At 57.3% G+C, this 57671-nt stretch carries 49 protein-coding genes, 1 tRNA gene and 3 pseudogenes (1 of these 53 running past the window's edge); 30 read left to right on the top strand and 23 right to left on the bottom strand.

What is annotated here, in order from left to right; all coding sequences use genetic code 11:
• Positions 1–44 precede the first annotated feature (44 nt).
• The 4 genes and pseudogenes from ACODS3_RS23405 to ACODS3_RS23420 form a co-directional block, all read left to right on the top strand.
• Positions 45–5747 (top strand): annotated as a pseudogene (locus tag ACODS3_RS23405) (DUF637 domain-containing protein); the annotation flags it as partial.
• The gene (locus ACODS3_RS23410; RefSeq protein WP_489036507.1) at positions 5728–5997 is read left to right on the top strand and encodes a hypothetical protein; all 270 of its coding nucleotides are present in this window, start codon (positions 5728–5730) and stop codon (positions 5995–5997) included. The pseudogene ACODS3_RS23405 and the gene ACODS3_RS23410, both read left to right, overlap by 20 nt.
• Before the next feature lie 141 nt (positions 5998–6138).
• Positions 6139–6465 (top strand): hypothetical protein, encoded by a 327-nt coding sequence (locus ACODS3_RS23415; RefSeq protein WP_489036509.1) that lies wholly within the window; start codon positions 6139–6141, stop codon positions 6463–6465.
• 179 nt (positions 6466–6644) lie between these two features.
• Complete coding sequence (locus ACODS3_RS23420; RefSeq protein WP_489036511.1) at positions 6645–7208, top strand: hypothetical protein; 564 nt, start codon at positions 6645–6647, stop codon at positions 7206–7208.
• A gap of 154 nt (positions 7209–7362) precedes the next feature.
• On the opposite strand, the gene ACODS3_RS23425 is transcribed toward ACODS3_RS23420, so the two are convergent.
• Positions 7363–7767: a DUF4124 domain-containing protein gene (locus tag ACODS3_RS23425; protein WP_489036512.1), complete on the bottom strand. Its 405-nt coding sequence runs from the start codon at positions 7765–7767 to the stop codon at positions 7363–7365.
• A gap of 139 nt (positions 7768–7906) precedes the next feature.
• On the opposite strand from ACODS3_RS23425, the gene ACODS3_RS23430 reads away from it, so the two are divergent.
• Entirely contained in the window at positions 7907–8071 is a 165-nt protein-coding gene (locus tag ACODS3_RS23430; protein WP_038399780.1) for a DUF6021 family protein, read from the top strand.
• Between the two features lie 92 nt (positions 8072–8163).
• On the opposite strand, the gene ACODS3_RS23435 is transcribed toward ACODS3_RS23430, so the two are convergent.
• From ACODS3_RS23435 to ACODS3_RS23460, 6 genes are all read right to left on the bottom strand, one after another.
• Complete coding sequence (locus ACODS3_RS23435) at positions 8164–8532, bottom strand: c-type cytochrome (protein WP_489036515.1); 369 nt, start codon at positions 8530–8532, stop codon at positions 8164–8166.
• Positions 8533–8618: 86 nt separating this feature from the next.
• A tRNA-Ser gene (locus ACODS3_RS23440) sits at positions 8619–8708 on the bottom strand.
• A 176-nt stretch (positions 8709–8884) separates the two neighbouring features.
• Positions 8885–9634 carry a 3-oxoacyl-ACP reductase family protein gene (locus ACODS3_RS23445; RefSeq protein ID WP_025259394.1) on the bottom strand — a complete coding sequence of 250 codons (750 nt, stop codon included), beginning with the start codon at positions 9632–9634 and terminating at the stop codon, positions 8885–8887.
• Positions 9635–9721: 87 nt separating this feature from the next.
• Positions 9722–10435: a DUF3142 domain-containing protein gene (locus ACODS3_RS23450; RefSeq protein WP_489036517.1), complete on the bottom strand. Its 714-nt coding sequence runs from the start codon at positions 10433–10435 to the stop codon at positions 9722–9724.
• A gap of 6 nt (positions 10436–10441) precedes the next feature.
• Entirely contained in the window at positions 10442–12616 is a 2175-nt protein-coding gene (locus tag ACODS3_RS23455) for a PA5441 family protein (RefSeq protein ID WP_489036519.1), read from the bottom strand.
• A 69-nt stretch (positions 12617–12685) separates the two neighbouring features.
• Positions 12686–13225, bottom strand: coding sequence for a cytochrome b (locus tag ACODS3_RS23460; protein ID WP_489036520.1), 540 nt, complete (start codon positions 13223–13225; stop codon positions 12686–12688).
• Positions 13226–13565: 340 nt separating this feature from the next.
• On the opposite strand from ACODS3_RS23460, the gene ACODS3_RS23465 reads away from it, so the two are divergent.
• Genes ACODS3_RS23465 through ACODS3_RS23475 form a run of 3 tightly spaced genes read left to right on the top strand, consistent with a single transcriptional unit; the run spans position 13566 to position 16503 of the window.
• A complete protein-coding gene (locus ACODS3_RS23465; protein WP_404940692.1) occupies positions 13566–14267 on the top strand; it encodes an endonuclease/exonuclease/phosphatase family protein in 702 nt (233 codons plus the stop codon).
• Entirely contained in the window at positions 14264–15526 is a 1263-nt protein-coding gene (clsB, locus tag ACODS3_RS23470) for a cardiolipin synthase ClsB (RefSeq protein ID WP_489036522.1), read from the top strand. The genes ACODS3_RS23465 and clsB overlap by 4 nt, the downstream gene beginning before the upstream one ends.
• On the top strand, positions 15523–16503 hold the full coding sequence (locus tag ACODS3_RS23475; protein ID WP_489036524.1) for a lysylphosphatidylglycerol synthase domain-containing protein: 981 nt from the start codon (positions 15523–15525) through the stop codon (positions 16501–16503). Before clsB ends, ACODS3_RS23475 begins: the two co-directional genes overlap by 4 nt.
• Positions 16504–16609: 106 nt before the next feature.
• Here ACODS3_RS23475 and ACODS3_RS23480 read toward each other — a convergent pair whose 3' ends face one another.
• The 3 genes and pseudogenes from ACODS3_RS23480 to ACODS3_RS23490 form a co-directional block, all read right to left on the bottom strand.
• Positions 16610–17068 carry a methyl-accepting chemotaxis protein gene (locus ACODS3_RS23480; protein WP_489036569.1) on the bottom strand — a complete coding sequence of 153 codons (459 nt, stop codon included), beginning with the start codon at positions 17066–17068 and terminating at the stop codon, positions 16610–16612.
• Positions 17069–17155: 87 nt separating this feature from the next.
• A pseudogene (locus ACODS3_RS23485) lies at positions 17156–17929 on the bottom strand (PAS domain-containing protein); the annotation flags it as partial.
• Between the two features lie 299 nt (positions 17930–18228).
• Positions 18229–19137 carry a MurR/RpiR family transcriptional regulator gene (locus tag ACODS3_RS23490; protein ID WP_201006716.1) on the bottom strand — a complete coding sequence of 303 codons (909 nt, stop codon included), beginning with the start codon at positions 19135–19137 and terminating at the stop codon, positions 18229–18231.
• A 295-nt stretch (positions 19138–19432) separates the two neighbouring features.
• Here ACODS3_RS23490 and ACODS3_RS23495 point away from each other — a divergent pair, with 295 nt between their 5' ends.
• From ACODS3_RS23495 to ACODS3_RS23555, 13 genes are all read left to right on the top strand, one after another.
• Positions 19433–21370: a bifunctional 5-dehydro-2-deoxygluconokinase/5-dehydro-2-deoxyphosphogluconate aldolase gene (locus ACODS3_RS23495; RefSeq protein ID WP_201020492.1), complete on the top strand. Its 1938-nt coding sequence runs from the start codon at positions 19433–19435 to the stop codon at positions 21368–21370.
• 46 nt (positions 21371–21416) lie between these two features.
• Positions 21417–22316: a myo-inosose-2 dehydratase gene (iolE, locus tag ACODS3_RS23500; RefSeq protein ID WP_201020491.1), complete on the top strand. Its 900-nt coding sequence runs from the start codon at positions 21417–21419 to the stop codon at positions 22314–22316.
• 14 nt (positions 22317–22330) lie between these two features.
• The gene (gene iolB, locus ACODS3_RS23505) at positions 22331–23140 is read left to right on the top strand and encodes a 5-deoxy-glucuronate isomerase (protein ID WP_201020490.1); all 810 of its coding nucleotides are present in this window, start codon (positions 22331–22333) and stop codon (positions 23138–23140) included.
• Between the two features lie 26 nt (positions 23141–23166).
• On the top strand, positions 23167–24669 hold the full coding sequence (locus tag ACODS3_RS23510; protein WP_489036527.1) for a CoA-acylating methylmalonate-semialdehyde dehydrogenase: 1503 nt from the start codon (positions 23167–23169) through the stop codon (positions 24667–24669).
• A 33-nt stretch (positions 24670–24702) separates the two neighbouring features.
• The gene (locus ACODS3_RS23515; protein WP_304575867.1) at positions 24703–25530 is read left to right on the top strand and encodes a TIM barrel protein; all 828 of its coding nucleotides are present in this window, start codon (positions 24703–24705) and stop codon (positions 25528–25530) included.
• Between the two features lie 71 nt (positions 25531–25601).
• Entirely contained in the window at positions 25602–27539 is a 1938-nt protein-coding gene (iolD, locus tag ACODS3_RS23520; RefSeq protein ID WP_304575866.1) for a 3D-(3,5/4)-trihydroxycyclohexane-1,2-dione acylhydrolase (decyclizing), read from the top strand.
• 42 nt (positions 27540–27581) lie between these two features.
• On the top strand, positions 27582–28592 hold the full coding sequence (gene iolG, locus ACODS3_RS23525; RefSeq protein WP_304575865.1) for a bifunctional inositol 2-dehydrogenase/D-chiro-inositol 1-dehydrogenase: 1011 nt from the start codon (positions 27582–27584) through the stop codon (positions 28590–28592).
• Positions 28593–28633: 41 nt separating this feature from the next.
• On the top strand, positions 28634–29650 hold the full coding sequence (locus tag ACODS3_RS23530; protein ID WP_201020485.1) for a Gfo/Idh/MocA family protein: 1017 nt from the start codon (positions 28634–28636) through the stop codon (positions 29648–29650).
• 483 nt (positions 29651–30133) lie between these two features.
• Positions 30134–31069 (top strand): sugar ABC transporter substrate-binding protein, encoded by a 936-nt coding sequence (locus ACODS3_RS23535; RefSeq protein ID WP_201020484.1) that lies wholly within the window; start codon positions 30134–30136, stop codon positions 31067–31069.
• Between the two features lie 66 nt (positions 31070–31135).
• Positions 31136–32719, top strand: coding sequence for a sugar ABC transporter ATP-binding protein (locus tag ACODS3_RS23540; RefSeq protein ID WP_304575863.1), 1584 nt, complete (start codon positions 31136–31138; stop codon positions 32717–32719).
• Positions 32720–32767: 48 nt separating this feature from the next.
• Complete coding sequence (locus tag ACODS3_RS23545; RefSeq protein ID WP_201006697.1) at positions 32768–33793, top strand: ABC transporter permease; 1026 nt, start codon at positions 32768–32770, stop codon at positions 33791–33793.
• A 280-nt stretch (positions 33794–34073) separates the two neighbouring features.
• On the top strand, positions 34074–34478 hold the full coding sequence (locus ACODS3_RS23550) for a TraR/DksA family transcriptional regulator (protein ID WP_025259414.1): 405 nt from the start codon (positions 34074–34076) through the stop codon (positions 34476–34478).
• Between the two features lie 329 nt (positions 34479–34807).
• Entirely contained in the window at positions 34808–36289 is a 1482-nt protein-coding gene (locus ACODS3_RS23555) for a T6SS phospholipase effector Tle1-like catalytic domain-containing protein (protein ID WP_201020482.1), read from the top strand.
• A gap of 10 nt (positions 36290–36299) precedes the next feature.
• On the opposite strand, the gene ACODS3_RS23560 is transcribed toward ACODS3_RS23555, so the two are convergent.
• Positions 36300–36536 carry a DUF2789 domain-containing protein gene (locus ACODS3_RS23560; protein WP_201006693.1) on the bottom strand — a complete coding sequence of 79 codons (237 nt, stop codon included), beginning with the start codon at positions 36534–36536 and terminating at the stop codon, positions 36300–36302.
• A gap of 365 nt (positions 36537–36901) precedes the next feature.
• Between ACODS3_RS23560 and ACODS3_RS23565 the strand changes: the two genes are divergently transcribed.
• Positions 36902–37369, top strand: a complete 468-nt coding sequence (locus ACODS3_RS23565) for a hypothetical protein (RefSeq protein WP_201006691.1) — start codon at positions 36902–36904, stop codon at positions 37367–37369.
• A 59-nt stretch (positions 37370–37428) separates the two neighbouring features.
• On the opposite strand, the gene ACODS3_RS23570 is transcribed toward ACODS3_RS23565, so the two are convergent.
• The 7 genes from ACODS3_RS23570 to ACODS3_RS23600 form a co-directional block, all read right to left on the bottom strand.
• Complete coding sequence (locus ACODS3_RS23570; RefSeq protein ID WP_201006689.1) at positions 37429–37809, bottom strand: Na+/H+ antiporter subunit G; 381 nt, start codon at positions 37807–37809, stop codon at positions 37429–37431.
• Complete coding sequence (locus ACODS3_RS23575; RefSeq protein ID WP_025259419.1) at positions 37806–38084, bottom strand: K+/H+ antiporter subunit F; 279 nt, start codon at positions 38082–38084, stop codon at positions 37806–37808. Before ACODS3_RS23575 ends, ACODS3_RS23570 begins: the two co-directional genes overlap by 4 nt.
• On the bottom strand, positions 38081–38572 hold the full coding sequence (locus ACODS3_RS23580) for a Na+/H+ antiporter subunit E (protein ID WP_201020481.1): 492 nt from the start codon (positions 38570–38572) through the stop codon (positions 38081–38083). Before ACODS3_RS23580 ends, ACODS3_RS23575 begins: the two co-directional genes overlap by 4 nt.
• Positions 38569–40254, bottom strand: a complete 1686-nt coding sequence (locus tag ACODS3_RS23585) for a monovalent cation/H+ antiporter subunit D (protein WP_201006685.1) — start codon at positions 40252–40254, stop codon at positions 38569–38571. The genes ACODS3_RS23580 and ACODS3_RS23585 overlap by 4 nt, the downstream gene beginning before the upstream one ends.
• A complete protein-coding gene (locus ACODS3_RS23590) occupies positions 40251–40595 on the bottom strand; it encodes a Na+/H+ antiporter subunit C (RefSeq protein ID WP_007251310.1) in 345 nt (114 codons plus the stop codon). Before ACODS3_RS23590 ends, ACODS3_RS23585 begins: the two co-directional genes overlap by 4 nt.
• Complete coding sequence (locus ACODS3_RS23595; protein WP_489036535.1) at positions 40595–43537, bottom strand: monovalent cation/H+ antiporter subunit A; 2943 nt, start codon at positions 43535–43537, stop codon at positions 40595–40597. Before ACODS3_RS23595 ends, ACODS3_RS23590 begins: the two co-directional genes overlap by 1 nt.
• A gap of 135 nt (positions 43538–43672) precedes the next feature.
• On the bottom strand, positions 43673–44599 hold the full coding sequence (locus ACODS3_RS23600) for a DMT family transporter (RefSeq protein ID WP_304575860.1): 927 nt from the start codon (positions 44597–44599) through the stop codon (positions 43673–43675).
• Positions 44600–44706: 107 nt separating this feature from the next.
• Between ACODS3_RS23600 and ACODS3_RS23605 the strand changes: the two genes are divergently transcribed.
• Together ACODS3_RS23605 and ACODS3_RS23610 are read left to right on the top strand one after the other, a co-directional pair.
• Positions 44707–45276 carry a helix-turn-helix domain-containing protein gene (locus ACODS3_RS23605; RefSeq protein ID WP_201020478.1) on the top strand — a complete coding sequence of 190 codons (570 nt, stop codon included), beginning with the start codon at positions 44707–44709 and terminating at the stop codon, positions 45274–45276.
• Positions 45277–45313: 37 nt separating this feature from the next.
• On the top strand, positions 45314–46741 hold the full coding sequence (locus ACODS3_RS23610) for an FAD/NAD(P)-binding protein (RefSeq protein WP_489036537.1): 1428 nt from the start codon (positions 45314–45316) through the stop codon (positions 46739–46741).
• Here the strand turns inward: ACODS3_RS23610 and ACODS3_RS23615 are convergent.
• Both ACODS3_RS23615 and ssuD read right to left on the bottom strand, forming a co-directional pair.
• Positions 46730–47836, bottom strand: coding sequence for a sigma-54 interaction domain-containing protein (locus ACODS3_RS23615; RefSeq protein WP_201020476.1), 1107 nt, complete (start codon positions 47834–47836; stop codon positions 46730–46732). The genes ACODS3_RS23610 and ACODS3_RS23615 overlap by 12 nt on opposite strands.
• Positions 47836–48975 carry an FMNH2-dependent alkanesulfonate monooxygenase gene (ssuD, locus tag ACODS3_RS23620; RefSeq protein WP_201020475.1) on the bottom strand — a complete coding sequence of 380 codons (1140 nt, stop codon included), beginning with the start codon at positions 48973–48975 and terminating at the stop codon, positions 47836–47838. The genes ACODS3_RS23615 and ssuD overlap by 1 nt, the downstream gene beginning before the upstream one ends.
• 403 nt (positions 48976–49378) lie before the next feature.
• Here ssuD and ACODS3_RS23625 point away from each other — a divergent pair.
• A pseudogene (locus ACODS3_RS23625) lies at positions 49379–49957 on the top strand (DNA polymerase ligase N-terminal domain-containing protein); the annotation flags it as partial.
• Positions 49958–50018: 61 nt separating this feature from the next.
• The gene (locus ACODS3_RS23630; RefSeq protein ID WP_489036540.1) at positions 50019–50993 is read left to right on the top strand and encodes an aldo/keto reductase; all 975 of its coding nucleotides are present in this window, start codon (positions 50019–50021) and stop codon (positions 50991–50993) included.
• Positions 50994–51257: 264 nt separating this feature from the next.
• Here the strand turns inward: ACODS3_RS23630 and pssA are convergent, their stop codons facing one another.
• Together pssA and ACODS3_RS23640 are read right to left on the bottom strand one after the other, a co-directional pair.
• Positions 51258–52601: a CDP-diacylglycerol--serine O-phosphatidyltransferase gene (pssA, locus tag ACODS3_RS23635; protein WP_201020473.1), complete on the bottom strand. Its 1344-nt coding sequence runs from the start codon at positions 52599–52601 to the stop codon at positions 51258–51260.
• 133 nt (positions 52602–52734) lie between these two features.
• A complete protein-coding gene (locus tag ACODS3_RS23640) occupies positions 52735–53889 on the bottom strand; it encodes a glycerophosphodiester phosphodiesterase (RefSeq protein WP_201020472.1) in 1155 nt (384 codons plus the stop codon).
• Positions 53890–54122: 233 nt separating this feature from the next.
• Here ACODS3_RS23640 and ACODS3_RS23645 point away from each other — a divergent pair, with 233 nt between their 5' ends.
• The 4 genes from ACODS3_RS23645 to ACODS3_RS23660 all read left to right on the top strand — a co-directional run bounded on the left by ACODS3_RS23645 (position 54123) and on the right by ACODS3_RS23660 (position 56817).
• The gene (locus tag ACODS3_RS23645; RefSeq protein WP_201020471.1) at positions 54123–55055 is read left to right on the top strand and encodes a 2-hydroxyacid dehydrogenase; all 933 of its coding nucleotides are present in this window, start codon (positions 54123–54125) and stop codon (positions 55053–55055) included.
• Between the two features lie 99 nt (positions 55056–55154).
• Complete coding sequence (locus ACODS3_RS23650; RefSeq protein ID WP_489036543.1) at positions 55155–55889, top strand: CTP synthase C-terminal region-related (seleno)protein; 735 nt, start codon at positions 55155–55157, stop codon at positions 55887–55889.
• Entirely contained in the window at positions 55886–56212 is a 327-nt protein-coding gene (locus tag ACODS3_RS23655; protein WP_201020469.1) for an antibiotic biosynthesis monooxygenase family protein, read from the top strand. The genes ACODS3_RS23650 and ACODS3_RS23655 overlap by 4 nt, the downstream gene beginning before the upstream one ends.
• A gap of 104 nt (positions 56213–56316) precedes the next feature.
• A complete protein-coding gene (locus ACODS3_RS23660; RefSeq protein WP_201020468.1) occupies positions 56317–56817 on the top strand; it encodes a MarR family winged helix-turn-helix transcriptional regulator in 501 nt (166 codons plus the stop codon).
• Here the strand turns inward: ACODS3_RS23660 and ACODS3_RS23665 are convergent.
• Positions 56787–57671, bottom strand: the 3' portion of a protein-coding gene (locus tag ACODS3_RS23665; protein ID WP_201020467.1) for a short-chain fatty acid transporter. 540 nt of this gene lie beyond the right edge of the window; the window shows 885 of its 1425 coding nt (coding positions 541–1425); the start codon falls outside the window, past its right edge — the gene reads right to left on this strand; it ends in the stop codon at positions 56787–56789. The genes ACODS3_RS23660 and ACODS3_RS23665 overlap by 31 nt on opposite strands.

The raw sequence follows: 57671 nt of genomic DNA on the forward strand, positions 1-57671 counted from the left end.
GCGGCGGCCTGACCGTCACGGCGGACAACTGGACCAACAGCAGCGTGATCCAGGCCGGGCGCCTGACGGTCAACGTCGGCACCTTCAACCAGACTGCCAGCGGGCAACTGCTGGCCTCGAGCGCCTTTGTAGGCACGGGCGGAAGCTGGACGAATGAGGGGGTGATTGCCAGTGATGGGACGCTGAGCATGAACCTGAGCGGGGGGTATGCGGGAGGTGGGCGTACTAGCAGTCTTGGTTCTCTTGACATCAGTGCTGCACAACTGAATCTGGCGAGTCAGGGGTATCTGACAGGTGGCGGTGTCAGCACAGTCAATATAGGTGGAGGACTGACTAACCTAGGGAGAGTGAGTGCTGTAGAACAACTGACGATTAATGCAGGTGAATTGAATAATTATGGAACATTGGCCAGTAATAATCGGTTGATTTTAAGTGCTGGATCAGTGCTCAACGATCGAGGCTTGATATTCAGTGGTTCCGATATGTCCCTGCTAGGTAGGGAGTTTGTTAATAGGTATGGCGATATTTACAGCATGGGGAGCTTGTATGTCGCTAAGGACCGCTCGGCAAATTGGGCGGATAGTCTGGAAAACGTTTCCGGAAATATAAAAAGTGATGGTGATATGTGGCTGAATGCAGCTTCTATCGAAAATAGAAAAGATTTTTTCAATGTTTCTTCTGTGCTTGTATCTGGTGCTATAGGGCTGAGGGAGTCATCGCCGGGTGCGGGGCATATGGTTCTACTTGAAAAATATCAGTCTACAGTAAAGGAGGACTCTCCTTCGTCTACTTTATCATCAGGTCGCAATTTGGATATTGCTGGTAATGCTCTTCTGAATTATGCATCTGTTATTTCTGCAGGTGGGGATATTAGTGCTGGCTTAATGAGCTTTACTAATGAAGGTGCTGCTTTGGGTGCCTATTCGATATTGAAATCATTTGAGCTTCCTTATAATAATAGATCTGGTTTCGTGTTGCCTTATTGGCGTTCAATAATGAGTTATAATTCTATACATGATCCGGAGTATAATGTTACTGTGGATAGGTCGGGAAGCCTAGGAAGTATTCGTTATTGGGATAGTCAATGGAATGAATCTGCCATACGGTTTGAATTTGGTATTTCTGCTAATAAAGATCCTCTATTTATCATTGGGTGGAAAAGATATCTGGGTGTGATAAGTGCAACTCAGGCTGGAGCTTTTGCTCCATCGCCAGCATATAATCCTTCTGCGCCATCGGCACTGCCGGAAGCTGTAGCAAGTGCTTCGTTTTATGATGCCCGAATTATCACTGAGCCGGGAACAGCCTCAGCTGCCAATGCTGTTGTTCAAGCGGGCGGCAGTGTGAGTATAAATGCTACTAAAAATCTTACCAATAGTGTTGTTCTTGAAGGGCAACTTGTTTCTAATGTAAATGGCAGGTCGTTTGAGACGACATTGCCTAGCGTATCTACAGCTACCGTTATAAACCTTAATCCACAGTTGCCCCCCGACTTGTCCCAACAACAAGTCAACCCACTTACTCTGCCAGGCTTCAGCCTGCCCTCCGGCCAGAACGGCCTGTTCCGTCTGAGTGCCCAGACCGGCAGTAACGTCGCCGCCACTCAAACCAGCACTGCGCCCCAAAACTGGACGCTTGGCAGTGCCAGCGTATCTGTCGCCCAACGCGAGCAAACCGTTTCCGATACCCAGGCCAGAACCCTTCAGTTCGGGACAGCCGGGCAGGTTTCGGCGGCCACTCGCCAACTGGCTGATGTGGTCCGCCAGAACTCGGGGCTGAGTGCCAACGCTTCCGCATTTGACTCCAGCGCCCCTGTCGATTCAGCAACCCGCCTGCAGCTCACTGGCCATAGCGCCGGGTCCACAGGTCTGACGCAGGTTGCCGACGTGACACAGGTTCAGGGCCAGAACGGTACCGTTCCCTTGCCCGGTCAAGGGGCGACAACTGTTCCCGTCATTACCCCTGTGGCTTCCAACAACACCACGGCCCAGAACGGCACAACCACGCCGACGGCTGTGCCGAGCACTCAGGTCGCCCGTGTCCAGGCCTTGCCTGGCACCGCCGCGCCTTCCAACCCGCATAAATACCTGATCGAAACCAACCCGGTCCTGACCGAACTGCGCCAGTTCATGAGCTCGGACTACCTGCTGGCCAATCTGGGTTACGACCCGGAAGCCAGTGCGAGACGTCTCGGTGATGGCCTGTACGAACAGCGTCTCGTCCAGCAAGCCGTCGTGGCCCGTACTGGTCAGGCGTTCTTGGCGGGGCAGACCTCCAACGAAGACCAGTTCAAGTACCTGATGAACAACGCCATCGCCAGCAAGGAGCAACTGAACCTGGCAGTGGGCGTATCGCTGAGTTCAAAACAAGTGGCTGCCCTGACTCACGACATCGTGTGGCTTGAAGAACATGAGGTGAATGGCGAAAAAGTCCTGGTACCTGTGCTGTACCTGGCCCAGGCCAACAACCGCCTTGGCCCGACTGGTGCGCTGATTGCCGGCAACGACGTCACGCTGATTGCAGGTGACGATCTCGATAACGTCGGTACATTGCGTGCGACCAATAACCTGTCGGCAACGGCAGGCAACAATCTGGTTAACGTTGGTCTGATCGAAGCGGGTAATCGCCTTGACCTGCTGGCAGGCAACGACCTGATCAACAAGGCCGGCGGCATCCTGTATGGCCGTGATGTAACACTGACTGCCACTCGTGGGGATGTCATCAACGAGCGGACAGTGACACGCGCTGTCGGCGCGGAGGGATATCAGGATTTTGCCGACAGCGCTGCCCGTGTTGAATCTGCAAACGATCTGACCATCAAGGCCGGGCGCGATGTAATGAGTATCGGTGGCACCCTGCAGGCCGGTCGCGATCTCAGCCTGATTGCCGGTCGTGACCTGAATATCGGCGCGACACAAATCGAAACAGCGAAGGTACAAGGCGCGAACACCCAGTCCAGCATCACGCAACTGGGCTCCAGCGTTAGTGTAGGCCGTGACCTGATGGCTCTGTCAGGCCGTGATATCAATGTTGTCGCCAGCGAAATCGACGTCAAACGCGATATCGCCATGGCCGCGACCGAGAACATGACCATCAGCTCGGCGGCAGACGAAACTCACTCCCTGTCCAGAAGCAAGAAACTCACCGTCCAGACCGACCATGTCAAACAAGTCTCCGCCGACCTGAATGCTGGCGGCAGCATTGCCCTGAACGCAGGCCAGGACCTGGCCGTCATCTCCAGCCGCATCACCGCAGGCGAAAACGCCAACCTCTCGGCAGGCGAAAACCTCAGCATCCTGGCCGCGCAGGACAGTGATTACTACCTCTACGACAAGAAGAGCAAAGGCAGTTGGGGCAAAAAGAAAACCAAGCGGGATGAAGTAACCGACATCCGCAATGTCGGCAGCGAAATCACCTCCGGCGGTGACCTGACGCTGGAGAGCGGTGGCGACCAGTTGTATCAGGTGGCCAAGCTTACCAGTGGCAATGATCTGACCATTGACAGCGGTGGCGGTATCACCTTTGAGGGGGTGAAGGACCTGCATGATGAGAGTCATACCAAGAGTAATAACGACGCCTTTTGGACCTCATCCAAAGGTAAAGGTAGGACTGATGAAACCTTACGTCAGACGCAGATGGTTGCCAAAGGCGAGCTGAGTATCAAGGCCGTCAATGGTTTGAAAATTGATATTAAGCATATTGATCAGCAAACCGTCAGTCAGACCATTGATGCCATGGTACAGGCCGACCCGCAACTGGCTTGGCTCAAGGATGCCGAGAAGCGCGGAGATGTGGATTGGCGGCAGGTGAAGGAAATCCATGAGTCCTTCAAGTACAGCAACTCAGGATTGGGCCCTGCTTCGCAGATCATCATTGCAATTGCCTTGGCCGCTGTCATGGGGCCAATGATGGCCAGTTTTTCCACGATGGCGCAGGCTGGTGCCATCAGTGTCGCGACAAAAGCAACCGTCAGTACGATTGACAACAGAGGTAACCTCGGGAAGGTTCTGAAAGATGTTACCTCAAAAGACAGCATTAAAGGGTACGCGGTGGCAGTCGCGACCGCAGGAGTGGCCAACGAGCTTGGCTACAACCCGGCCACCGCAAGTGTAAAAACTGCCGCTATAAAAACAGTTGCCGATGCAACGATTAAAACAGCGGTGTATGGCGGGAGCTTCACGGACAATCTGGTAAGCGCGGCAGCGGGTACGGCAGCTAGCATCGGCGGTGCCACAATTGCTGGACAAATCGGTGACTTGCCTCTTGCTGACGGTAGTATCGCCAAGATTCTTTTGCATGCTGGTTTGGGTGGCCTGTTAGCCGAAGCTATGGGCGGTGACTTCCGCGCAGGCGCTCTGGCCGGTGGGGCAAACGAAGTTCTGGTGGGTTTGTTGGGGGACAAACTCCTGCCCGCAAATCTCCTGCAGGGCACTGCTGAATATGACCGGGCCAAGGCCAATTTGTTGGCTTTGTCACAGATTGTTGGCGTGCTAGGTGCTGCTGCTAATAATTCAGATGTTGGTATTGCAGCAGCAGTGGCAGCGAATGCAACGCAGTACAATTATTTAAATCATGCTGAGAATGACGAGCGCTTTGAAGCTGTAAAGGGTTGTAAGGCTGGAGATCAAAAAGCTTGTGCGCGTAGAGATGAGCTTATTGAGTTGGATTTAAGTCGCGATAAAGAACTTTGGTCTGTTTGTAATGGGGCAGTATCAAGCCCTGCTTGTACTGCTGGACGAATAGAGGCCCAGATAGCGCGATATGATTTGTTGAGGAATATTAATACTCCCGAAGCACAAGGGCAGTTACGGCAGGCTCTGAGTGATCCAGAGTTATTGAATTTTACGATTCAGGGTGAATTACGCAGTATAAAGATACTTGATGATTTTTTTATGAGGGAAATCTCTACTAGCATTGCAAAAAGCATGCTATCTTTGGGGGCTGACTTGACTCCTGGTGTAGGAGATGCTAAGGCCTTTGCCGAAGCAAAAGACTCGCTAGATTATATGTTTGCAGCGATTGGCTTAGTGCCGGTAGTTGGGGATGCTATATCTCTAGGGGTTGCCAAGAGCCGACAATTACTTAAAGAAGGAAGGTTCCAGGAAGCCAGCGAGCTTCTTGAAACTTTGGCTAGGTATGTTACTGGTGTAAAGGATTCTGCCCGTGGCATCGTAACGATTTCGGATGAAATGAGGCTTGACCCCTATCATCCAGACTGGAAGAATTATACTGGAGGTGAGGCGCGTGCTGTTGGTGCGGATGTTGCCAAAGGAAGCCAAGGCGCAAAAGGAGAGTTGGGGAGAATTGAGCCACCCATTCCCAAAGTAGATATCACAAATGATTTTATGATGAGTGTGTCCAATGGGGGTACTACTCTTAGGTACGGCAATCCTGAGGGCGTAGCAGGATTGGTCGTAAATGTGGATAAAGCGGGAGTGCTGGGATTTGAGATTCGTGCAGCCCAGAATCATCCCTATTACGATGCATCAGGCACTGATATGTTCGCCAGCGCAATGCAACGCCTCGGCAATGAAGGTATCCAGGTCAATCAAATCCGTGGGGCTTGGGAGACGGGTACTGACAGCGTTAACACTGCTCAGTATCTGCAGAATATTGCTAATGGAATGTCAAAAGAAAATGCTGCTTTGAATACTTGGACAGGCCAAATATCCCAGAAATACGGATATACTAAGGTCGAAAAAATTGACACTATTGGCGGAATTACCTATGTCACTTTCGGAAAATAGACATTTGCTAGCGCAAATACTGGACGGAAAGTCGCCAAGCATTGTGTTGAATATGATGCTGGAGTTTGTTCCTGATTTAGATAAATACGCTTTGGCAGATGTTTTTTTGGAAGAGTTTGATCTTTTGGATAGCAGAATTCTTCCTGTAATATGGAAATGGAAGAGTGCCAAATCGATTAGGGGTATATCTGATCAACAATTTGATGAGGCGGTGCTTACGCAGATGAGATCTGCGGGTTATATGGTGTAATGATTGGGGGGAATCCCGAGTGTTTCTCTCGAGTCATATACCCAACGGGTGATGGACGTTCGAGCTGGATTGCCGTCTGGTTAGTGGCGAAGTGATAACGTAGCTGTCGCGAAAATAGATATCCTTGGAATACCTAACCGGATGGCCGCACACAACCAAGTCTCTGATATTGGTAAGGGGCTTATTGACTCTGGAGATGGGAGTTTTCCTAAACCCTACGGGACGGCAATGACTATGTATTTTAAATTTTTGGCAGGCAGGGGGGGGGGCTGGTTTGTGATGAGGTTGATAGTACGAAAGAATAGTTTTGTTGGTGCCGTTTTTGCTTTTATCGCTTTATTTTCGGTGATTTTAGGCGTGAGTGCTTTCTTTGGTATTATCGCGTCCATGCTTGTGTCGTTGGTATTTCAGACTGAGTCGGAGTATGTGTTTTTTTTTTGGTTGGTGCCCCAGTATCGATTATGCTGACTTTATATTGGATGGTTAAGTGGTGGGGTGCTATAAAGAGTTTTTTGTCTGGCCAGAGAGATTGGTAATGGTCTCGTTGTTGGTGGGTATTGATTTCAGGTTAAAATCTTGGGTTGTAGGATCAGTTTAATTGAATTTTGGTTTTAAATTATATTTTTTAATCTTCAAGGCTCTTTCCAATGCATATTTTGAAACCCCTGTCTCCCCTTGTTCTTGCAATTTTTCTATCAGCCTGCAACACCACCTCCTACGACAAAGCCACCATCTACTACGACCGAACACAATTCCCTTCCCAAATCGTCAAAGACGTCCCAGACCTGAACGCTCCAATCACCCAGCACGGACGCTGCTCGGTCATCGTCTCCACTCCCGGTTCCACCACTGGCCCGTATTACTTCTGCACCTACGCCCTGACCGCAACCGGGCTTTATGTGCAAGGCTGGGATGCCAAACAGATGAAGTACACGGAAATTGCCCGTGTCGATCTGGCTGCACTCAGGACGGTGTCGCTCTATTCGTTTCTCAAGAACAAACAGGTGCAGTTGACTGAAGAGCGACGCCAGCTTGCCTTGAGCGCCATGATTGATGAGGGCGGTTATATCGATGGTGAGGCCACTGTGCGTCTGTTTGATGCGATCAGAAGCAAGGGCGTGAAAGTGGTCGAGAACGACGGCGCAGTAAAACCTCCAGCGCCTGCCGGGCCTATCTATGTACCGTTGATTATTCCTCAGGTGAAACGGTAACGTTCCTTTCGCGAATGAATTCGCTCCTACCGGGGTTGGAGCAAATTTATTCGCGAAAGCTTAATCCAGGCAACAGATTTTCAGCGTCTGAGCAGATTGTCGCGGCCAAGGCCCCTCCCACGGATTGGACTTTTGCTCACTTACTGCATACATCCTATTTCCCCATCTTCTTCGAAGACAGCCCACCCGACGGATCAAAACACTGGCTGTTATAAAGCGGACTCTTGCACTGCGACACGGCAGTCGGTGGCGGTGGTCTGTCTCGCTGGTATTGCTTGTAACTTTCCGTCTCGTAGACAGTAACCTTCGCCCGCCCGCTGACTTTCAGAAATTCGGTGGCTTTGAGGTTGACCTTGTGGGCATGGTCTACGGGTTCGCCCTGGCGCAGCATCTTGGGCGGGCCTTGTCTTTGTAGGGAGCTGTTTACGTCGCCTTCAGCGCACGGGATGGATGCGAAGCTCACATGCCCTTCAGGTGAGGTGCATTTGAATATTTCGCTGTGGGCAGTGCCGTTGAAGCTCAGCGCTGCGGCTGCCAGCGCCAGTGAAGGCCATTTCATGAAGTCTCTCCGTTGAGGGCGCAAGGCTAGCATTTGCGTCTGGTTGCGGCTACCGCTGGTCTGTTGCGTCGCACTCCTGTGGGGTGTGGGTTTCTGACGTTCAGGTATCAGACTCAAACCGATCTGACTGGAGGTAGGCATGACAGGCGATAACTCGAAGACTGGCAACTCAGACGACCCGGATTTCAATACAGAATCCCCCGATGCCGAAGACCCGCAAATGGATCCTGTAAAGCCTGCAAAGACGCCGGCAAAGGAGAAGGGCACTCAGGATGATTACCCGCCTTACAATCCGGAAAAGTAAGGTCAATCACGCCCTTTTAGGCAGTGAAGCAGGTCGATGGGAGGCGGCTGTTCCATGGCATCGCCAGCAAGCTGCCTCCCACAAAAAGCGGGCTACTTATTTGCTTCCAGATACTCCAGCAGGTCTTCCATGCGCTGATCGTTACCCATCCACCAGAGTTTCATGCGGGTGCCGGGGACCATTTCGCTGGGGTCCTTGATGAAGGCGCTGAGCTTTTCGCGGGTCCAGATGATGCCGGAAGCCTGCATCTCGGGGGTGTACTTGTAGTCTGGGTATTGTGCGGCCTGGCGATCGATGATGCCGTTGAGAGGCGGGCCGAATGCGCTGCGCGCCGAGGGGCCGATCTTGTGGCAGCCGGAGCAGAGTCGGGTAAAGACCGCCTTGCCTGCTTCTGCATCGCCAGCAGCCTGGGCGGTTGTCTGGACCAGCAAGGCCAGTGTCAGTAGCACGATCTTTTTCATGTGCATCCCATGAACATTTTTCAAACGCCGAAAACCACGAAGCCCCTGAGATTCTGTGAATTCAGGGGCTTCGCGTTTTTCTAATTTGGCGGTGAAGGAGAGATTCGAACTCTCGATACAATTTCTTGTATACACACTTTCCAGGCGTGCTCCTTAAGCCACTCGGACACTTCACCGTATCTCTTCAGACTGTTGTGTCTGTCGAGGCGCGCTAATGTAGTCGAAACGTTTTCTGAACGCAAACTTTTTTTCAGAATTTTCATGCGGTTAAGCAAAAAGTGCAGCTTTCAGGTTCATCCCCGGCCTCCTTGCCTGGCGAGGGGACGATGAGGTGGATGTGTTACGGACCGGGTCAGGCGCTGAAGCCGCCGTCGATGGTCAGGCTGGCACCGGTGATATAGCCCGTCTCCGGGCCAGCAAGGTAGGCGACGAAACTGGCGATTTCTTCACTCTTGCCATAACGCGGGATGGCCATGAAACCCATGAGGCTTTCAGCGAATTCGCCATGGGCCGGGTTCATGTCGGTATCCACCGGGCCTGGCTGTACGTTATTGACGGTAATGCCCTGCGGGCCGAGATCACGGGCCAGGCCTTTGGTCAGGCCCACCAGTGCAGACTTGCTCATGGCATAAGGCGCACCGCCAGCGAAAGGCATGCGGTCGGCATTGGTGCTGCCGATATTGATGATGCGGCCACCTTCGCTCATATGGCGGGCCGCCTCCTGAGTGGCAATGAACACGCCGCGCACGTTGATGGCCAGGATTCTGTCGAAGTCTTCCAGGCTGAACTCATCCAGCGGGCCTACGGCCAGCACGCCCGCATTGTTGACCAGAATATCCAGGCCACCAAAGGTTTCGGCGGTGGTCTCTACGGCGTGGCGAATGGCGGTGGCATCGGCGCTGTCGGCACGAATGGCCAGTGCCTTGCCGCCGTTGGCGCCGATGCTGTCCTGCAAGTCGAGTGCATTGATCTCGGAATTGACGTAAGTGAAGGCAACGGCCGCGCCTTCCTTGGCCAGGCGTCTGACGATAGCGGCACCGATACCGCGTGAGCCGCCCTGAACGAGTGCGACTTTACCGGCGAGGCTTGCATGCTGAGTCATGATGTTCTCCTGATCCTGTGCAACGTGGGAGATAGGGTGGAGGTTTCAGCGTAGTCCCCGAACCCTCATCTTGCAGGAGCTATCGCATTATCGATTCTGCAAGAAAACCACATACCCCCTGAACCACTCGTTGTCTTGCAGATACCCCGGCGCCTGCCATTCGCCGCCCTGAATCAGGCCGATCTTGAACGGCAGGCCCAGGCGGTTCAGGCGTGGCAGGTAGGCGGCGTAGTCGGGGATGCTGTGGCGGCCCTGATAGGTTTGCACCACCACTTCGTCGATCACGCCTTTGAGGTCGCCGATGAAGCGGGCGTCGGCGTTGCTGCTCCAGTCCATGAGGCCGGTGATACTCAGGCGGTATTCGGGTGGCAGACGGCGGCGCAGGTCGCGCAGAAAGTCGACGTATTCATTCAGGTAGCGGGTGCGGGCATCGAAATCGATCTGGATGCCGACCAGGGTATTGCCTGTCTGTCTCCAGCGTTCGACCTGGCCAAGCAACTGGCGATAGACCGGCTCTGGCCAGCGCAGGGTATGGGCGCGATATACCACCCAGAGCTGTTCCTGAGGCAGTCGGGTTACGGCCATTCCCTGTGCGATGAAGTTGACCCGCTGTTGCGGGTCGCGGCGTGAGGTGCTGATCTGGCCTTGCAGCACGTACAGCGTCTTGGCTTTTGCCAGTACTGGCTGCGAGGTCACGCCGCCCCATAGCCAGAAAGCATCGTAATCCGAGGCATCCACCGCTGCCCAGGCATGCAGCGGGCCAAGCAGCCAGAGCAGCGTCAGAAAACGCCATAAACGCATCGCGATTTACCAGTAGTACTGCAGCGATTTGCTCCAGCGGGTATCGGCGAATTCGCCTTTCAATTGCTTGAACCAGGCCTTGCGTACAGCGGGTTCGACATCCTTGCCGTTACAACTGTTATAGCCCGAGGGCGCATAGCAGTTGATTGCACGAAACAGCGCGTAGGCTTTGTCGTCGCGTGGTGCCTTGGGGTTGGCGATGACCTGCTTGTAGCCTTCGAGTCGGGAGAAGGCCTCACCGGCAAACCCCGGCGCGGTACCGCCCAGGCTGTCGGCGTGACGCTTCTGGTCCAGCGGCATGCTGTCCAGCTGGTTGCGCAGCATGAACTCGCCCAGGCAGTTCAGGCCTTGCGGGCTCTTGCTGTCAGCCTGCAAGACCGCGGCTGTCTGGGCGATGTCCGGGCAGGTGTAGCCGGACTGGGCCTTGTCGCCTTGCCAGTGGAAGAGGGCAAGTTCGGGTCCCTTTTCATACACATAACCCAGGCTGTAACCCAGTTTCTCGTCGGGAAGCGTGGCTGGCAAACGTTTGAAGTCCTCGGCAAAGTCGGCATAGCGGCTGCGCAACAGGTCCTTGTAAAGCAGGACGAACAGCGCGGTATTGCGCTCGGTGGCGTCCGGGCCCTGGGTGGTCTGTTGGCGCAGTAGATCGGCATCGGCTACATGTCTGAGCAGGGTGTAACGTACCTGTTGCGACTGGATCGAAGAGTCCGCTGCGAAGACTCGGGATAATTGCTCGTCTCGCTCGTAACTCATGGCCAGAGCCAGTTCCAGTTGTTCGCGTTGCAGCGGCTGTTTGGCCAGCGGCAGCAGGTGCTCCCACAAGGCCTGTGCGGCTTTCCAGTCCTGGCGGGCTTGCAGTGCCAGGCCGCGCAGCATCTGCTGGCTGAAGCTCAGGTAGTCGAGCGTGGCCGGTGGTTCGCTCGGCAGCAGTGTCAGGGCTTTTGCCGGGTTATCTTCGACATAGAAGGCAAATGCAGCCTGCAAGTACTCATACAGGGCAGGCTGTTCGGCAAAGATCGGTTTCTGCGCTTGCAGGTCTGCTTCGGTCAGTTTCGGGGTCGACTTTTCCCGCATCCACATCAGGTCATTGATGGCCATCAGCAAAGGCGTCTGCACCGCCTGCCGGTTGACCGTCAGCAGCTTGGTATCCACCTCGCTCACCAGTTCATCCAGAGAAACGTTGCGTTGCGCATCGCTGGTTTGAGTCAGTTGCAGGGCGAAATCCCTGGCGAGTTTGTCGGAATCATTGGCCAGCCAGTGAACGCGCCTCAGCAAGCCTTGAGCCGAAGCGGCGTATTCGCCTTGAGGATAGGCTTGCAGATACCGCTCGAAGCCGCTTTCGGCCCGTTGCAGCGCAGCTTTGTCCAGTTGCTCGGCAGAGCGTTCGCCATATTCATTGAAAGCGTTTTGCTGGGCATCGTTCAACGCTGTGCGTGCGCTCATGTACAGCGCGGTCTGCTTGAGCCAGGGCTGCGGGCTTTCGGCAAGGGCAGCAAAGCCTGTCGATGCCTCGGCAAAACGGCCGCTGTAAAAGTCGCTGGCGGCTCGCAGATACGTGGCGAATGCCTTGCCGGTCGAGGACGGTAGATCTGCGGGGATCTTGCTGACCTGCTGGCTGGCGTCCCAGCCGCACACTGTCAGCAATTGCAGGCGGGCATTGGCCAGCGAGCGGCGTTCGCTGTCGTTCAACGCAGGGCTGGCGACCAACTGCTCGATAAAGGCCGTAGCGCTGGTTTGCGCATTGCTGCGGCAGCGGCTGCCTTCTCCTTGCAGGAACGCATCACCAGCGGTTTCGGTAACTTCGTGCTTGATACCCAGTTTTTCCAGCAATGGAATCAAGGCCGCGCTGACAGGCTGCTCCGGGGATTCAGCTTCGTCCCGGACTTTGATCGCGCCCAGACGATAAAGAGGGAAGGGCACCGGGCCATAACCCTGCGCCAGATCGTCGCTGTTCAGTGCGTGGGGTTGCAGCGCCAGCGCACCCTGATCGGCCAGCAGCAAGCGCAGATTGACCTGACTGTCGTTACCGGGGCTGAGGAAAGCCAGATTGCTGCAGACATCCAGACGCTCCTTGAGGATTGTCCAGTTCGGGTAGCAGGAATCATCGCCGCTGGCTTGAACCTGAGTGCAAAAAACAGAGCCGACAGCAAGGGCCAGAGCAGTCAACAGCCGGGTGCGCATGGGGTGTCCTTGATCCATGGGAGTGAACGCTGGCAATCATACAGTCTGCACAGGCCAATTAATCCTCTCCTACAGCATCCGCTTGAGCGTATTGTCCTTGCGCACGAAGTGATGCCAGATCGCAGCTGTCGCATGCAGCCCGATCACGTAATAAAAGATCGAGGCCAGCAACTTGTGCAGGTCCTCGAACTGCTCGGCTACACGGCCCGAAGTAGGGAATGGCCAGGGGATCAGCACATCTGTCAGCGGGATCGGCAACGCGCCTTTTTCAACCACGACCGTGAGTAGACCGAGCACAGGCTGGGCGAACAGGAATGCATACAGGGCGTAGTGCGACACGGTTGCCGCGAGGCGCAGCACGCCTTCAAGCGGCGGGATAATACCCGGTGGTCGATGGCGACGGCGTTCTGCAACGCGAAAGAATGCCAGGGCCAATATCGCGATGCCAACCCAGAAATGGCTCTGGACGACGAATACTCGGTATTCCGATCCCTTACCGAACTGGGTACGGCTGAGAATCAAGGCATAAGCCAGCACGATCAGGACGGCCATGGCCCAATGCAGCCATTTGGCCCGGTAGGTATAGCTTTCAGAAGACGGTGAATCCACTGCCGGTATCCTTGTCATGTTGTCTCAAGGCTGATCTTGAATAGCTTAGGCGGTTTCAGAAAGCCTGCTTCAGACACTGTTTCGGCTAGTTGTGCATTAAGTAAACCTCATGCCTTGAAAGCATGGGAGAGGTCCATGTTCGATTGCGTCTTTGGCAGATAGTTGAATCTGCGGCTGCCTGTTCGACAAACGACGGAACCTGTGCATTCGTCCGGCTTCATATGACTTGAATGTCGTGAAGGAGCGAGCCTTGACCAGTGCCAGTCCCAGTCCCCCCTTGGGCAACATAACGCCGGTATCAGCGAACATTTCATTGAATGTGCTGACCATGAACATGCATATGGGTTTCGGCATCTTCAACCGCCGTTTCATTCTGCCGGAGCTGCGTGAGGCGGTGCGCACTGTGTCCGCCGATATCGTGTTCCTGCAGGAAGTCCATGGCGAACACAACAGTCATGCCCGGCGCATCAAGGACTGGCCGACGATTTCGCAGTACGAGTTTCTTGCCGACAGCATGTGGAAGGACTTTGCCTACGGGCGCAACGCGGTGTACCCGGAAGGGCATCACGGTAATGCGTTGCTGTCCAAATACCCCATCGTTCAGCACGAAAACCTAGATATCTCCATTCACGGTACTGAAGAGCGCGGGTTGCTGCACTGCATTCTTGAAGTCCCGCATTACGGGCAGGTTCATGCGGTCTGTGTGCATCTGGGGCTGTTCGAGAGCCATCGGCGGCAACAGCTCAAGCTTTTGGCCGAGTTGATGGAGCGTCTGCCGGCCGGTGTGCCGGTGATCGTTGCCGGCGATTTCAACGATTGGCGCTTGCGTGCCGATGCGTTGCTTGAAGGCACAGGGCTGCATGAAGTCTTTGTCGAGCGTTTTGGCGCGCCGGCCAAGAGCTTTCCAGCCCGCTGGCCGCTGTTGAGGCTGGATCGGATTTATGTACGCAACGCGACGAGCCACAGGCCCAAAGTGCTGTCCAACCGGCCGTGGTCCCATCTTTCCGATCATGCACCCTTGGCGGTGGAGGTGACCTTATGAACAACGATGCCAGGGAGCAGCGAGGGCAGTGGCGCGACGGTAATTGTGTCGAGTTGCTGATCAACGGGGAGGATTTCTTTTCCCGTGTTTTCGAGTGTATCCGTGCGGCTCGCAAGGAAGTGCTGGTCGAGACGTTCATCATTTTCGAGGACCGTATCGGCAAGGGCTTGCAGCAGGCCTTGATCGAAGCCGCGGGCAATGGTGCGCGGGTGGTGGTCACGGTGGACGACTACGGCACTTCGGATTTGAGTTCCGAATTCGTCAAAACCATGATCGATGCCGGCATCCAGATCCAGTTGTTCGACCCGCGTCCGCGCTTCATGGGCATGCGTACCAATCTGTTCCGGCGCCTGCACCGCAAGGTGGTGGTGATCGACGGTGAACTGGGGTTCATCGGTGGCATCAACTACAGCGTCGACCACATGACCGACACAGGGCTTACGGCCAAACAGGACTACGCCGTATTGGTGCGTGGCCCGATTCTCGCCGATATCCATCGCAGCGCGCTGCACATGCTCAACCCGGTGGTCCGTGCCACCTTGAAACCCATTCCCCTGAAGCTGAAATACGCTGGCAGTGCGCGGATGCTGCTGGCCGAACGTGACAACAGTAATCACACCACCGATATCGAGGAGCAATACCTCAAGGCCATTCGGAGTGCGACCCAGCGAATCACCATTGCCAATGCCTACTTTTTCCCCAGCTATCGCTTTCTGCGAGAGCTGCGCAATGCATCGCGGCGCGGGGTAAAGGTCACGCTGATTCTGCAAGGGCAACCGGACATGCCGTTCGTGCGTGTCTGTTCACGGCTGACTTACACCTATCTGCTGCGCGATGGCGTCGTGATCCATGAATACAAACAGCGGGCGCTGCATGGCAAGGTCGCGCTGATCGACCGCGAATGGTCCACCATCGGCTCCAGTAATCTGGACCCCTTGAGCCTGGCGCTGAATCTGGAAGCCAATCTGTTCATTCGTGACCCGGCCCTCAATCAACATCTGCATGAGCATCTGCGCGAACTGGCTGCCGAGCACAGCACCCAGATCAACCTCAAGGGCGCGGCACGTGGCCAGTGGTGGCGTGCGCCAATGATTTTTCTGTGTTTTCACTTTCTGCGGCACTTTCCGGCCATCGCCGGGTTGTTCCCCGTCCATGGTGTGCGCCTCAAGCCCTTGAGGGCTGGGGATGTAATGCCAGAGGCGCGGGTCATCGAGCAGCAGGTCAGCCAGGATTTGCCGGACAGGGAGCAATCGTCATGACACAGGTCGCCTATGCATCATCGAGCAGCAGTCACGGAACCCGATGGAAGTGGGCCAAGCGTGGCTTGAATCTGTTTTTCTTCATTGCGGTGCCGGTGTTGTTGTTCATGCTGGTCAAGAACCTCGACTGGCAGGAAGTCAGCCATGCCTTGCAATCCTACAAGGCCAGCACCCTGAGTATTGCGGTACTGGTGGCGCTGGCCAGTTACCTGACGTATTGCGGGTTCGACATTCTGGCGCGTTATTACACGGGCCATAAACTGTCGATCCAGCAGGTCGTCCCGGTGACCTTCGTCTGCTATGCCTTCAACCTCAACCTGAGTTCCTGGGTCGGCGGAATTGCCCTGCGCTATCGCCTTTACTCGCGTCTTGGGCTGGATGTGCCGACCATTACCCGGATTCTGAGCTTCAGCCTGATTACCAACTGGCTGGGTTATATGCTGCTGGCGGGGTTCGTGTTCTCGATGGGGTTTCCGAAACTGCCCAAGGCCTGGGAGGTTGGCACGGTTTCCTTGCAGTTGATCGGTGTGGGCTTGCTGGTGCTGTGCTTTGCCTATCTGCTGGCGTGCCGCTTTTCCAGGCGGCGTTCCTGGAACCTGCGTGGCCAGGAAATCGTCCTGCCTTCACTCCGGCAGGCCTTGATGCAAGCCTGTCTCGGAGCATTGAACTGGTCGTTGATGGCGATGGTGATTTACACCTTGCTACCGGACAATGCGTTCTATCCGGCGATTCTGGGTGTGCTGCTGATCAGCAGCATTGCTGGCGTCATCACGCATATTCCGGCAGGGCTCGGGGTGCTGGAAACCGTGTTCATCACTTTACTGGCCCAGGAATTCTCCAAGGGCAGCCTGCTGGCCGGTCTGATCGGCTACCGGGCCATTTACTTCCTGTTGCCCTTGCTGATTGCGTTGCTGGTCTATGGGGTGCTGGAGAAAAAGGCCAAGAAGCTCAGCGCAAAGAATCAAGCGCGGATGTGAAAGCACATTGTCATGACGTGGGAGGGGCCTTGGCCGCGACGAAGCGCCTGATGAAACTTGTCGCGGCCAAGGCCCCCTCGCATGGTTTTGAAGTAGCGGCTGTCTATCAGTGTCCCATATCTTGGCGCGCAAACATCTTGACCGCATCGACCGCATTGCTGGTGCCTTCGCTGATCTGGACGATCACCGAGCCTGCCTGATCTGCCAGGTCGACACCCTTGACGGCGTTGTTGCGGGTGTTGTCCATGCTGTCGATGGCCTGGCGGGTTTCGTTCTGGATCACGCCGATCATCTCCGAGATTTCGGCTGTGGAGCGGCTGGTGCGTCCTGCCAGTTGGCGAACCTCATCGGCCACCACCGCAAAACCACGACCCTGATCGCCCGCACGAGCCGCTTCGATTGCAGCGTTCAGTGCCAGCAGATTGGTCTGTTCGGCAATGCTGCGGATGGTGTTGACGATGGTGGTGATCTGCTCTGAGCGTTCGCCCAGTTGCGTGATGATGCGCGACGAGTCCTCGATGTTCACCGAGATCTGGCGCATTTCGGTAGCGGCCTGCTGAATCACCTGGGTTCCCTGCTCGGTGACTTTCTGGGTCTGTACCGATATGTGATAGGCCTGTGCTGCGCTGTTGGCATCACGTTCATACTGCTCGACCCGTGAGGTGATGTCCGAGGCGAACTTGATGATCTTCCAGAGCTTCCCGTCGGTGTCGTAAACCGGGTTGTAACTGGCCTCCAGCCAAAGAACATGACCGTGGCGGTTGACGCGCTTGAATTGTCCGCTGAAAAACTCGCCTTTGTTAAGGCGCTTCCAGAAGTCGACATATTCGCTGCTGCTACTGATTTCCTGAGGGCACAACAGGCGGTGATTCTTGCCGATCAGTTCTTTCTCGCTGTAGCCCATCAGGTTGGTCAGGTTGCTGTTGGCGCACAGAATCCGGCCTTCCAGATCGAATTCGATCACGGCCATGGCGCGATCAAGGGCCTGAAGCTTGTTTTTCGCCTCGCTGTCCGCCTGGACCTTGGCCGTGATATCCATCGCGTACTTGACGATTTTCACTGTCTTGCCTGACTCGTCCTTGACAGGGTTATAACTGGCTTCCAGCCATACGGTCTGACCATTACCTGCTACCCGACGGAAAGTTGCGGATACAAATTCTCCGGCGCGCAGGCGTGACCACAACTGACTGTATTCCGCACTGCGCGCGTATTCGGGCAGGCAGAATATCCGGTGCTCTTTACCTACGACATCTTCGCGTCGGTAATGCATGGTTTTCAGGAAGTTGTCATTGGCACTGAGCACGATGCCATTCAGGTCGAATTCGATGGTTGCCATAGAGCGATCAATTGCTTTTAACAGCCAGGCTTGTTGCTCAATAGTCTGTTGGAGGGAGATCAGTTCTTTTTTGTTTGAGTTAAATAGCATGGTGGCTTGGCTCAGGAGGAAGTTGCAATGAAGTTTCCTGTCCTTCGGCCTTTGGTGCGTAGGGCACTCGTGCGTATCCTTCTGCGATGATGGCACTATAGGTGGCACTTCGGGGGGTTGTACAACGGATTATGAAAAAAACGTCCAGATGATAATGATGTTCAACTTTGTAGCTAATACGAGCATTGTTTTGTGTTGGATCACTGAAAAGTTTTATTCAAATGAATGTATTCATGTTTTTGACGCCAATCAAATAACTGGCAGCCTCTCTAATAAAGGCTGCGCCCTGAAATATTGCCTCAGTCCTCGAAACCTGCCTGTTCATGAATTTCGTCCACCTTCAATTCCAGGCGATAGGCCACGGCGATAAACAGCGCCTGGCACAGGCAGAGTGTGGCGCTCAACGAGCGGAAGGCGAACGAGCTGCCTTCATTGACCAACAGCACCGAATTGGCCCGCTTGGCCAAAGGTGAGAGGTTGCTGTCAGTGATGATCAGCGTCTTGGCCTGATTGTGCTGGGCGATACGCAGGCAATGCTGGGTTTCCTTGCCGTAGGGCGTGAAGCTGATGGCGATGACCAGATCATTGGCGCGCACGCTGCGCATCTGTTCCCGGTAACTGCCGCCCAGCCCCGAGATCAGGTGAATGCGCTTGTTGGTGTGTTGCAGGTTGTAGACCAGATAATCGGCCACGGCGAACGAGCGTCGCACGCCTACCACGTAGATATTGTCGGCGTTGACCACCAGATCCACGGCCTTCTCGAATTCGTCGTCGTCCAGGTCCGCGCCCAGGCGCTCCAGGCCCGACAGGGTGGCATTCACACATTCACGGGCCAGATCGCCGCCGCGGGCTTTCTGCGACTTGTTGGCAATCATGTTGCGAATGCGTTGCTGGTAATTCTGTACCGGCGTGGTCTTGTGGGTGTAAGCCTCGCGGAACAGCGCCTGCATTTCGCTGAAGCCGCTGAAGCCGAAGCGCTGCGAGAAGCGCACGATGGCTGAAGGATGAACCTCACATTCACGGGCGATATCGCTGATGCGATCGACCATGATCCTGTCGCTCTGCTGGCTCATGTAGCTGGCAATACGTTTGAGCTGACGTGGCAGGCTGTCATATTCATTGGTGATCAGCCGCAGCAGACCTTCGGCACTGGTCGGTGGCGTATCGAGGCCTGTGTCGGGCAGGGAAGGCTGCTCGGTGCTGTTCATATTTCAATCCTTTTTGCTTGTTCTTTAGGGCGCCAGGCGTTGTACGAAAATTGCCGAGTGTCGTTGATTGCGCATTGATCTGGCTGCTTTCGTACAGAGCCTTGAACTATATCTCACCTGCTTGCCAAGTGTGCCAGCACTCCATGCATCCCGTCTTGGAAAAAATATTCCACTTTAAAAAATTATAGAATAATTATTGATTGATGCTGCCGGACGTTTTACGCTCTGTCTCACCAAAGGCATTTCACGCACCGGCTGCGTGACATGCAGGCTGATAAAAATAACAGGAGCCACCATGGGCCAGACTCGCTTTGTCAGTGGGCGTCAGTTGGATCTGATCTGCCTCGGACGCCTTGGCGTCGATCTCTACGCGCAGCAGGTTGGAGCGCGGCTGGAAGATGTCTCAAGCTTTGCCAAGTACCTGGGTGGTTCGTCGGCGAACATCGCCTTCGGCACGGCCCGTCTGGGTCTTAAGTCGGCCATGCTAAGCCGCGTTGGCGATGATCACATGGGGCGTTTTCTCGTTGAAGCACTGGCTCGTGAAGGTTGTGATGTCAGCGCGATCAAGCGTGATCCCGAGCGCCTGACGGCCATGGTGCTGCTGGGCCTGAAAGATCGTGAAACATTTCCGTTGGTGTTCTATCGCGAAAACTGCGCCGACATGGCCCTTCGCGCCGAGGATATCGACGAAGCACAGATTGCCTCCAGCAAGGCTCTGCTGATTACAGGCACGCATTTCTCGACTGAACAAGTCTTCAAGGCTAGCAGCCAGGCGCTGGATTACGCTGAAAAGCACAACGTCAAACGAGTTCTGGATATCGACTACCGGCCTGTCTTGTGGGGTTTGGCTGGCAAGGCCGATGGCGAAACCCGTTTTGTTGCCAACCAGCACGTCAGCCAGCATGTGCAGCGCATCCTGCCGCGTTTTGACCTGATCGTCGGCACGGAAGAAGAGTTTCTTATCGCGGGCGGAACCCAGGACCTGCTCGGTGCATTGCGGGTGGTGCGTGAGCTGACCGCTGCAACCCTGGTGGTCAAGCTCGGGCCGCAAGGCTGCACCGTGATTCACGGTGCTATCCCGGCCCGGCTCGAAGACGGCGCCATTTACCCTGGCGTTCGGGTCGAAGTGCTCAATGTGCTGGGGGCTGGAGACGCCTTCATGTCCGGCTACCTCAGTGGCTGGCTCAAGGACGCCAGCGACGAGCGTTGCTGCCAGTTGGCCAATGCCTGTGGCGGACTGGTGGTTTCGCGTCATGCCTGCGCTCCGGCCATGCCGACACCGGCGGAGCTGGATTACCTGTTCAACAGCCCGGTGCCGATCACCCGGCCGGATCGCGACGTTGCTCTGCAACGCCTGCATCAGGTCAGTGTGCCGCGCAAACAATGGAAGCAGCTCTTCATCTTTGCCTTCGATCATCGCGGGCAACTGGTGGAGCTTGCCCAGCAGGCCGGCCGCGATCCCGGCAGCATCAGTCAGCTCAAACAGCTCTTTATAACCGCTGTCGATCGTGTCGAAGCCGACCTGCGCAAGCGTGGTATCGACGCTGATGTCGGCCTGCTTGCCGACCAGCGATTCGGTCAGGACTCCCTCAATGCTGCCACCGGTCGCGACTGGTGGGTTGCCCGACCAGTGGAGGTGCAGGGTTCCAGGCCGTTGGCGTTCGAGCATGGCCGTTCCATTGGCAGCAATCTGCTGAGCTGGCCTCAGGAGCAGATCATCAAGTGTCTGGTTCAGTATCACCCTGACGATGAGCCGCTTCTGCGCCTGGAGCAGGAAGCCCAGATCAAGGGGCTGTACGAAGCGTCGCAAGTCAGTGGTCATGAGTTGCTGCTGGAAATCATCCCGCCCAAGGACCACCCGTCGACTCATCCGGATGTGATGTACCGCGCCCTGAAGCGTTTGTACAACCTGGGCATCTATCCTGCGTGGTGGAAGATCGAAGCGCAGAGTGCCGAAGTCTGGCAGCAACTGGATGCCTTGATTCAGGAACGTGACCCGTATTGCCGTGGCGTGGTGCTGCTGGGGCTCAATGCTCCGGTCGAACAGCTTGCCGTCGGTTTTGCCCAGGCGCGTCGCAGCACGACCTGCAAGGGATTTGCCGTTGGCCGGACGATTTTCAGAGAGCCGAGTCGTGCCTGGATGAACGGTGAAATCGACGACGCGACCCTGATAAATCAGGTGCAGGGTACGTTTATCTGGTTGATCGAGTCCTGGCGCGAAGCCCGCGCCTGACCCCATCGTCATTGACGCAGTGATAACAACAAGAAAAGGTGCAGCCATGTCTGTTTCCGCATCCAATATCCGCATCGGCATCAATCCGATTTCCTGGAGCAACGACGATTTGCCGGCGCTGGGCGGCGAAACGCCGTTGAGCACGGCCTTGAGCGAGGGCAAGGAGATCGGCTACGAAGGTTTCGAACTCAACGGCAAGTTTCCCAAGGACGCCAAGGGCGTGGGCGATGTGTTGCGCCCTTACGGTCTGGCGCTGGTGTCAGGCTGGTATTCCAGTCGTCTGGCGCGGCGCTCGGTGGCCGAGGAAATCGAAGCCATTACCTCCCATGTACAACTGCTGTCGCAAAACGGTGCTTCGGTGCTGGTGTATGGTGAAGTTGCCGATTCCATTCAGGGGCAGCGTATTCCCCTTGTCGAACGCCCTCGCTTTCACACTGATGCGGCCTGGCGCGAGTATGCCGACAAACTCACGGAGCTGGCGCGCTTCACGCTTTCCCAGGGTGTGCGTCTGGCTTATCACCATCACATGGGCGCCTACGTCGAGTCGCCTCAGGACATTGATCGCCTGATGGCATTGACCGGCCCTGAAGTTGGCCTGCTGTTCGATTCGGGCCATTGCTACATGGGCGGCGGCGAGCCTTTGCAGGTGCTGAGCAAACATATCGACCGCGTCTGTCATGTTCACTTCAAGGATGTACGCAAGCCGGTTGTGCAACTGGCGCGCAACAATCTCTGGAGTTTCCCGGACTGCATCGTCAACGGCACCTTTACTGTGCCTGGCGATGGCGACATCGATTTCTCGGCGCTGCTCAAGGTATTGCTGCAAGCCGATTACAACGGCTGGTTGGTCGTTGAAGCCGAGCAGGACCCTGCTGTTGCCCCCAGTTATGTCTACGCCAAAAAAGGCTATGACACGCTGCGCCAACTGTTGGTGGATGCTCGATAACGGAGGATTGGACAATGAATCTGTTGACTAAAAGCAAGGCCCAGGGACGCGACATCGTCGAATTGCAGGACGGTGCGCTGGAGTATGTAGGCTTCGCCGCTTACCGTCTGGAAACCGGTGAGCGCCTGTCCCTCAATGCCGAAGACAATGAGCTGTGTGTGGTGTTGCTCACCGGGCACGCAAGTGTGAGCGGTGAGGCATTGGGGCAGGGCGCTTTCAGTTGGGAAAACATTGGCGACCGGCACTCGGTCTTTGAAGAGAAGTCGCCTTTCGCCGTGTACCTGCCACCCCACAGTCAGGCACATTTCACCGCACTGGGGCCTGCGCAACTGGCGGTCTGCAAGGCGCCCGGTGACAGCTCCAGGCGAAGCTCGGCGCGCCTTATCACGCCGGACAGCATGAAACGCAGCGTTCGCGGCAAGGGTGCCAATACCCGTTATGTCTGCGACATCCTGCCGGATACGGAACAGGCCCATTCGCTTCTGGTGGTTGAAGTGCGCACGCCGTCCGGGCACTCCTCCAGCTATCCGCCTCACAAGCACGACATGGATAACCTGCCCCACGAGAGCTATCTCGAAGAAACCTATTACCACCTGGTCAACCCGCCTCAGGGTTTCGTCTTCCAGCGGGTGTACACCGACGATCGCAGCATCGATCAGGCCATGGCCGTGGAAAACAACGATCTGGTGACCGTGCCCAAAGGCTATCACCCGGTCAGCGTGCCGTACGGTTACGAGTCGTATTACCTGAACGTGATGGCAGGCCCGACGCGCGCCTGGCATTTCAATAACGACCCGCAGCACAGCTGGTTGCTGGATCTTTAAACCACTTTCGATTTGGAGTCAGTCAGATGAGCGAGTCCCCGGTTATCGGCCATTACATCAACGGCCAGTTGAATAACGGTGATGGCGAGCGTTACAGCGATGTGTTCAATCCGGTCAGCGGCAAGGTTCAGGCGCGGGTTGCCCTGGCCAGCCTCAAGACCATCGACGAAGCGGTCGCCTCGGCCCAGGCTGCTTTCCCCGCCTGGGCGGACCAGTCGTCCCTGCGCCGTGCGCGGGTGATGTTCAAGTTCAAGGAACTGCTGGATAAACATCACGAAGAGCTGGCGCAGATCATTTGTCGCGAGCACGGCAAGGTGCTGTCCGATGCCCGTGGCGAAGTCGTTCGCGGCATTGAAATCGTCGAGTTCGCCTGCGGTGCGCCGAGCCTGCTGAAAAGCGATTTCAGCGACAACATCGGCGGCGGTATCGACAACTGGAACCTGCGTCAGCCACTGGGCGTCTGTGCCGGTGTCACGCCGTTCAACTTTCCGGTGATGGTGCCACTGTGGATGATTCCTCTGGCCTTGGTCACGGGTAACTGTTTCATCCTCAAGCCTTCGGAACGTGACCCTTCGGCGAGCCTGCTGATGGCGCGTCTGCTGAAGGAAGCCGGTTTGCCGGACGGCGTATTCAGCGTCGTGCAGGGCGACAAGGTAGCTGTGGATGGCCTGCTGCAACATCCGGGCATCGAGGCCATTTCCTTTGTGGGGTCGACGCCGATTGCCGAGTACATCCACCAGCAAGGCACTGCCCACGGCAAGCGTGTTCAGGCATTGGGCGGGGCCAAGAACCATATGATCGTGATGCCCGATGCCGATCTGGATCAGGCCGCTGACGCTCTGATCGGCGCGGCCTACGGTTCGGCCGGTGAGCGCTGCATGGCGATCTCCATTGCCGTGGTGGTGGGCGATGTCGGCCAGCAACTGATCGAAAAACTGCTGCCGCGCATCGACCAGCTCAAGGTCGGTGATGGCATGCAGGCCGATTCGGATATGGGGCCGCTGGTCACTGCCGTACACAAAGCCAAGGTCGAGGGCTATATCGATCAGGGCGTGAAGGAAGGTGCGAAGCTTGTTGTCGACGGTCGCAACTTCAAGGTGCCAGGTGCCGAGCAAGGGTTCTTCGTCGGTGCAACGCTGTTCGATAACGTCACGCCCCAGATGCAGATCTACAAGGAAGAAATCTTCGGTCCGGTGCTGGGTATCGTCCACGTACCGGATTTCGCCAGCGCCGTGGCGCTGATCAATGCCCATGAGTTCGGCAATGGTGTGTCGTGCTTCACCAGCGACGGCGGCGTGGCCCGTGCCTTTGCCCGCTCCATCAAGGTCGGCATGGTCGGCATCAACGTGCCGATTCCGGTGCCGATGGCCTGGCACTCTTTCGGTGGCTGGAAGCGTTCGCTGTTCGGCGATCACCATGCCTATGGCGAAGAAGGCCTGCGCTTCTACAGCCGCTACAAGAGTGTCATGCAACGCTGGCCGGACAGCATCGCCAAAGGCCCGGAATTCAGCATGCCAACCGCCAAGTAACCTTCAGACAATGGATTGTGGAGAACAATAACAATGAGCCACCCTCTGCGTTTTGCCCTGAATCGTATGGTCGCCCCACGCTTGTCACTGCCGGATTTCGTCGATCTGGCAGTGAAACTGGGGGCCGATGCAATCGAGATCCGCAACGATCTCAAAGGCATCGAGATCGAAGACGGTACGTCGCCGCAGACCGTTCGCGAACTATGCGCCTCCAGAGGCGTGCGTGTTTTGTCGATCAATGCCTTGTATCCGTTCGATGTGTGGAATGACGAACGCCGCGCCCAGGCCACGAAGCTGGCGCAATATGCCCGCGATTGTGGCGCCGAAGCCTTGGTGATGTGCCCGCTCAACGACCGCACCGATACGCGCAATGCCGTACAGCGTGCGACAGGCCTGCGCACGGCCTTGAGCGAGCTGGCGCCGATCCTGCGCGAACACGGGATCCTCGGTTTCGTCGAGCCTCTGGGCTTTGAGGAATGTGCGCTGCGCTTCAAGCGTCAGGCGGTGGATGCGATCAGGGCGATTGGCGGGCTGGATGTGTTCCGTCTGGTACATGACACCTTCCATCATCATCTGGCGGGTGAAGTGGAGCTGTTTCCCGAAATGACCGGCCTGGTGCATATCTCGGGTGTCGAAGATGCTCAGGCCCCCCTCAACAGCATTCGCGATGGCCATCGGGTTCTGGTGGGCGATGCGGACATCCTGGGCAACGCCGGGCAGATCGAACGGTTATTGGCCGGTGGCTACAAGGGGCATCTGTCCTTCGAGCCGTTTGCCGAAAGTGTTCATGCCCTGGACAACATTCCCCAGGCAATCCAGCAGAGCATGAGCCATCTGTCCCAATGCTGCCTTCGCGGATAAATCCGCTCCCACACAACCTGTAGGAGCGAATTCATTCGCGAAGAGACAACCACAAGAACAAAGGTGCGAGCATGAGTACAACCCGATTGACCATGGCCCAGGCCCTGGTGAAGTTTCTGGATAACCAGTACGTCGAAGTCGATGGCGTACAGAGCAAGTTCGTCGCCGGGGTTTTCACGATCTTCGGCCATGGAAACGTGCTGGGGATCGGACAGGCGCTGGAGCAGGACAGCGGCGATCTGGTTGTTCATCAAGGCCGTAACGAGCAGGGCATGTGCCATGCCGCCATCGGTTTTGCCAAACAGCATCTACGGCGCAAGATTTACGCCTGCACTTCTTCGGTCGGTCCAGGCGCTGCCAATATGCTGACCGCCGCCGCAACCGCCTCTGCCAACCGTATTCCCTTGCTGTTACTGCCGGGCGATGTCTATGCCAGTCGTCAGCCTGACCCGGTGCTGCAACAGATCGAACAATTCCACGACCTGAGCATCAGCACCAACGATGCCTTCAAGGCCGTCAGCAAATACTGGGATCGCATCAATCGCCCTGAGCAATTGATGAGTGCTGCGCTCAGTGCCATGCGGGTGCTGACCGATCCGGCCGAGACCGGCGCCGTGACCCTGGCCTTGCCTCAGGATGTACAGGCCGAAGCCTACGATTACCCTGACAGCTTCCTGCAGAAACGTGTACACCGTATCGACCGCCGTCCGCCAAGCCGGGCCATGCTCGATGACGCGCTGGCGTTGCTCAAGGGCAAGCGCAAGCCTTTGCTGATCTGTGGCGGCGGAGTGCGTTACTCCGGTGCTGCCCAGGCTTTGCAGGCATTTGCCGAACGTTTTGCAATTCCTTTTGCAGAAACCCAGGCAGGCAAGAGCGCGATTATTTCGGCGCACCCGCTGAACATGGGTGGCATCGGTGAAACCGGAACCCTGGCCGCCAACCAGTTGGCCAAGGAAGCGGATCTGATCATTGGCGTCGGCACGCGCTACAGCGACTTCACCACCGCGTCGAAATGGCTGTTCCAGAATCCGGACGTGCAGTTTCTCAACCTCAATGTCGGTGCCTTTGACGTGCAGAAACTGGATGGTGTGCAGGTGCTGGCAGATGCCAGAGAAGCCTTGCAGGCCCTGCATCAGGATTTGCAGGCCAGCGACTACCACGCAGCCTGGGGCGACGCCCCCAAACGTGCCAGGGCCGAGCTGGATGCTGAAGTCGACCGCATTTATGCCGCCGAATATCAGACCCAGGATTTCACTCCTGAAATCAATGACCACATGGACCCGGCCGTACTGCGCGAATTCATCGAGCTGACCGGTTCCTGCCTGACCCAGAGCGCTGTGCTGGGCGTGCTCAATCACAGCCTGCCCGAAGACGCGATCATCGTTGCAGCCGCAGGCAGCCTGCCGGGCGACTTGCAGCGGGCCTGGCGCAGTACCGGAGTCGATACCTATCACGTCGAGTACGGGTATTCCTGCATGGGCTACGAGGTCAATGCGGCACTGGGCGTCAAACTGGCCGCGCCGCAGCGGGAAGTCTTCGCACTGGTGGGAGACGGCTCCTACATGATGCTGCACTCGGAGCTGGCGACCTCGGTTCAGGAGCGGCGCAAGATCAATATCGTGCTGCTGGACAACATGACTTTCGGTTGCATCAACAACCTGCAAATGGGCAACGGCATGAACAGCTTCGGCACTGAGTTCCGCTTCCGTAACCCGGAAACCGGTCTGCTCGACGGTGGCTTCGTACCGGTGGACTTTGCCATGAGCGCTGCGGCCTATGGCTGCAAGACCTACAAGGTCAGCACCCTTGAGCAACTGCGTGAGGCCCTGGCGGATGCGCAACGGCAGACGGTTTCGACCCTGATCGATATCAAGGTTCTGCCCAAGACCATGATCCATAACTACCTGTCCTGGTGGCGGGTAGGCGTGGCCGAGGTATCCACTACCGGCACCACTGCGCAAGTGTACGAAAAGCTCAACAAGGAACTGGCCAAGGCCCGTCAATATTGATTGCGGTTATTCATTCGGAACACATTCAACAGGAGCACTGCAATGGCTTTGAAATTAGGCGTAATCGGTACTGGCGCAATCGGTCGTGATCACATCCGGCGTTGCAGCAAGACCCTGCTGGGCAGTCAGGTGGTGGCTGTCACCGATATCAATCTCGAACAGGCGGCAAATGTGGTTCGTGAACTGGATATCACCGCCGAGGTCTATGCCGACGGTCATGCGTTGATCGCTGCGCCCGATGTCGAGGCCATTCTGGTGACCTCATGGGGGCCGACCCATGAAGAATTCGTGCTGGCGGCGATTGCCGCAGGCAAGCCAGTGTTCTGCGAAAAGCCCCTGGCGGTCACCGCAGAAGGTTGTCGTCGTATCGTCGATGCTGAAATCGCGTTCGGCAAACGTCTGGTGCAAGTGGGCTTCATGCGTCCTTATGACGAAGGCTACCGTGCCCTGAAGTCGGTGATCGACAGCGGCCGGATCGGCGAGCCATTGATGTTGCACTGTGCCCACCGTAACCCGACCGTGGGCGAGAACTACAAGACTGACATGGCAATCACCGACACCCTGATCCACGAGATCGACGTGCTGCGCTGGTTGCTCGACGATGATTACGTTTCGGTGCAAGTGGTATTCCCGCGCAAGTCCTCCAAGGCGCTGGCGCACCTGAAGGACCCGCAGATCGTGCTGCTGGAAACCGCCAGGGGAACCCGCATCGACGTCGAGGTCTTCGTCAACTGCCAGTACGGTTATGACATCCAGTGTGAAGTGGTGGGCGAGAGAGGCATTGCCAGGCTGCCGGAGCCTTCGCAAGTGCAGTTGCGCAGCGAAGCCAAGCTGTCGAATGCCATCCTGATGGATTGGAAGGATCGTTTTATCGCGGCCTATGATGTCGAATTGCAGGCTTTCATCGATGGTGTAAATGCCGGTAAAGTCGGTGGGCCTTCAGCCTGGGATGGCTATGCCGCTGCCGTGACCGCCGACGCCTGCGTCGAGGCGCAGCGCAGTGGGGCAATCGTGCCGGTGACCCTGGCCGCTCGTCCCGAGTTCTACGGCTGAAAAAGTGTTGTTAGAGATAACAACAATAAAAGGAGAACTTCATGCGAATAGGATTGGTGGGCTATGGAAAGGGCGGGCGTTATTTTCATGCAACGCTGCTCTCGAGTTTGCCCGGTGCAACATTTGTGGGGGTCGTTACCCGCTCACCCGAGCGGCGGCAGGAAGTGACCAACGATCATCCCGATGTCGCGACCTTCGATACTCTGGCCGATCTGGTCGCAGCCGGTGTCGATGCTGTGGTGATATCCACGCCGCTGGCTTCCCGACGCGCCCTGATACTGGAAGCCATCGAGTTGGGCGTGAATGTCGTCAGTGACAAACCCTTTTCCGATGACGCTGCCCAGGCCCGTGAGTTTGTAGACGCGGCAAAGCGGCGGGGCGTGCAGCTCAGTGTCTATCAGAACCGGCGCTGGGACTCGGACTTTCTGACAGTGCGCAAGCTGATCGATAACGACGTGCTCGGCTCCATCAGTCTTTTTGAGTCCAGCATCGAACGCTATTCACCACGGTCCGTGGGCAAGACCAGCGGTGGCGGTCTGCTGCGTGACCTTGGCAGTCATCTGGTAGATCAGGCACTGGTGCTGTTCGGCCCGGCCAGCCGGGTATATGCCGAATTGCAGTTTTCCGCACCCGATGCACCGGACCACGCCTTTTTCATTTCCCTGATCCATGCCAACGGTGTCGTTTCGCACCTGACCGGCAGTTGCCTGCAAAACACTCCGCGGCCGCGCTTCAGGGTCAGCGGTACGCAGGGTTGCTACAGCGTCGAAGGCCTGGACGGCCAGGAGGAGGCCGCGCTGGCGGGCCTGACGCCAAGTTCCGAAGGCGAGCGCTGGGGCGTCGAGGAGCATCGACGCTGGGGCTGGTTCGAGCAGGGTGATCACCGTGAGCGGGTTCCTTCGGAGCAGGGGTGCTGGCTTGAATTCTATCGACAGTTGCAGGATTCCATTGACGCAAACGGTCGCAATCCTGTGGATGCTGACGATGCAGTCGCTACGGCCGTTGTGCTGGACGCGGCACGCTTGAGTGCGAAGGAAGGGCGAGTGATTGCCTTGTAAGTAACCTGTTTTTGCGTGAACACATACAAGCCCTGGTTCTCTCTGGAGAGAGCCGGGGCTTGCTGCAATCGACATTTGGAGAGGTTGAAATAAAAAATAGAATAAAATTCTAAAATGAGTTGAATTGGAAAATATTTTCCAATAAAGTCGTTTTCAGGTTGCCGACTATCGAATCACCTGTGTTGTCAGATCCGTCTGAAGGTCACAGGGAACAAGCAAACAAAAACAAGACAAAGATAGGTACCGTCGATGAAAACCCCTACCCGAGGCCTAAAGGCCAAGCGTTCTGCCCCCTCGTCATTCTGGATCTCTGTCATGGAGCGATTTCTTACGCTCGTCGCACGCGGCATGTGCGTCCAGCACAAGGATGCGCAACTGTTCTGCATACCCGGCGCTACAGGTATTCGCCTGCCGAAGTAACCCAGCTCTTCGCTACGTCGTTACCAAGTCTGAACAACAACAAGAATTTGGAGACAGACCTTTATGAAGACCAAGATTCGTTTCACTTCGCTGGCTTTGGCCTTGATGCTGGGCAGTGGCACTGCATTGGCCGATATCAAGATCGGCGTTGCCATGTCGCAGTTCGATGACACCTGGCTGACCTATCTGCGTGAAGACATGGGCGCCCACGCCAAGACCCTGCCTGATGATGTAAAGCTGCAGTTCGTCGATGCCCGTGCAGACGTAAACAAGCAGATCGATCAGGTTCAGGAGCTCATCGGCAAGAAAGTCGACGCTCTGATCGTAAACCCCGTGGATACGGCAGCTACCGCCCGCATCACAAAATCTGCCACGGCGGCCGGCATTCCACTGGTGTACGTCAATCGCCGTCCTGATGATCCCAAGTTGCCCGAAGGCGTCGCTACCGTGACCTCCGATGACATCGAGGCGGGCCGGATGCAAATGCAATACATCGCCGAAAAACTGGGCGGCAAGGGCAACGTCATGATTCTGCTGGGGGATCTGGCCAACAACTCGACGCAGAACCGCACCAAAGGCATCAAAGAGGTGCTGAGCAAGTACCCCGACATCAAGATCGATCAGGAGCAGACCGGCATCTGGTTGCGTCAGAAAGGTATGGACCTGACCAACGACTGGATCACCCAGGGCAGGGCATTCAACGCGGTGCTGGCCAATAACGACGAAATGGCGATTGGTGCCGCCATGGCCCTGAAACAGGCTGGCGTCAAATCAGGCAGTGTACTTGTCGCCGGTGTGGACGGTACGCCCGATGGCCTGAATGCCGTGAAACGGGGCGATCTGGCGGTATCTGTCTTTCAGGATGCCAAGGAGCAGGCCATTGGCGCGATCAATGCCTCTGTGAAGCTGGCCAAAAAGGAAAAGGTCGAGCCGCAGGCCATTTTGATTCCGTATCGCCTCATCACGCCTGAAAACGTCGATACCTTCAAATCAAAATAGTGAACATGCCAGGGAGGGCTTGCAGCGTACCCCTCCCACAGCTTGTTGCTTGAGGAGTTTGTGATCATGTTCGGTTCCGCTACTGCTACCCGCCATGTCCAGCGCGATACGCCGTCCGCTGCCCGTGTCGATGATCGTGTCGCCACTGACGTTCCATCCCCTTATCTGTTGGAAATCAGCAATATCAGCAAGGGCTTTCCGGGCGTCATCGCTCTCAATGATGTGCAGTTACGGGTACGTCCCGGCACTGTGCTGGCCTTGATGGGCGAGAATGGTGCCGGCAAGTCGACCCTGATGAAAATCATTGCCGGGATCTATCAACCCGACGCCGGCGAGATACGCCTGCGGGGCAATCCTATCCGCTTCGATACACCTCTGGCCGCCTTGCAGGCGGGTATCGCGATGATCCATCAGGAATTGAACCTGATGCCATTCATGAGCATTGCCGAGAATATCTGGATCGGCCGCGAACAACTCAACAGCCTGCACATGGTCGATCACCGGGAAATGTACCGCTGCACCGCCGATCTGCTGGAGCGCTTGCGCATCAAGCTCGACCCGCAGGAGCTGGTCGGCAACCTGAGCATTGCCGAGCGGCAGATGGTGGAGATTGCCAAGGCGGTTTCCTATGACTCCGACATCCTCATCATGGACGAGCCGACGTCTGCCATTACCGAGACGGAAGTCGCCCACCTGTTTTCGATCATTGCCGACTTGCGGGCCCAGGGCAAAGGCATCATTTACATCACCCACAAGATGAGTGAGGTGTTTGAAATTGCCGATGAAGTGGCGGTGTTCCGGGACGGTGCCTATATCGGCCTGCAACGCGCCGAAAGCATGGACGGCGACAGCCTGATCTCGATGATGGTCGGGCGCGAACTGACCCAGCTCTTTCCCGAGCGTGAAAAGCCGATTGGCGACCTGCTGCTGTCGGTACGTGACCTGAGTCTGGACGGTGTATTCCAGGGCGTGTCCTTTGACCTGCATGCCGGCGAAATTCTCGGCATCGCCGGGCTGATGGGCTCCGGCAGGACCAATGTGGCCGAAACCCTGTTCGGTATCTCACCCAGCCAGGGCGGCGAAATACAGCTTGATGGTGTTCCGGTGCGTATTACCGATCCGCATCAGGCCATTGAAAAAGGCTTCGCGTTACTGACCGAGGATCGCAAGCTTACTGGTCTGTTTCCCTGCCTGTCGGTCATGGAAAACATGGAAATGGCCGTTCTGGCCAACTACGCCGGCAATGGTTTCGTCCAGCAGAAGGCTCTGCGAGCGCTGTGTGAAGACATGTGCAAGAAGCTGCGCGTCAAGACGCCTTCTCTGGAACAGTGCATCGATACGCTTTCAGGCGGCAATCAGCAGAAGGCATTGCTGGCGCGCTGGCTGATGACCAACCCCAGAATCCTGATTCTCGATGAGCCGACCCGTGGCATCGATGTGGGGGCCAAGGCAGAAATCTATCGCCTGATTTCTTTCCTGGCTGGCGAAGGCATGGCTGTCATCATGATTTCCTCCGAGTTGCCCGAAGTGCTGGGTATGAGTGACCGGGTCATGGTCATGCATGAAGGCGAAATGATGGGCATCCTCGACCGAAGTGAGGCTACCCAGGAAAAAGTCATGCATCTGGCTTCCGGCCATTTGGTTCACTGAGTTCGCCTGGCCGGGCTCGCGCAGAAGAAGAACAAGAGGGTAATCAAAATGAGCAACGCGATCTTGCAAAACAAACCGGCCCTGGCGCCGACCAAGAGCAAACGGCGGCTGCCTACCGAACTGAGTATTTTCCTGGTGCTGATCGGCATCGGGCTGATCTTCGAGTTGTTTGGCTGGATCGTTCGTGACCAGAGCTTCCTGCTCAACTCCCAGCGACTGGTCCTGATGATTCTGCAAGTCTCCATCATCGGTCTGCTGGCCATCGGCGTCACTCAGGTCATCATCACCACCGGTATCGATCTTTCGTCCGGCTCGGTGCTGGCCTTGTCGGCGATGATTGCTGCCAGTCTGGCGCAGACATCGGATTTTTCCCGCGCAGTCTTTCCCTCGCTCACTGACCTGCCGGTCTGGATACCGGTGGTCGTTGGGCTGGGTGTCGGATTGCTGGCCGGGGCGATCAACGGCAGCATCATTGCCATCACCGGGATCCCGCCCTTCATTGCCACACTGGGCATGATGGTGTCTGCCCGCGGGCTGGCGCGTTTCTACACCGAAGGCCAGCCGGTCAGCATGCTTTCGGATTCCTATACCGCCATTGGCCAGGGAGCGATGCCGGTTATTATCTTCCTGGTCGTCGCTGTGATCTTTCACATAGCCCTGCGCTACACCAAGTACGGCAAGTACACCTATGCCATCGGCGGCAACATGCAGGCGGCACGCACCTCGGGTATCAACGTCAAGCGTCATCTGGTCATCGTCTACAGCATTGCCGGTCTGCTGGCGGGGCTTGCCGGTGTCGTGGCTTCGGCACGGGCGGCGACAGGGCAGGCGGGGATGGGCATGTCCTATGAACTGGATGCCATTGCCGCAGCCGTGATCGGCGGTACCAGCCTGGCCGGTGGCGTCGGGCGCATTACCGGCACCGTCATCGGCGCGCTGATCCTGGGCGTCATGGCCAGCGGGTTCACCTTTGTCGGCGTGGATGCCTATGTTCAGGACATCATCAAGGGCCTGATCATTGTGGTTGCGGTGGTAATCGATCAATATCGCAACAAGCGTAAAGCCAAGCGCTGATCGTGGATGTGTAGCGCAAAGGGCCTGTTGAGGCCCTTTTGTGCTTGAACTGAATCCTCAAAGCAGAGTCAGAGGCTCTCAGGCGGGTTTCAAGGCTGGATTTCAGGGGCAATCCATGCAGTTGTGGTACAAAAACCCTTCATTTGTATTGCCGACGGGCCAAGCCGGCCTTAGACTGCCGCCCCTCGTAAATTGAGTGCCTGGTGGCGCTTGGAGATCATGGCGCTTTTACGGCAACGTTGAGCCGCTCCTCAATGCACGTTTTTTTATAGAGAAATAAATGACAAAGGAAAAGTTGCTGGCCATGCCGGCCGATGACTACATGAATGCTGAACAGCATGCTTTCTTCGTCGAGCTGTTGCAGGCCATGAAGGTTGAAATCCACGAGCGTATCGAGCAAAGCCGCATTGCTATCGAGAGCCTGGACACCCCGGCCGACCCTGCTGATGCTGCTTCGGTAGAAGAAGAGCGTCATTGGCTGGTCAATGTCATCGACCGTGATCAGCGTATGCTGCCCCAGCTGGAAATGGCCTTGTCGCGCATTGCCGATGACACCTTTGGCTGGTGCGACGACAGCGGTGAGCCTATTGGCCTCAAGCGCCTGCTGATCAGCCCGACGACCAAATATTGCATCGAGGCGCAAGAGCGCCACGAGCAGATCGACAAGCACCAGCGCCAGGCCTGATTCACAGGCTGGAGTGAGGTGTCACCAGACCGGGAGGCTATTTTAGCCTCCCTGTTTTCTTGCGCCTGTAATTTATGAGGATCACGAAAGAGAGTTGATCAGTGGTTTAAAACTTCTATGTTTATTTTGTAGATTTTATTTTTCTTGTTTGTTGCGGTATTTATTTATTGTTTATTTAGAGTAGTACTGATCCAGTTTGTAGGATCGCTCTGTAAATCTCTCCGTTGCTTGACTGTTTCGTGTTGCTGAGCAAGCTATTTAATCAATTGTATTGAAAATCATTAAATGGCAGTCATACGAAATGGTTGTTTTCTACGGATGGATGGAAGATGAAAAATACATGGACGGTTAATAAGGGGGCTGCGGTTTCTGACACGGCAGTGCTACGTGTTACGGTGCGTGCAGGCCTTTTCTTCGATGGTACAGGCAATAATCGCGTCAATAGCCAGATAGGGGCTGACTGTCGGGCCATGATGGAGGTCAATGCCCATAAACACATTGTCGAATGTTCGGGCAGGCACACCGACCCCAATAGCAGTTATAGCAACGATCTGAGTAATATCGCCCGCCTGGTTGCACTTTATCGCCATCAATATGTGGCCAGGAACGATGGGCAGGGGTTGAAAGCTTATTGGCCCGTTTATATCAGTGGCGCGGGAACAACTTCCGGAGCCGGTGATTCTCTTTGGCCGGGGCAAAGTTTTGGCCGTGGTACGACAGGCGTTACCGCCAAGGCCGAGCATGCAATCAAAAAGCTTGGTTCCCGTCTCAAGGCGTTTACGCTCGATAATCCCGGTTGTGTCATTGAAGCCCTTGAGCTGGATATCTTCGGTTTCAGTCGCGGCGCGGCCTCGGCCCGGCATTTCATCAACGAGGTCCTGAAGCAGGCTCAGGGGGCGCTTGAGCCGGTCCTGGCAAGTCGCAAGGTTCCCTTGAGTGCGGATTTCGGCTGGGAGAGTGGCAGTGTGAGGCTCAAGGTTATCGGCCTGTTCGATACAGTGGCCGCCATTGGCAGCTTCCGGGATTTCTACAATGTCCGAGACTCTGCCAGCAACCGGGTCAATCTGTATTTGCCACCGGGCTGTGCCCAGCAGGTACTGCATCTGGTGGCGCGTGATGAGTCACGACGCAACTTTGCGCTCAACAGCATCGCCCCTGACTGGAGCCGGGAGATCGTGCTGCCGGGAGCCCATGCCGATATTGGCGGTGGTTATCATCCACAGATGGAAGAAAAACTGCTGTTGACCCGGCCCCGCATGAGCATGCTCTGCCAGGACACCTCCTGTGAGTCGAGCACTGCCTGGTTACAGGCGCAGCAAGACTTGCAGGCGCTGGATGCCGGACAGTGGATCGACCCTCTGGACCGCCAGGCCTCGTTGCAGGTGGAGTGTTGCGAAACCTATGGTCGTGCGCATACTGCCGCTTTCGGGCTCAAGACGGTGGTGGCTGCTGCCTGTTTACGTCGCCAGGTGTTCGGGCATTTGTCGCGGGTTTATCTGCGGGTCATGCATGCGCTGGCCTGTGACGAAGGCGTGCCGTTCGAGCCGGTTCCCGACACTGCAGAGCTGCGACTCGCTCCAGAACTCGAAGGTGTCTGCCGCAAGTTGATCAGCTATGCCCGTGGGGGGGCCTACACCCTGGACGAGCAGGAAGAGCGCCTGCTGCGCTGGCGCTACATTCATCACTCGGCTCACTGGAATGCGATCATAGGCCGGGTCGGCAGCTTCAGTGATGCCGTATTCGTGCATGCGCCAGAGCCGGGAGGGCGTGTCCGGTATCCCAATACGAATCAGGCTGGATACCGGCATTGACGTGCAGGTGTCATGGGCTCTTGTGCAGCAACACATTCAGTTCGTCGACCACAGGAGCCCAGTCGGCATCTTCGCGAAGCTCTTCCTTCAGGAATCGGGCCTGTTGGGGTGTCCAGAATTCGGCGTCGATTAGTTTCACGTTGTCAGGCAGCGAGTGGTTGGCAATGAAGTTCTGGATGCTATCCTCATCCGAGTCGAGGCCCAGTTGGGAGAACAGGTTGGGCAGCGAGTGGGTTGGCAGTTCCATGTCATCTCCTTGGCTACAGAGGGGGGCTTTGTCCTTCATCGGAGTGCCGAGGATGGACAAGAGTTCGACGAACCTTTTATTGATCCTGCGACAGATGCTAATGTTCTGTCTCGCGTGCCCAATGGCGCCACTTTTCCTGCCCCTGATATCTCTCTGTACAAAAGGTATATATGCCGCTGGCGTTGTCTGTCGGTAGAATCCGCCTCCAGCCTGCCCGGCAGGGTGGCGACCATGGAATCATCGCTCGCAGTTTCAGTGCGTGTCAGCAGGTATTTCAGCCGCTCCAGCGGCTTGTATGGATGCTTATTTTTTGACTGTCCTGGCTTTGTCAGGCAGCTTTATTTTCATGTTCGAGGATTTGTACATTGGCTGTAAGTAACCTGGATACCCATTCTCTGTTTGTGCTCGGTGATCTACGTGCGCAGTTGGTCAAGCAGTTCCAGTCACGTTTTGTCTATGTCACCGAGCAGTCGCCCGATGGCATCTACATGTCTGAAATCGATACCGAAACAGCGCTGGTAGTCGATGACAAGCCGCGCCTTGAACTCAAGGTGGGCGACCATTTTCGCGCCTCGGTCCTGCCCAGTCGTGAGGGTGGAAAGTTCGAATTGAAGTTCCGTGATATCAAATTCACCGTCTACGGGCTGGGCGATTACGCCTATGTCGATATTCCCGAAGGCCACGGGATTGTCTTCAAGGAAGGTCATGGCGTGTTCATGGTCTTTGCGGCCAATGAACAATTGCAGGGTGGTTTGAGCAAGCCCCTGAAAGCGGCCATCGGCAAGGCTGCCAAGTGGCGCAAGGGTGAGCTGACCTTCAAGGCCAGCGAGTGACGAAAGCCTGGGTGTGAGTCTTCGCGAGCAGGGCCGCCCGCGAAGTGATCAATGACGTTTCAGTTTTCCACTGAGTCTCGTGCGGGACGATCGCCACTGACTTCCGGCGGAACATCGTTATCCCCCGCCATGCGCTTGCGGAACAGTCCGGTACGGGCCAGCAGCAGCGTGGTGACCGGCACGGTGATCGACAGCAGGACTGGAATCAGCCAGGCGTGAATCACCGGTCCTGATTTCAGTGCCGAGAAATAAATGATCGAAGCCAGTGCAACGAGCCAGGCTCCCAGCGTGGAGGCCAGGGCCGGTGGGTGCATACGCTGAAAAAAGGTCTTCAGGCGCAACAGGCCCAAGGCGCCGGTCAAGGCGAACACACTGCTGGTAACCAGCAGTAACGAGGTAATGACCTGCACCCAGAAGGGAAGGGTCTGTAGCGAATTCATTCGATCACCTCTCCGCGCAACAGGAATTTGGCCAGGGCAAAGGAGCCGACGAAACCGAACAGGGCGATCAGCAGGGCTGCCTCGAAATAGGTGTCGCTGGCATAGCGTATGCCCAGCACCAGCATCATCAGCATGGCAATGACGTACAGGTAATCCAGAGCCAGTACGCGATCCTGTGCCGACGGCCCCCTGAACAGACGAATCAGGGTAATCACCATCGCCAGGGCAAAGATGAGCAGGCTGAGCAGAATGGCATTGTCGAGCAGTGCAGTCATTCGAAAATCTCCATCAAGGGACGCTCATAAGCTGTCTTGAAGTGCTCGATGAATTGAGCTTCATCTTCCAGATCGAACACATGCATCAGCAGAATGCTGCGGTCCAGCGCCAGTTCCGACCAGACGGTGCCGGGCACCACAGTCGTGACCATCGCCAGTGCGGCAAGGCCGCTGGGGTCGCGCAGGTCCAATGGCACCTTGACGAACGCCGAGCGTGGCGGGCGGCGTTTCAGGTTCCAGACCGACATGAATATCTGCAGGTTCGAGATTACTGTGTCGTAGCCCACCCGCAGGAAAAACTTCAGGATCGTGCCGGGTTTGCGAATGCGTACCGGAGTCGGTCGCAGAGGCGCCATGAGCAGCGGAGCCAGGAACCCGAATACGGCCCCCAGCAGCACGGTGCCGGGGCTGATCGACAGATTCAGCACCAGCCACAGTACCCAGAGCGCCAGGGAAAACCACGGGGCGGGGAAAAAGTACTTTGTCATGGTTGCACCTGCGAGACGGCTTGTGTGCTGACCGGGCCTGGCACCGGACGTGTCGCCATGACCGATTGCACATACTGCGTGGGATTATGCAGGGCCGCTGCTGTGTCCTGTGTGTAGCGCAGCAGTGGTTCAGCCTTGATCGTCAACGCAATGCACAGGCCCAGCAGAATCACGATGGGCAGGCATTCATTGCGGCGCAGCAAGGGCGAAGGCGTTTCCAGTGGAGTCCAGAAACGCTGGATGCCGAGGCGGGAAAAGGCAATCAGCGAAGCCAGGCCCGAGAAGATCAGCAAGCTGATGAATATCCAGCTTTGAGTGGATATCGCCTCGTCCTTTGCCACATCCAGCCCCAATGGATTGAGCAGGGCGCTGAGCAGGGTCAGCTTGCCGATGAAACCCGAAAGTGGCGGCATGCCGATAATCAGCAGAGCGCAGGCCACGAAGCTCAGGCCCAGAAAGGCCATGGTCATGGGGATGACCTGGCCGACCACGGCTTTCTGTTCGTCATCCAGATTGGTGCCCCGCGGCGGGTTCAGCGATTCCATATTGCGTGGCAACTGGTCTGCATCATCCTCAAGCGCGATTTCATTGGATGAACGCGAGCGCTCGATCAGTTCACCCAGCAGGAACATCGCACTCAGCGCCAGGGTCGAGCTGACCAGATAGAACAGCGCGCCAGCCGTCAGGCTGGGCTGGGCGAAGCCGATGGCTGCGAGCAGGATGCCGGCCGAAACCAGAATGCTCAGGCTGGCCATACGCTCCAGGCGTTGGGCGGCGATGATTGCCACTGCTGCGGTGACGATGGTTGCAATGCCGCCGTAGATCAGCCAGTCACCGCCGAAGAATGCCGAAGGCCCGGCCTGTTCGGAAAACAGCAGCGTCCACAGGCGCAGCAGGGTGTAGATGCCGACCTTGGTCATGATTGCGAACATGGCCGCAACCGGCGCACTGGCCGCCGAGTAGGCAGGCACCAGCCAGAAGTTCAGTGGCCACATGCCGGCCTTGGCCAGGAAGGCGGTGGCCAGGATTGCCGCGCCGGCATGCAGCAGGCCAAGGTCGGATTCCGGCACCTGCGGGATCTTGATCGCCAGATCCGCCAGATTCAGGGTGCCGGTCACGCCGTAGATCAGTGCGGCGCCAATCAGGAACAGCGACGAGGCCAGCAGGTTGATCGAGATGTAATGCAGGCCCGCCGACACCCGGGCGCGTCCTGAGCCGTGCAGCATCAAGCCATAGGACGCCGCAAGAAGTACCTCGAAGAACACGAACAGGTTGAACAGATCCGCCGTCAGGAAGGCGCCATACAGGCCCATCAACTGAATCTGGAACAAGGCGTGGAAACTGGCTCCTGCCCGGTCCCAGCGTGCCAGCGCGAACAGCAGGGCACACACGGCAATGATGCCGGTCAGCACAAGCATCATTGCCGACAGGTGATCCACCACCAGCACGATACCGAACGGCACCTCCCAGTTGCCCGGCAGGTAAACCCCGATCGAACCCATGGTGCCGCTTTGCTGGACCCACAACAGCAAGGTGATGGAAATCCCCAGCCCCAGCATGCTCGACAGCAGGTTGATACGGCCCTTGAGTGGCCGGTGCTTTTCGCCCAGCCAGAGCATCAGCCCGGCGGTCATCAGTGGCAGCAGGATGGGGGCAACGATCAGTTGGTTCATCCAGTTCATGCCTTGGGCTCCCTGCCATCCACATGGTCAGTCCCGGTCAGCCCGCGGGACGCCAGCAGCACGACCAGAAACAGCGCGGTCATGGCAAAGCTGATGACGATTGCGGTCAGTACCAGTGCCTGAGGCAAGGGGTCGGTGTAATTGAGCAGATCCTGAGGGATGCCGTCCTTGATGATGGGCTCCTTGCCGATGAACAGGCTGCCCATGCTGAAAATGAACAGGTTCACGCCATAGGACAGCAGGCACAACCCCATCACCACCTGGAAGGTACGCGGGCGCAGGATCAGCCAGACACCGGATGCAGCGAGAACGCCAATGGCGACTGCGATGACTTCTTCCATCAGACGGCTCCTTGTGTAGTCGCGGATTCGCCAGCAGGGCTGGCAATCGGTTTCGGCAATTGAGTCGGCCGATGGCTGCGCACCGACTGGTGAGCCAGAGCGGTGAGGATCAGCAGGGTCGAACCCACTACGACGGCATAGACGCCTACATCGAAGAACAAGGCGCTGGCGAAATGGATATCACCCAGTATCGGCAAGTCCAGGTGGGCGGTATGGGTGGTCATGAACGGATAACCCAGCGCAATGGAAACCAGCCCGGTAGTGATGGCGCACAGCAGGCCTGTGCCCATCCAGCGCAGAGGGCGCAGACTCATCTGAGCCTCGACCCACTGGGTTCCGGCAACCATGTATTGCAGGATGAACGCCACCGACATCACCAGACCGGCGACGAATCCGCCGCCCGGCTGGTTGTGACCGCGCATGAACAAGTACATCGAGACCATGAACGCGACAGGCAGCAACAGACGCACCAGCACCGCAGGCACCATCATGAAACCCAGGGCTGTATCGCTCGCGCTGCGCGGGTTGATCAGATCCGTGACCACATCGCGGGCCAGCAGACGCTGCTGGGCGGGCAGGGCGATACTTTCCTTCGGCGGACGGAAGCGACGCAGCAAGGCGAATACCGTCAGGGCCACGGCAGCCAGAACCGTGATCTCGCCGAAGGTGTCGAAGCCCCGGAAGTCCACCAGCATCACGTTGACCACGTTGGTGCCGCCACCTTCGGGCAAGGCCCGGCTGAGGTAGAACGAAGAAATCGTGTTGGGCGTCTGGCGGGTCAGCATGGCATAGGACAGCAAGGCCATGCCGACACCCACCAGCGCGGACAGCGTCAAGTCACGAATGCGCCGGGTGCGGGCGCTGAGGCGCGTGCTGACGGGTGGAGCAACATCTTCGTTACGTCGTGGCAGCCAGCGCAGACCCAGCAGGATCAGCACGGTGGTGACCACTTCGACCACAAGCTGGGTCAGCGCCAGATCCGGGGCCGAGAACCAGACAAAGGTGATACAGGTCATCAGGCCGCACACGCTGACCATGATCAAGGCGGCCAGACGGTGATACTTGCCTTGCCATGCGGCCCCGAGGGCGCAGGCAATCGCGATCAGCCATAACGTGACAAACACTCCGGAGCCCGGAATCTTCGGCCGATCGCCCCAGGTCAGGCCGCTGAAATACATCGGGATAAAGCCAAACACGGCCGCCGTCAGGACCAGCAGGAACAATTGGGGCTGCAAGCGACGGGTGCTGGCCTGACGCTCAAAACGGCGAGCCCAATGCATCAGAATCACCTGGCAGCGCTCGAAAAACAGCTTGCCGTTGAGGCGCGATACCAGTGGCGGGCCGACAAAGCGTTCCTGGCGGAACGACTTGCGCAGCAGCAGATACAGGATAATCCCTCCGGCCATGGCGATCAGGCTCATGATCATTGGTGCGTTCCAGCCGTGCCAGATCGCCAGGCTGTACTCGGGCAGCGTACCGCCCACCACCGGTTGAGCGGCAGCAGCCAGCAGAGGCGCAACCGATTGGGCCGGGAAAATACCGACCACCAGACAGGTCATCACCAGCAGCTCCACCGGTGCGCGCATCCAGCGAGGCGGTTCGTGGGGCAGCAGGGGAAGGTCTTTTGCCGCCGGGCCGAAAAACACATCGACCGTAAAGCGCAGGGAATAGGCGACGCTGAAGGTCCCGGCAAGCGTGGCGACGATTGGCAGCGCCATTTCCACCCAGGCTGTGGCGGAAATGAACACGGTTTCGGCAAAGAACATTTCCTTGGACAGGAAGCCGTTGAGCAGCGGCACTCCAGCCATGGAGGCACTGGCCACCATGGCCAGGGTCGCGGTGTAGGGAATCAGCTTGATCAGCCCGCTGAGGCGCCGGATATCCCGTGTCCCGCTTTCATGGTCGATGATCCCCGCGGCCATGAACAATGAGGCCTTGAAGGTGGCGTGGTTGAGGATGTGGAACACCGCCGCGACAGCCGCCAGCGGGCTATTGAGGCCCAGCAGCAAGGTGATCAGGCCCAGATGGCTGATGGTCGAGTAGGCCAGCAGACCTTTCAGGTCATTCTGGAAAATCGCCGCGTAGGCCCCGAGGACCAGAGTGCAGGCCCCGGCCCCGCTGACGATCCAGAACCACTGTTCGGTGCCGGACAAAGAAGGCCACAGGCGGGCAAGCAGAAACACCCCGGCCTTGACCATGGTTGCCGAGTGCAGATAAGCCGAGACCGGCGTCGGTGCCGCCATGGCGTGGGGCAGCCAGAAATGGAACGGAAACTGCGCGCTTTTGCTCAGCGCGCCGATCAGGATCAGGGTCAATAGCACCGGGTACAGCGCATGAGCACGGATCGCGTCGCCGGAGGCCAGCACGCGGTCCAGATCATAACTGCCCACCACATGGCCCAGCATCAGGACACCGACCAGCAACGCCAGCCCGCCGGCACCCGTGACCATCAGTGCCATATAGGCCCCGCGTCGGGCGTCGGTACGGTGGTGCCAGTAGCCGATCAACAAGAAGGAAAAGACGCTGGTCAGTTCCCAGAAAAACACGATCTGGATCAGGTTGCCGGAGATCACCAGCCCGAGCATCGCCCCCATGAAGGCCAGGAAAAACGCAAAAAAGCGCGGAACAGGATCGTCCGGTGACATGTAATAGCGCGCATACAAAGACACCAGCGTGCCAATGCCCAGCACCATCATTGAAAACATCCAGGCAAACCCGTCCATGCGCAGGACGAAATTCAGTCCCAGGCTGGGCAGCCAGAAATATTCTTCACGAATCACACCGCCGTCGGCGATCTGCGGGAACCACAACGCAACCTGCACGGCACCGATCAGGGCGATCACGCCAGCGAGCAGGGATTCAGCGTTGCGTGCGTTGTGCGGCAAAAAAGCCGCCAGACAGCTGCCGATGAAAGGCAGAAGCAGTAGAACTATCAGAGACATAGGCTTCTAATCTGCAGGGAAATGTCAAGCATCATACGTGCCAGACGTCGCATCTCCAAACCCATGGTTACGGGAATTTCCTACAAGAAGTGTCTGTTTTAAACCTGAGAGCCTGACAGGGCGTGGAATCGGAGGTTATTGATCCAGCTTCCGTACGCCTTCTTCCTGATCCACTTCCTGCTCCTGAACCTTGGCCCGCGCTTTCATTTCACTGACGATCACGCCAGCCACGATCAGTGCTGCGCCCAGCAGTGCGATACCCGGCAAACGTTCGCCCGCCAACCGTCCGGCAATGCCGGCCCAGACCGGTTCGCCGGCGTAGATCACGGTGGCGCGGGTCGGGGAGACGCTTTTCTGTGCCCAGTTCATGGCAACCTGAATGATTGCGCTCATCGCACCCAGGCCTACGGCGCTGATGACCAGTAGCCAGGAGAAGCCCGGCAGGCTTTCGCCGGTAGGGACGATCATCAGGAATGCCAGTATCGAGGCGGTTGCCAGTTGCACGACGGTGACCCGTCGCACATCGACCTTGCCGGCATAGGCACCGATCAGGATGATCTCGGCAGAAATCGCCACAGCGCTGATGATGGTCGCAATCTCGCCGGGACTGAATTGCAGCGATGCGCCTTCCGGCCCCGACAGCAAGATCAGCCCGGTAAAGGCCAGGGCAATTCCCAGGCTGGGCATCAGGCCGGGGCGGCGTCCGAGTATCAGCCATTGCAGTAACGGCACGCAGGGGACATACAATGCGGTGATGAATGCCGACTGGCTGCTGGGAATGGTCTGCAGGCCGATGGTCTGTAACCCGTAGCCGAGCATGATCGATGTGCCGATGAACACGCCTGCCTTGAGTTCAAGCAAGGTCAGGTCGCGCATTATTTTCATGGAGAACAGCGCTACGATGGCGGCCGCCGCAGCAAAGCGCAGCCCCACGAAAAACATCGGGCCGCTGACGGTGAGCGCATGCTGGACCATCAGGAATGTGCCGCCCCACAGGACAGTAATCAGGATCAATACCGCTTCTGCTTTGCTGACGCGCGGTATGCGGCTAATGGTGTTCATGACGGTTTCCAGGCCTTGAGGCCTTGCATGCTATGGGGTACGCGACACACAATGCGTCGCAAAAAGATGGGCAGTATAATGCGCAAAGGGTCCGAATGAGCAATATCGTGCACAAAGAAAACTCCCAACGTGCGCCCGTGCTGCAGCATGTCAGCCACAATGTTCGCCGCCTGCGAAATACGGCAGGGCTGAGTCAGAGCGCTCTGGCGGAAAAGTCCGGCGTCAGTCGCCGCATGCTGGTGGCTATAGAGGCGGGTGAGAAAAACGTCAGCCTTGCGACTCTGGACCGTGTGGCCGAGGCATTGGAGGTCGCGTTCAGTGACTTGATCCAGGCTCCCGAGCTGGCGGATCACAGCCGTATCAACGAATTGGCCTGGGCCGGAACCCTGCCCGGCAGCAAGGCGGTGTTATTGGCCAAGGCGCTTGCCCGGCGTGAGGTCGAGCTATGGGAGTTCAGCCTGGCACCCGGCGATATCTACGCATCGGAGGCTGACCCTGAAGGTTGGAGCGAGCAGGTCTATGTCGTGCAAGGGCATCTGACCATTGGCTTTGCCGAGCCTGACAGGCAGCATCAGGTGGGGCCCGGTGAGTTCTTCATGTTCCCCAGCAATCAGCCCCACAGTTATCGTAACGAGGGTGAAGTCACCCTGCGTTTTGTTCGCAATGTAGTGTTGTAAATCCAGACCTCATACAACCAGCCCGAGGCAATGTTCGATGCGCGATGACAAGACCCAGCCTGCAATAGCCGATGTCCTGATTATCGGTGGAGGCTTGAGTGGCAGCATGCTGGCGGTCCAGTTGCTGCGTCAGCCCGGCATGCGGCGCATCCTGATCGTCGAGCCTCGAACCGAACTGGGCAGGGGAGAGGCCTACAGCGCCACCGAGCCCGGGCATACCCTCAATGGCAACGCTGCCCGCATGAGTGCCGACCCCGATAACCCCGACGATCTGACTCACTGGCTGACTCGCTACCTGGCCGATGGCGGCTGGCCTGAGGCGCAGCAGCAGTCGGTTCCGGTGCCGGTGCTGTTTCCGCCGCGAGGTGTGTTCGGGTTGTATGTACAGCAACGATTGCGAGAGGCTCAGGTGATCGGCCAGGGCCAGGGTTCCAGTGTCGAGCATATACGCGGGGAAGTGGTCGACCTGCTCACAGACGAGTCGGGCGTGAGCGTCACACTGGCCGATGGAAGCGGGTTGAAGGCCCGTCATGCGGTTCTGGCCACGGGCATGTACGCCGCTGCGCGCACGCCACAACGCCAGTCCAGTGGTTTGAATGCTGCAGGGCTTGATCCATGGAATGTCGAGACCATGCGCCAGCTCGATCCTCAGGCCACGGTGTTGATCATCGGTTCCGGGCTCACCATGGTCGATGCGCTGGTGTCCTTGCAGCAGGCCGGGCATCGCGGCCCGATCAAGGTGTTTTCCCGCCACGGCCTGTTGCCCCATGTGCGTCGCCAGCCACCGGAGTGGCCAGACTTTCTCGGTCAGGATCACAGCATTCGCAGTACCCGGCAGTTGCTTCGCAAGGTGCGTGAGCAGTGTGAGCTGGCCATCGAAAGCGGTATCGACTGGCAGGCACCGCTGGATACAGTGCGTGCCAATATCGGCAGGTTGTGGAATCAGGCCAGTGATCGCCAGCGTCGGCAGTTCGTCAGGCATGTGCGGCCATGGTGGGAAAGCCATCACCATCGCTCGCCGCCGCCGAGTGCGGCCTTGTTGGCTGAATTGGTGCATCAGGGACGATTGACCATTGAGGCTGCTTCGCTGCAAGGCGTGCAGACCCAGCCTTCGGGTCAGGTACAGATTCAGGTCCGGCGCCGCGGCCAGGACCAGTCATCGCTGGTGTCGGGAGATGCCCTGATCAACTCCACCGGGATCGAATACGACTGGCGTCGGGTCGACCGTCCCTTGCCACGGCAATTGCTGGCCCGTGGCTTGATTCAGCCGGGGCCGCTGGCGTTGGGGATTGCTGCCGATACCGATGGCGCGGTGTGTGATGCCCAAGGGCATTTTTCACCGCGTCTGTTTGCCATGGGCCCGCCGTTGCGGGGCATGTGGTGGGAAAGTACTGCGGTCACTGACGTGGCGATCCAGGCCAAGGCACTGGCCTTGCGTTTGACCGCCCTGGCTTCAGACCGATAGGTGCAGCATCTGCTCGCCTTGCAGGTTTTCACCGGGGCGGCGCTTGTTGACGGCCAGTTCGCCGATGCGGATCAAGTGCGCCCGTGTGACATTGCGGGTCAGGCCCAGCAGGTTGGCGGTATGCACCTGATTGTGATGGCAGAAGCGGTAGGCCGCTCTTAGCAGCGCATCTTCGACTTTTTCGTGCAGGGCGCCGGCCTGTTCTTCAAACAGCTTTTGAAAAGCGCGCATGAGCAGTTCTTCAGTCGATTCCTCGCTCCTTGACGTCTCTTCCTGACGCTCGATCCTCAGGTTCGACAGGCGCAGGTCTTCGTGCTGGATAATGCCGTTACGGCAGACCAGCAAGGTGTGATGGATAACGTTTTCCAGCTCACGAATATTGCCCGGCCAACTGTAGCTCTTGAGCTTCAGCTCGGCTTCGGGGCTGATGCGCACCGGGCCGTAGTTCAAGCGCTGGCTATAGATATCGATGAAGTGCCGGGCCAGCGGCAGAATATCGCCCGGCCGCTCGCGCAACGGGCTCAACTCCAGATTGACCACGTCCAGCCGGTAATACAGATCCTCCCGGAAATGCCCGGCATTGATGGCTTTCTCCAGTTGTACGTTGGTAGCGGCCAACACTCGCACATTGATGGGAATGCTCTTGCGCGAACCCAGGCGCACCACTTCACGTTCCTGCAGCACGCGCAGCAACTTGACCTGAAGCGGCATGGACAGATCGCCGATTTCATCCAGAAACAGCGTGCCGCCATCGGCCTCTTCAAACCATCCAGACTTGGCGCTCAAGGCACCGGTAAAAGCACCTTTCTCATGGCCGAACAGCTCGGCCTCGATCAAGGACTCGGAGAAGGCTCCGCAGTTGACCGCCACGAAAGGTTTGTCGCGACGGTTACTGAGTTCGTGAAGATGCCGCGCAACCAGTTCCTTGCCGGTCCCGGTTTCCCCGATGATCAGCACACTGGCATCGCTGGGCGCCACTTGCTGCACGTGTGCCAGCAAGTCCCGGGATTTCGGGTCCTCGAAAACCTGAGCCGTGGCCCGGATCGAGGTCGCCAGAGCCGGCGAGGGCGGCAAGGTCAGCAGTTGCACAGACATCACTTGGCCTGCGGTGGCAGATCATTGGCGATCATTTCGCCAAAGGGGCCGGTAAGGTTGGTAATGCCGCGTCCCGCCAGGCTGGCGTAAGGCTCGGGCAGCAGCGGGAAAACCAGCTCGGCAAAACGATAGGCTTCTTCCAGATGCGGGTAGCCGGAGAAGATAAAGCTCTCGATGCCCAGGTCCGCGTATTCCTTGATGCGCTCCGCGACTTCCTGCGGGTTGCCCACCAGTGCCGTACCGGCACCGCCACGCACCAGGCCGACACCGGCCCACAGGTTAGGCGCGATTTCCAGATTGTCCCGGCGTCCGTCATGCAGGGCAGCCATGCGGCGTTGTCCTTCGGAGTCGAAACGGGAAAACGATTTCTGTGCGGCGGCGATGGTTTCGTCGCTGATATGTTCGATCAGGGTGCTGGCGGCTTTCCAGGCTTCTTCGCTGGTTTCGCGCACGATCACATGCAGGCGGATGCCGAACTTGACGGTGCGGCCCTTGCGTGCAGCTCGTTCGCGGACATCGGCCAGTTTTTCAGCCACGGCGGCCGGCGGTTCGCCCCAGGTCAGATAGACATCCACCTGATCGGCGGCCAGATCATGGGCGGCGTCGGAAGAACCACCGAAGTACAGCGGCGGGTAAGGTTGCTGGATCGGCGGGTACAGCGCCTTGGCGTTCTGCACGCGCAGATGCTTGCCCTCGAAATCCACGGATTCGCCTTGCAGCACACGACGCCAGATTTGCAGGAACTCATCGCTGACTTCATAGCGTTCGCTGTGATCGAGGAAGCTGCCATCGCCACGGTTTTCATCCGGATCGCCACCGGTGACCACGTTGATCAGCAGGCGGCCACCAGAGAGTCTGTCCAGCGTCGCGGCCATACGCGCCGAAACCGTCGGAGAAATGATTCCCGGACGAATCGCCACCAGAAATCTCAGACGCTCCGTCAGCGGCACCAGCGCCGAAGCGATGACCCAGGAGTCTTCGCAGGAGCGGCCGGTAGGAATCAACACACCGTAGTAGCCCAGGTCATCGGCGGCCTGGGCCACCTGCTTCAGATAGTTGAGCGTGACCGGGCGCGCGCCTTTGGTCGTACCCAGAAAATGACCATCGCCGTGGGTGGGAAGAAACCAGAAAACGTTCATGACAATTCCTTGGGAAGATCAGGCAGTGTTGATAGCTGAACAGCACCTACTGTTGCCTCGCAGACAGTTGGCTCACAGCATGGGAGTGGTGCCAGTTATAAAGGCTGCGATTTATTCCGTAAAAGAACGGAAAACCATACTTTTATAATAAGAATGAATATAGGTGTTGATTTCGTGCATCGGCAGCGGCAGACACTCTGTTTTCCCGGACTTGCAACGCCCGTCACTGAGTCGAAACTTTTGCCTGCGCAGCCCTGTCACTTTTAACGACAAGCAACGGGAGACAGGCAATGGCAAGAGCACCGGCTACCCAAGGCAATTTCCGGTTGCCAGACAAAACGGCCAGGCAGCGACGACCTGAAAAGCCTGCGAAGCTTCCTGAGTGGTCTGGAGATAACTGATCATGGCCAAGCCTGTCAGCGAGTACACCCGCAAGCGCAACTTTGAAATCACCTCCGAGCCTGCGCAGGATTTGCAGAAGAAAGGCAAGGCGCGCACCCGGGCGTTGAGTTTCGTGATCCAGAAACATGATGCGCGCAACCTGCATTACGATTTCCGTCTGGAACTTGATGGCACTCTCAAAAGCTGGGCTGTCCCCAAAGGGCCTAGCCTGGATCCGACGCAAAAACGTCTGGCAGTTCATGTGGAGGATCACCCGCTGGGCTACGCCAGCTTCGAGGGCACTATTCCCAAGGGACAATATGGTGGTGGGGACGTGATTGTCTGGGATCGTGGCATCTGGCAACCCCATGGCGATCCGCAAGAGGCCTACCGGCAAGGCAAGCTCAAGTTCACCCTGACAGGGGAAAAGCTGACAGGAGACTGGGCTCTGGTCCGCATGCGCTTCAAAGGCAGTGGTGACAAGGAGCAATGGCTGCTGATCAAGGAAAAGGACGCCATTGCCCGACCGATTGCCGAGTACGACATCACTCGCGAGCAACCGTACAGCGTTATCAGTGGCGCGCAAGTGGGCAAGGAACGTCACTGATAGCTAAAACAGGCAGCGCATCACGCAGAAGATGTGGATGCACCAGGAGAACGCCATGAACTCATCGACCGGATTCACTCGCAGGCGGCTGCTCACTCTGGCTGCCGGTACCGCAGCAGCGATGGCGTTCGATACCGCCGCCGCGGGCGATAAGCCGCCGACCATTTCCTCTCCGTCTTCACCCTCGAAGCTGACCCAGGAAGGCAAGACTATGCTGACCCGAACGATTCCCTCCAGTAACGAACCCATTCCCGTGGTCGGGTTGGGCACTTATCGTGGTTTCGATGTTGCGACCTCAAGCCCTGCCTACAAGCAACTGCGTGCCGTGCTCGATGCACTGTTTACGGCGGGAGGCAGCGTCATCGATAGCTCGCCCATGTATGGCCGTGCCGAGCAGACGACGGGCGAGCTGTTGTCCATTCACGAACCGCGCTCGCCAGCTTTTCTGGCGACCAAGGTCTGGACTCGCGGACGCAAGGAAGGCATTGCTCAGATGGAGGAGTCTTTCAGGTTGTTGCAGACCGGACGCATCGACCTGATGCAGATCCACAATCTGGTGGACTGGAGGACGCATCTGCCGACCCTGCGAGAATGGAAGGAGCAAGGGCGTATTCGTTACATAGGGATCAGCCATTACACCTCGTCGGCTTATGACGAAGTGGAGGCTGTACTCAAGGCCGAGCCGCTGGATTTTCTGCAGATCAACTATGCGCTGGATGATCGTGCTGCCGAGAAGCGATTGCTACCGCTGTGCCGGGAACGTGGAGTGGCGGTGATCTGCAACCGACCGTTCGGTGGCGGCGGTCTGCTCTCGCGGCTCAAGGAAAAGCCTTTGCCTGCATGGGCCGCACAGGTGGAAGTGAACAGCTGGCCGCAACTGGCGCTCAAGTTCCTGCTGGCCAACCCCGCAGTGACCTGCGTGATTCCCGGCACCGGCAACCCGCGCTATATGGCCGAGAATGCCGGGGCGGGATTCGGCCCGATGCTGACCGATGCGCAGAGGCAGCAGTTGATTGCGTTGGTGGGCTGACGATTCGCGAATGAATTCGCTCCTACGAATTCTGTAGGAGATCACCCTCCGCCTTGGCACCGCGCTGTCGCGCAGTAAACAGAGGGCGATGTAGGAGCGGACTTGTCCGCGATCGAGTGCGCAGCGCTCGCAAAATCTACGACGGCTACGCAGCCGATCGTCGGAGTGCCGCCCAGGATAAGCACGCTCCTAAAGAAAAGCTTTTTAATTCATGATGTTGCGTTTGTGTCTGTTGAGAGCGACTTCAGTCGTGAAAGCCGCTACTTACAGAATCCGGTACAGCAAACGCTCGATCCTGACCCGGCTGACCCTGCGCAGGAACTTGCTCACGCCTTCAGGGTAATGGGCCAGTGTATCCAGCTCGTCGTACTGGCCGACCCGCCGTGTGTTTTGCATCAACTGTTGAATCTCTTCTGCTCGCGGTTCGATCCATTGGCCTTTCGGGTCATCGATCAGCAGGCCGTTTTCCAGGTCCAGGTTGAAGGCGCGAGGGTTGAGGTTGTTGCCGGTCAGCAAGGTATAGCGATCATCCACCCATACACCCTTCAGGTGGAACGTGTTATCGCCATGCTTCCACAGATGCAGGTTCAACCGGTGCTGGGCGATGGCCTTCTTATGCTTCTGGGCAAAACGGCGCAGGCTGATTTCATACAGATAGGGCAGGGCTGAGATGACCTTGAAGGGTTCTTCTGGAGGGATGAAGAAGTCGTTGGCGGTCTTGTCGCCGATGATGATGTCGACTTTCACTCCACGCTTGAGAGCGCGATTGATTTCCCGGGTCACCGCCACCGGCATGTTGAAGTAAGGCGTGCAGATCGTCAGTTGTGTCTTGCTGGCGGCGATCAGGTCGCAAATGGCCCGGTTGAGCGGATTACGCGGGCCGACGCCCAGCAGAGGCATGATGCGCAGCTCGCCGTTTTCCTTGTCGCCTGCACTGGTTTCGTAGGCGGCACGTTTCAGGTTGCTGCGAAAAGCCCTGATTTCGCCACGCAAGCTGCGGGAGTCGGGAGGTGATTGCAGGTCCAGGCGGTGAACGGCAGGCGAAGGCAGGATTTCACGCTGCACCATGTCCACGAAGCTGTCGGCCAGTTGTTTGTTCTGGATCAGGTGATAACGATCCAGACGGTATTTGTCGAGTTTGTGCAGATAGACGTTATTGATGCTGGCGCCACTGTAGATGACGCAGTCGTCGATCACGCTGCCCTTGAGGTGTAACACACCGAACAGTTCACGGGTCTGCACCGGCACGCCATGGATCGGGACTTCCTCGTCGTATTCCAGATTCTGCGCCTGATACCAGGCCGAGTTTCCTGCCTGGCGACCCGCTCCGATCAGGCCCCGTTGTGCGCGAAACCAGTCGACCAGCACCACGACGTCCAGCTCGGGGCGTGCGGCCTTGGCGGCATACAGAGCGTCGAGGATTTCCTGGCCGGCTTCGTCCTGTTGCAGATACAGGGCGATGATGTAGATGCGCCGGGTGGCAGAAGCGATCTTCTCCAGCAGGCAGCGTCGATAGTCAGCGGCAGAAGGAACGATGGTGATGGCATCGCCGGACAAGGCAAAACCGCGAAGCGCTGCCAGGGACGAGCGTCGGAAGTTGGACTGCATAAGCCTCTCGATGGGATAACCAGCAGCGCACGAGCTTACACCAGAGTCGACACAAGGTCGCCGTTGAACTCTTTCTCAATGATGTCTGTTTGTAATGTTCAGACATCATTGAGTGGCGCAGTCTGTGGTTCGATCAGTAGCCGTTACGCTTGAGAATCGCATCGATGCTGTCTTTGGCAGGACGGCCATAGAACTTCAGGAGTTCCGTGGTGCGGTTGGTAAAGAAGCCATCGGCCCCCGCAGCGCTGATCTGCTTGAAGTCCACCGCTTCATCCACGGTATAGGGATGAACCACCATGCCTTTGTCGTGGGTGACGTTGTTCATCCATGGCTTGACCAGATCCATGTAGCTCTGGTCGCCGCCATCGGTGAGCTGCGAGGATGGGCCAGTACCGATGGCACCATGGGCCTTGGCCCAGTCGATCCAGGCCACGAATTCTTCCTGGGATTTGATTTCCTGTGCGGCGTAATAGCTGGCCTTGTCCTTGAAGCCCGAGTCCTTGAAAGGTACGTTGGATTTGGGCTCTATCGAGCCTTCACCAATCCAGAGCAGCAGCACTTTGGGAACCTTGGGCATTTCCTTTTGCAGCAGTACCAGGCTGGATTTGTCGAAGGTCTGCAACACTACGCGCCCCGGTGTCTGGGCGACATTCACATGACCTGCCGCCGCTGCCGGACGCGGGCTGAGCCAGCCGCGCTTGGCCAGGGCTTTCTTCAGGTCGGCTTCGATGCCCGGAAACTGGGCAGGGACTTTGGTTTCGATATACAGGCCCGGTTTGTTCGCGCCACCTTCGGCGATATCGATCACTTCATCCAGGGTCAGAATTTGCAGGCCCGCGTAACTGTCGCGGGCGCGTGACGGATAGGCCTTGTTGAACCAGGTGCCGGCATCCAGCTCCTTGAGTTCAGCCAATGTGAAGCTGCTGACCGGGTCCTTGCTGCGTTTCGGATATACCTGGGCGATATTGGTGGTGCGGTCGAGTGTGTCGTCATGCAGGGCAATCAATACCCCGTCCTTGGTACGCTGAAGGTCCATTTCCAGATAGTCCGCGCCCAGATCCCGTGCCAGGGTGTAGGCCGGGATGGTTTCTTCCGGCGCATCGTACGACGCCCCGCGGTGCGCAATGACCGCAGGCCAGGGCAAACCGTTCTTCTCACTTATCACCTTGCCCGGAGCATCGGCTGCCGATGCCGTACCTGCCGACAGCATCACACCCGCCATAAGTGCGGTTGCCAACAAACGGTTCAAAGGTTTTTTGTGAGACGGGAATAGGGAAAATCCTTGCATGATCTGCTTGTTCCTTATTTGCATGAAGGGTCATGACGAAGCCACAGCGTGAAGCATTAACAGCATTTACAGGAAATGGGATGACGATTCAAATCGCGTATGAGCCAACGCTGGCAACCTCAGATCTTTTCCTGCATGAATTGATTTTTAAGACTACACAGAGCATCTCCTCTGCCCAATCTTCCCAAGTCGCGTTACTGTCAGTCTTTTCATGACCCGTTAAGGAAAAGTGCATGACGACGGTACTGGTACTGGTCGAGAGCGTTAATGAATATTTGCCGATTCTGGAGAGCAGCGGTTTTCGCTTGATCCGTGCGCCCACGGCCGCTTTGCGTGCCGAGGCCATTGCTGAGCATGGCCATGAAATTTCCGCTGTAATGACCCGCGGACCTCTGGGGCTGTTTGCCGAGGAAATGGACGCGCTGCCTCATTTGCGGATCATCTGTGTGTCGGGTGCCGGTTATGAGAAGGTCGACCTTGCGGCTGCCCAGGCACGCGGCATTACCGTGACCAATGGCGCCGGGGTCAATGCGCCGACCGTGGCTGACCATACGATGGCGCTGTTGCTGTCGATCGTGCGTGATATCCCTCAGAACGATGCATCTGTGCGGCGCAGTGAGTGGCGCAAGGTCACGTGCCCGTCATTTGCCGGCAAGCGCCTGGGGATTGTAGGGCTCGGAGCGGTCGGGCTGGCCATTGCCAGGCGGGCTCAGGCATTCGACATGTCTATCCAGTATCACAACCGTAACGCGCGCAATGATGTGGATTACCTGTGGTATGCGACTGCTCTCGAACTGGCGGCCGCTTCGGACTTCCTGATCATTTCGACACCGGGCGGCAATGGCACGCTGCATTTGATCGATGCTCAGGTTCTCGATGCGTTGGGGCCGCAGGGCTATCTCGTGAATATCGCCCGGGCCAGCGTCGTCGATACGCAAGCGTTGGTCGAGGCCTTGCAACAGCGCCGGATCGCCGGTGCAGGCCTGGATGTTTTCGATGACGAGCCGCACGTGCCGGATGTCTTCAAGGCTCTGGATAACGTCGTGCTGACGCCCCATGTCGGCGGTCTGTCCCCCGAGGCATCGAAGGATATGGTCTTGATGGTCAACAAGAACCTGCTGGCGTTTTTCTCGGGGCAGCCGGTTCTGACGCCTGTTCATGCCTGAGGAGTTGAATATGCACTCAGGCAATGAATACTTGCCTGAGTGCCAATTCTGATTGCGCTCAGGCACGCCTATAGTCCCCCCAACATTACATGGGGGGAGATGGACATGCTGGACGGGAAAGGCAAGACGCTACGAATCGGTCTGGTGGGGGATTTCGATGCAGAAGTGCCAGCGCATCAGGCAATTCCTTTGGCGCTGAACATGGTGGCCGAGGTTGTCAGTGTTCAGGTGCAACATCAATGGCTGCCGACACCGGGGATCGGTGAGGGCGAAATCCTCGCCGGTTTCGACGGTATCTGGTGCGTACCCGCCAGTCCTTATCGGGATATGCAGGGCGCGTTGAATGCTATCCGTTTTGCGCGTGAGCGGCAGATACCCTTTCTGGGCACCTGTGGCGGATTTCAGCATGCCTTGATCGAATATGCACGCAATCACCTGGGCTGGCAGGATGCCGAGCATGGCGAAACCTCACCGGATTCACCTCACGCCATCATTACGCCTTTGAGTTGTTCGTTGGTTGAGGCCACGGCTCCCATTCATCTCGTATCCGATTCGTTGATCGCCAAGGCCTACGGTGTGTCTGAAATCGCTGAACGCTATCGATGCAGCTATGGCTTGCGCCCTGAACTGGAAGCCTCGATGTTTGGCGATGCGCTGAAAATCAGTGGGCGCGGACCTGAAGGGGATATCCGCAGTATCGAGCTGCAAGGCCATCCGTTTTTTGTCGCCACGCTGTTCCAGCCGGAGCGGGCTGCCTTTCAGGGCGTGGTTCCCGCGCTGGTTACAACTTTCGTTCGGGCCTGTGCCCATCGCGCTGAAGGAGCATGCTCATGATCGCCGCCCGCTTTCCAACACCTTATTACGCGGTGATCTTCACGTCGCTGCGCACGCTGCAAGGAGCCCATGAGTATGAAGTGGCCGCCCACAGGATGGTCGAACTGGCTAGGGAGCAACCGGGTTTTCTGGGGGTGGAGTCGACACGCGGCGAAGACGGCTTGGGTATTACCGTTTCCTACTGGACCGATGAGCAAGCGATCCTGGCGTGGAAGCAGCACATCGAACATGCACAGGTGCGAGAGCTGGGACGCGCTCACTGGTATCAGGCTTGTACCACGCGGGTTTGCAAGGTCGAGCGGGACTATGCTTTCGAGGCATAGATAAACTGAAACAATGATTCAGCCCTCTGGCTCTGTCTGAATCTGCGGGGATATGCCAGCATTGCGTTCTTTCAGCCACAAAGCCGCTTTTGTGTGGAGCCCTCATGAACGAGAAAACGGTCCAGCCTGCCGTGTTGCGTATCCCCGAAGGCTTGCAGATCCCGGCTCAGGTGATCTGTCATGCCACCAGCCTGCGCCGGGCGAGTCGGCGTATCTGCCAGTTGTATGACGCGATCATGGCGCCTTGCGGCCTGCGTTCGACGCAACGCTCGATCCTGATGCAGATCGCCCGTAATCAGGCCCTGAGCATGACTGAACTGGCCATGTTGTTGGTGTTGGACCGTTCGGCCCTGGCCCAGAATCTCAAGCCACTGGAGCGTGAAGGGTTTGTCGCCGTTGAGGTGGACCCCGACGACAGGCGCAGCCGCCGGGTGCGCCTGACCCAGAGCGGCGTGGATAAACTGCTTGAGTCCCAGGCCTTGTGGGAAGAGGCCCAGCGTTGCTATGAGACGGCTCTGGGGACAGAGCGCGCTCATGAGTTGCGCCAGTTGCTGGGCCTGGTTCCGGTGGCCGATTATGGTGACGGCATCATCGGCGGGATATAGGTCAGCGTTGTGCCGAGCGCCCACAGCAAGACCAGCACCAGCGGCGTATGCACCAGTAATTGCACGAACGAGAAGCCTATCAGGTCGCGAGCTTTCAACCCCAGCACACCCAGCAGTGGCAGCATGTAGAACGGGTTGATCAGGTTGGGGAGGGCTTCGGCCGCATTGTAGATCTGCACGGCCCAGCCAAGGTGATACTGCAGTTCATTGGCGACCTGCATCACATAGGGTGCCTCGATGATCCACTTGCCGCCCCCCGACGGAATGAAGAATCCCAGCACCGCTGAGTAGATGCCCATCAGTACGGCATAGGTGTCGTGGGTGGCAATGCTGGTGAAAAAGGTCGAGATATAGTGCGCCAGGGTCTGGGCATCGCTGCCTTTGACGGTGGTCAGCAATGCGGCGATCGAGCCATAGAGCGGGAACTGGATCAGCACGCCCGTGGTGGTTGGCACTGCGCGGGTTACGGCATCCAGAAAGCTGCGCGGGCGCCAGTGCAGGAGTGCGCCGAGCATGATGAACAGGAAATTGTAGGTGTTCAGCCCTGAAATCGCGGTAATTGCAGGCTTGGTCGAGAACTCGTTGAACAGCCAGCCTGCACCCAGCAAAACCATCAGTATGATCAGCAGCGGGCTGTATTCCAGCCATTCGCCGGGCCGTGAGCGTGGTGGCAAGGGCGGCAGATTGAAGGCCGGGTCAACGCCACAGGCCTTGGCATCCTTGGCGGTATTCGGGCCGGGCGCCGTGGCATAGGCGACGATCAGTGAAATGACCACCAGTGCTGCGAGCATGACGCCTGACTGCCAGAGGAAAATAGTCTCGGTGAAGGGGATCACGCCAGTGATCGCCAGAAT

The organism is Pseudomonas sp. FG43 (assembly GCF_057809175.1).

What these genes read in the sequence shown, in the direction of transcription:
- ACODS3_RS23410 (WP_489036507.1), top strand. Translation starts at nt 5,728, where the DNA reads ATGTCACTTTCGGAAAATAGACATTTGCTAGCGCAAATACTGGACGGA.
- ACODS3_RS23415 (WP_489036509.1), top strand. Translation starts at nt 6,139, where the DNA reads ATGGCCGCACACAACCAAGTCTCTGATATTGGTAAGGGGCTTATTGAC.
- ACODS3_RS23420 (WP_489036511.1), top strand. Translation starts at nt 6,645, where the DNA reads ATGCATATTTTGAAACCCCTGTCTCCCCTTGTTCTTGCAATTTTTCTA.
- ACODS3_RS23425 (WP_489036512.1), bottom strand. Translation starts at nt 7,767, where the DNA reads ATGAAATGGCCTTCACTGGCGCTGGCAGCCGCAGCGCTGAGCTTCAAC.
- ACODS3_RS23430 (WP_038399780.1), top strand. Translation starts at nt 7,907, where the DNA reads ATGACAGGCGATAACTCGAAGACTGGCAACTCAGACGACCCGGATTTC.
- ACODS3_RS23435 (WP_489036515.1), bottom strand. Translation starts at nt 8,532, where the DNA reads ATGAAAAAGATCGTGCTACTGACACTGGCCTTGCTGGTCCAGACAACC.
- ACODS3_RS23445 (WP_025259394.1), bottom strand. Translation starts at nt 9,634, where the DNA reads ATGACTCAGCATGCAAGCCTCGCCGGTAAAGTCGCACTCGTTCAGGGC.
- ACODS3_RS23450 (WP_489036517.1), bottom strand. Translation starts at nt 10,435, where the DNA reads ATGCGTTTATGGCGTTTTCTGACGCTGCTCTGGCTGCTTGGCCCGCTG.
- ACODS3_RS23455 (WP_489036519.1), bottom strand. Translation starts at nt 12,616, where the DNA reads ATGCGCACCCGGCTGTTGACTGCTCTGGCCCTTGCTGTCGGCTCTGTT.
- ACODS3_RS23465 (WP_404940692.1), top strand. Translation starts at nt 13,566, where the DNA reads ATGGGTTTCGGCATCTTCAACCGCCGTTTCATTCTGCCGGAGCTGCGT.
- clsB (WP_489036522.1), top strand. Translation starts at nt 14,264, where the DNA reads ATGAACAACGATGCCAGGGAGCAGCGAGGGCAGTGGCGCGACGGTAAT.
- ACODS3_RS23475 (WP_489036524.1), top strand. Translation starts at nt 15,523, where the DNA reads ATGACACAGGTCGCCTATGCATCATCGAGCAGCAGTCACGGAACCCGA.
- ACODS3_RS23490 (WP_201006716.1), bottom strand. Translation starts at nt 19,137, where the DNA reads ATGAACAGCACCGAGCAGCCTTCCCTGCCCGACACAGGCCTCGATACG.
- ACODS3_RS23495 (WP_201020492.1), top strand. Translation starts at nt 19,433, where the DNA reads ATGGGCCAGACTCGCTTTGTCAGTGGGCGTCAGTTGGATCTGATCTGC.
- iolE (WP_201020491.1), top strand. Translation starts at nt 21,417, where the DNA reads ATGTCTGTTTCCGCATCCAATATCCGCATCGGCATCAATCCGATTTCC.
- iolB (WP_201020490.1), top strand. Translation starts at nt 22,331, where the DNA reads ATGAATCTGTTGACTAAAAGCAAGGCCCAGGGACGCGACATCGTCGAA.
- ACODS3_RS23510 (WP_489036527.1), top strand. Translation starts at nt 23,167, where the DNA reads ATGAGCGAGTCCCCGGTTATCGGCCATTACATCAACGGCCAGTTGAAT.
- ACODS3_RS23515 (WP_304575867.1), top strand. Translation starts at nt 24,703, where the DNA reads ATGAGCCACCCTCTGCGTTTTGCCCTGAATCGTATGGTCGCCCCACGC.
- iolD (WP_304575866.1), top strand. Translation starts at nt 25,602, where the DNA reads ATGAGTACAACCCGATTGACCATGGCCCAGGCCCTGGTGAAGTTTCTG.
- iolG (WP_304575865.1), top strand. Translation starts at nt 27,582, where the DNA reads ATGGCTTTGAAATTAGGCGTAATCGGTACTGGCGCAATCGGTCGTGAT.
- ACODS3_RS23530 (WP_201020485.1), top strand. Translation starts at nt 28,634, where the DNA reads ATGCGAATAGGATTGGTGGGCTATGGAAAGGGCGGGCGTTATTTTCAT.
- ACODS3_RS23535 (WP_201020484.1), top strand. Translation starts at nt 30,134, where the DNA reads ATGAAGACCAAGATTCGTTTCACTTCGCTGGCTTTGGCCTTGATGCTG.
- ACODS3_RS23540 (WP_304575863.1), top strand. Translation starts at nt 31,136, where the DNA reads ATGTTCGGTTCCGCTACTGCTACCCGCCATGTCCAGCGCGATACGCCG.
- ACODS3_RS23545 (WP_201006697.1), top strand. Translation starts at nt 32,768, where the DNA reads ATGAGCAACGCGATCTTGCAAAACAAACCGGCCCTGGCGCCGACCAAG.
- ACODS3_RS23550 (WP_025259414.1), top strand. Translation starts at nt 34,074, where the DNA reads ATGACAAAGGAAAAGTTGCTGGCCATGCCGGCCGATGACTACATGAAT.
- ACODS3_RS23555 (WP_201020482.1), top strand. Translation starts at nt 34,808, where the DNA reads ATGAAAAATACATGGACGGTTAATAAGGGGGCTGCGGTTTCTGACACG.
- ACODS3_RS23560 (WP_201006693.1), bottom strand. Translation starts at nt 36,536, where the DNA reads ATGGAACTGCCAACCCACTCGCTGCCCAACCTGTTCTCCCAACTGGGC.
- ACODS3_RS23570 (WP_201006689.1), bottom strand. Translation starts at nt 37,809, where the DNA reads ATGAATTCGCTACAGACCCTTCCCTTCTGGGTGCAGGTCATTACCTCG.
- ACODS3_RS23575 (WP_025259419.1), bottom strand. Translation starts at nt 38,084, where the DNA reads ATGACTGCACTGCTCGACAATGCCATTCTGCTCAGCCTGCTCATCTTT.
- ACODS3_RS23580 (WP_201020481.1), bottom strand. Translation starts at nt 38,572, where the DNA reads ATGACAAAGTACTTTTTCCCCGCCCCGTGGTTTTCCCTGGCGCTCTGG.
- ACODS3_RS23585 (WP_201006685.1), bottom strand. Translation starts at nt 40,254, where the DNA reads ATGAACTGGATGAACCAACTGATCGTTGCCCCCATCCTGCTGCCACTG.
- ACODS3_RS23590 (WP_007251310.1), bottom strand. Translation starts at nt 40,595, where the DNA reads ATGGAAGAAGTCATCGCAGTCGCCATTGGCGTTCTCGCTGCATCCGGT.
- ACODS3_RS23595 (WP_489036535.1), bottom strand. Translation starts at nt 43,537, where the DNA reads ATGTCTCTGATAGTTCTACTGCTTCTGCCTTTCATCGGCAGCTGTCTG.
- ACODS3_RS23600 (WP_304575860.1), bottom strand. Translation starts at nt 44,599, where the DNA reads ATGAACACCATTAGCCGCATACCGCGCGTCAGCAAAGCAGAAGCGGTA.
- ACODS3_RS23610 (WP_489036537.1), top strand. Translation starts at nt 45,314, where the DNA reads ATGCGCGATGACAAGACCCAGCCTGCAATAGCCGATGTCCTGATTATC.
- ACODS3_RS23615 (WP_201020476.1), bottom strand. Translation starts at nt 47,836, where the DNA reads ATGTCTGTGCAACTGCTGACCTTGCCGCCCTCGCCGGCTCTGGCGACC.
- ssuD (WP_201020475.1), bottom strand. Translation starts at nt 48,975, where the DNA reads ATGAACGTTTTCTGGTTTCTTCCCACCCACGGCGATGGTCATTTTCTG.
- ACODS3_RS23630 (WP_489036540.1), top strand. Translation starts at nt 50,019, where the DNA reads ATGAACTCATCGACCGGATTCACTCGCAGGCGGCTGCTCACTCTGGCT.
- pssA (WP_201020473.1), bottom strand. Translation starts at nt 52,601, where the DNA reads ATGCAGTCCAACTTCCGACGCTCGTCCCTGGCAGCGCTTCGCGGTTTT.
- ACODS3_RS23640 (WP_201020472.1), bottom strand. Translation starts at nt 53,889, where the DNA reads ATGCAAGGATTTTCCCTATTCCCGTCTCACAAAAAACCTTTGAACCGT.
- ACODS3_RS23645 (WP_201020471.1), top strand. Translation starts at nt 54,123, where the DNA reads ATGACGACGGTACTGGTACTGGTCGAGAGCGTTAATGAATATTTGCCG.
- ACODS3_RS23650 (WP_489036543.1), top strand. Translation starts at nt 55,155, where the DNA reads ATGGACATGCTGGACGGGAAAGGCAAGACGCTACGAATCGGTCTGGTG.
- ACODS3_RS23655 (WP_201020469.1), top strand. Translation starts at nt 55,886, where the DNA reads ATGATCGCCGCCCGCTTTCCAACACCTTATTACGCGGTGATCTTCACG.
- ACODS3_RS23660 (WP_201020468.1), top strand. Translation starts at nt 56,317, where the DNA reads ATGAACGAGAAAACGGTCCAGCCTGCCGTGTTGCGTATCCCCGAAGGC.